The organism is Sphingomonas sp. Leaf257, from assembly GCF_001422185.1.
GTDB lineage: Bacteria > Pseudomonadota > Alphaproteobacteria > Sphingomonadales > Sphingomonadaceae > Sphingomonas > Sphingomonas yabuuchiae.
Genome location: NZ_LMMH01000011.1, coordinates 1 through 52,157 on the forward strand (window position 1 = coordinate 1; position 52,157 = coordinate 52,157).

Below are 52,157 nucleotides of genomic sequence, written 5' to 3' on the forward strand. Positions count from 1 at the left end.
CGCCATCTGCTCATCCGTCAGCCAGTACAGGTCGCTCATCCACTCTCTCCTCACGGAGCCTGAATCAGATCGCGCCTCCCACATCAATGGGTCCTGACCCTAGTCCACCCATCTACGCCGGGGTCACTTACCCGGAAAATGGCGGTAGAAGGTCGACAGCGATACACCGATCGCACCGGCTATCTCGCGCGGCGTCATCTCTGTCTTCAGCAGGCTCTCGGCCGCATTCCGGCGATCATCGGTCATGACCGACTTTCGGCCGCCAAAGCGACCCCTACGCCTGGCGACCTCAAGCGCCGCAGTGGTGCGCTCCTTGACCAGCTCACGCTCCATCTGCGCCATGGCGGCGAGGATGTTGAAGACCAACCTGCCGGCAGTGCCGGAGGTATCGATCCCATCCGTGATCGAGCGCAGGCCGATGCCCTTCTCCTCGAGCTCGGCCGCGAGGTCGACCAAACCCTTCATCGTCCGGCCCAGCCGATCCAGCTTCCAGACGACCAGTACATCGCCGGCGCGCGCGTAGCTGATGGCCTCGACCAAACCGGGGCGACTGATCTTCGCGCCACTGGCCTTGTCGGAAAAGCAGCGCTCGCACCCGGCTTGGTGCAGCGCATCAAGCTGCAGGGTCAGATCCTGGTCGGGCGTCGACACGCGCGCATACCCGATCAGCATCGATTTTTCTCAAAACTCATCGACAAGGCTCATCGATCGGGATTACAATTGGCGATGGGTTTTGAGAAGTCACATTCCGCAGCCGGCCTCTCGGCCGATCGCGCCGGGCGACCCATTCCCATGGTGCCTCGTCAAAACAGGTCGTTTGCGACGACGCACAACAGCGCCGGTGCGGGTCTGCTAGGCGTAGTCGATAGTACGAAGTTGGACCGAACCGGCGGGCACCCTCCCCTCGGAAGGCTGCGTTTTCCGCCCGAAACCCGCCTGAAGTTCGTGGTATCGCCTACGCCTGACCCCACGGCCGACCTTACGGGTCGACCAGCTCGTGGTATCGCCTACGCCTATGGTGTCGCCGCGGTTGGAACGCGCGCGAGCCGACTGGTTGACGACGGAGTTGGTCATGCCGAAGAGTAAGGCAGCCGAACCAGGCCTCTCGAAAGATCGGGCGCCGACCGGCACTGCCAAAGACGCAGTGGTTCCGATGCAAGGCGACCTCTTCTCCATGGACAGCCCGCTACGCGGTGGTGTTCATGGCGAGCTATCGCTGATGGCATACCCCTTCTTCGCGCTTACGAAGCAGGCATGGATGAAGCCGCTTGCCTACAGTACCGGCGAGATCAGTATCGAGGTGCAGCCTGGCCATAAGGGTGTCGCCAACATCTACGATAAAGAGGTCATCCTCTACATCGCCAGCCTTATGGCTGCGAAGATCGAGAATGGCGAGCCAGTAAGCCAAAACTTCCAGTTCACTGCCAATGACTTCTTCCGGGTCACCGGAGCTACCCCGTCGTCCAACGCGTACACAAGATTGTACGAGGCATTGGAACGACTGCAGAGCACTCAGATCAAGACTGACATCGAGACTGGCGGCGAGGGTGAAGCGGGATTCTTCTCCTGGGTCGAGACCGCCCGCCTTCAATATACCAAGACGCGAACCGGCGAGCGCAGGCTCAAGGCCGTGAATGTTCGTCTTTGCGACTGGCTGTTTCGGGCGATCCTCAAGGATCGAAGTGTCATGCAATACGCACCCAGCTATTTCCAGCTGAGCCCGATCAACCGTCGACTCTATGAAGTCGCTTGCTTCCTGCGCTTCTCCGGCGTGACCTCGATAAGGTTGGGTGATCTACAACACCAGATCGGCCACCAGAGCCTGACCCGCCTCTTCAAGCCTTACGTTGTCGAGGCTGCAAACGGTACAGTCCCGGGCTTCGAGTTTTCCATCCAAGCGGCCGAAGGCGCCTCGAAAAGCAGCAAGGTCTCGGACGAGGTTGTTGTCATACGCGAGGTTCCGACTGTCCTGGCGCCGATGAAGCGATCGAAATCCGGATCAGACAACTGATCGGATTCGATCACGACAGTCGGAGAGGCGACTCAATCCCCCTGCCCGCCTTATCAGCACTGCCGATCTCGTCGAAGGCCAACCACCATTCTCTTAGGCGTAGTCGATACCACGAACTTTGCCGTCTCTTAGGCGTAGTCGATACCACGAACTTTGCCGTGCAGCGTAGTCGATACCACGAAGTTATCGCTGCGGGCGTAGTCGATACCACGAATCTTTTCCGGCGAGCGTAGCCGATACCACGAATCCTCGTGGTTTCTTAACCTTTGCATCTGCGGCACTGTGCTCGGGCGACCTTCCGTCGCATTTTCTGGAGCTATGACCGTGGCCACATAAACGAATGCCCGGCACGAAGGCCGGGCACCCTGGAACCGTAAGATGGGCAGCGTCGCCAAACGCTGACCGGTCCGCGATAGACCTCCCATTTAGACGATCCTGACACCCGGTTCAAGGGAGCGCGATTCGCGCCACGCACGAGTTATGCCTGCTGACGGTCCCTCCATCCGAGGGGGCGAACGATGAACTATACGCAAACGGCATTCACCGGCCGAACCGGGGCGCGGCCGATCACGGCACTGACGCGTGAGCTCACCCGAAGGATGAAGGTCGTCGACGAGAGCGCCGTCCAGATATCCAAACAAGACGCGCGCAGGGTCGTGAAGGCGCTGAAAGGAGCGATCGCGGTCAGCAACGGCGCGATCGAGACGCTAATGGATCTTGTCCAGCTCACCTGGGAGGCCGACTGGGCCGCCGACCGCCCGCTCGTCGTCTGGCCGAGCAACCAACATCTTGCGGACGAAGTCAGGAAAACCGTTGCCTGCATCAAGGCGCGGCTGCGTGAGCTGCGCGCCGCAGGCTTGATCCTCGCGCGAGATAGCGCCTCGGGACGTCGAAGCGGTTTCCGGAACCGTGACGGCGTCATCGTCGAAGCCTACGGCCTCGATCTCTCCCCCATCCGGCTGCGCTATGCCGAGCTGAAGGAAGCCGGCGATCGCCTCAACGCCCTCTATGCCCTCTTCAAGAGCGGCAAGAAGGAGATCGCGCGTGTCCGCCGGATCGTCGGACAGGCACTCGCGCAGGCCGCTGATCTGAGCCTCACCGGACCGCACTGGATGGCACTCCAGGACGCGATTGACGAGATCGCGTTCGCTGCGGCGCAGGCCAGGACTATGGGCGACGGCGAAGGCTACCAGGCCGCGCTCGACCGTCTTCCTGGCGTTGAGGATCTTGTCGGAGAGACCATCGATCGCTTCATGTTTACAGAGGAAAATAACCCGTCGGGGTCATCGGTATCACCCGACATACACATACAAACCATTCCCTCTGAAAATACCGTACATGCTAAGCGAGGATGTAGTTCTGACCCGGAGGTGAGCCTTCCCGATCAAGCGGTGCTGCCCCCCTCCCCTTCTCAGAGCAGCCTCAAGGTGCGGCCTTGCGACCTCGCGGAGATGTTCCCGACAACCTCGATGTATCTGACGGAGGCCCGACCGCGGTGGCCCGACGTCCATAACGCCGCGGCGCGGCTGCGGCATGACCTTGGCATCCGTTCCGGAACGTGGGTGGATGCAATCGATACGCTGGGCCGGGACGGCGCTGCTGTCGCGGTCATGATCACCGCGGAGAGAGAGGCGCGCAATGAGATCCGCCTTACAGCCGGGGCTTATTACGCTGGGATGGTCTCGAGGGCGAAGCGCGGCGAGCTCGACCTTCAAAAGAGCCTATGGGGTTTCAGGACCGAGCGAATGGCTGCGCATTGATGGCCAACCCCTGCCAAGCGCGCAACGAGAGGCCTCCCGCCCCTCGCCTGCTTCTTCCAATCAGGCAGGCTGTGAGGTGGCCGGAGACGCATTCAGCTCGAAGCAGTGTCCTTCTCGGCATCTTCTCGGCGACCCAGAAGGACGAACGCCGCGAGCGGTACGGCGGCAATCGTCGCCATTGCGGTGACACCGATGGACCACGTCCACGCCTCGGCGATCCGCTGGTAGTTCGTCTGAAACGGGAGCCCCGCATCGATCCCGTCGGCCACGTAGAGCACTCACGCGTCCGGTGAGGTTGGTAACTTTGCACCCACAAGAGGGTTAAGCGATCGTCAGCATCTTGCTGCTAGGTGGTCGATATGCCCCAAGCGACACTCCAGGCCTGGCTCTCCCTCTATGCCGCCGTCGGCGTCATGGTCGCGATGTGCGCCGTCTTCGCGGTCATCAAGACCGCCTATGACTATCGCACGGGAAATAGCCGCCTCCCTACCACGACCATGCTCGACAAGGTCCTCGTCGCGCCGCGGCTGTGGGTTCGTTGGCAGCTCAACTACCTCCTGGGTGCACCGGCTATACTCGGGATCGCGATCTACTTTGCCCATTACCTCGGGTTCGGCACGCTCGTCGACGTGTAAGCCAGCAGCTGGACCCCCCTGCCCCGCCAGCCTGCCGCACTCGGCATCGCGGCGGTTTGCACGGATGCGGCTCGATGGGCACCGCTGCTCCACCCCTTGGTGATCGCCGCAACGTAATCGATCGTCTCCCTGAAGGGTGGGATCCTTCCCAAGGTTCGTACCCTGCCAGGGCCGGCGTTGTAGGCCGCCAGTGCGAGATCGACGCGCTTGAACTCGTCCAGGTGAGACCGAAGGTATCTGGCCCCTCCCCTCAGATTGGCCAGCGGATCTCGGGAGTCGAGAACACCTAGGCCGCGAGCCGTGTCGGGCATCAACTGTGTCAGGCCTACCGCGCCCTTGTTGGAGACGATCAGCGGATCGTAGCGGCTTTCCTGTGCGACGAGCGCATCGAGTAGCCCGGTAGGCACGCCAGCCTCACAGGCGACGGCGGAGATGAGAGGGAAATAACGCGCTCGGCGTGCCTCCTGCCACGGAGCCAAATCTCCTCGCGGACGGTAAGGCGTCATCGAGCAAGCGGCCGGACTGTACATGTAAGGCGCGACGACGCTCTGAGCGACCTGAGCCGCACCCGTCATCACCCTCCCCGTCTGCATCCAAAGCGGAATCGCAATCGGCGGGCTTGGAACGTCCGTGGTCGTATGTGCTTGCTCGGCCAGGGCGATGCTCCGGAAGTCATCCTGTAAGGCTTCCGGCGAAACGCCCTGCTGCTCGCTTGATGGTGGAAGTGGCTTCGGCGCCGTGCGGCCTACATCAATCACCACACCGTCAGCCAAATCACGGAATGCGACCAGTTCAGCTTGCCGCTGGGACGCGTCGGCAGAGCCGAGGGCGACGGAAGCCGCGACCAATCCTGTGACTAATCTCAGCGCGCCGGGTTGCTTCATTTGTCGAAACAGCCATCGGACGGAGGCATGGTCAACGTGGAAAAAAATTACCCTGCCCGGGAGGAGAGCGCATCGGGAACCCGACTTTGCGCTTAAACAGATTTACGACGAAGCGCATCTGCTGAAATGCGGGCGACATCGCTGTCGAAGTGGCTATGCTCCGCCGTCCGCGAACATAGTGACGGAGGAAGGCTCGCCAGCGAGGAATGGGTTGGACCAAACCCTGGACGCGCCGTCATGCAGACCCGAAAGGGCAAGCCGGCGAAGATGGCGAGGACGGTCGAGCCGTTTGAGAGAGGAACGGTGCGTTCGATGCGTTGCCCCCCTGCCCGGCTCTTCTTCGTCGCCGAGCCGCTTAGCTTTTCGCCAACCGTGGCTGTCCACGTCTCCCCGTTGGATCGGAACGTGATTGAGCGGATGCGTTTGCCTGTCGGCGCCGGCGCACACCCGCAGGCCAGCGCGAGCTCATTATACGCTTGCTCTTGGTCCTTGGCCGGAACGCCCGGCACGAAGAAGGTGGACCCCTGCCTTGTTGCCAGTCGCTTGAACCTTTCATCGAACCGGATGCTATCCCGCGATCGGGCGAAAGTGGGATCGCGATAGCCGAGAACGCCATTCAGGCACCGCATTTACGGAAAAGCGGTGATACAGAAAGACACATCGCCGGCTTCACGGCAATACGCCGACGCGCAAAGGCGGAATTACGGCGTTTCGTATTTCTGTACCAACAGATCTCGGACCTCGTCAGCGATCTTCGTTCCCCGCATCGCGCACTGTGACTTGATCGTGCGATGAAGGCTCTCTGGTATGTCGATCGTCAAACGCTTCATCTTGACGTCCGCGGCGGGCGTTTCGGCTAGCTTCTCTGCTCCGGCTCCCACCCAGGCATCGGCGCCAGCGGCGGGAGGCGCGCCAGCCGTTGGGCGTCGGCCAATCGTCACTTTCTTGGTCATGCCACAAGCTCCATTAGTTCGGCCCGTACGGCCTCGATTTCCGCTGCCGCCGCACTCTTGCCGTCGATCTCGAAAACAGCGCGCCCGGTGGCCGCTGCCTCGGCAAACACGACGCGCTGGACGATCTGCGCCGTCATGGTCGGGATCTGATATGCTGCCAAAGCCTCAACCACGTCGCGCCCAATCGCCGTTTTTGCGACTTTGCGATTTACCACAAATGTGGCCTTCAGGCTTTCCTTAAAAACGGACGCTTCGACGATAAGCTTGACCACCTCGTCCGCGGCCCAGATGTCGTAAGGCGAAGGCTGGACAGGGACCAGCACCACATCCGCCGCCATGATCGCCGATCGCGCCAGCTCGGTCACACGAGGCGGTCCGTCGATGACGACATGATCGTAGCCCTGGCCGATCTGATCCAACTCTTTGTGGATGGTCGGTCGAGGGAAGCCGACCACCGAGATCATCGGCTGCTCCTCGCGAGCCGCGGCCCAGTCGAGCGAACTGCCCTGGGGGTCGGCGTCGATCAGCAACACCCGCGAGCCGTCGCGTGCGAGGCTTGAGGCCAGGTTCACGCTCAGGGTCGTCTTTCCGACGCCGCCTTTCTGGTTGAGCAACGCAACGATCATGAGAGGCACCTTCCGTGGAAACGTGTAATCGTAAAACCTGCAAAACGTAAAGCCGTCTTATCGGCTTGCCGCTTCTTCGTCTACTCGCAAACCCTGCGATGTGCTTTTCTGTAGGAGGGAAGAGGGCGGGAGGGGGTGAAAGGAGACGGGAATGTCCCTGATCGCTCTCAGACCCACCCAGCGCGTTGTCGATATCGTGGGTGCCCTTGGCGGCACCTGGCGGGGCTATATCGCTACCTGCCGCTGCCCAGCACACCAGGACAGCGATCCCAGCCTGTCCGTGCGCCAGGGGCACGACGGCATTCTCGTCCATTGTTTTGCCGGTTGCGATCCGGGGGACGTCCTGCGCGAAATCTCCCGCCTACGACCCTCCGGAAGCCATCAGCCACCGCCCGCCCGGCACCGCCCTGGCGGGAGCAACGTCGGACGGCTCTGGGAGGAGGCCCTTCCCGCGGACGGTACGGCAGCCGCTGAGTATCTCGACGGGCGGAGCCTGCGCCTGCCACTCGACGATATCCGCTTTCATCCACGCTGCCCGTGGGGTCCAAAGCCTTCCACGCGCTTCCTGCCCGCGCTCATCGTAGCGGTCCGAGAGGGCTCCCACCTCCGTGCGATCCAACGTATCTTCCTCGACACGACGAACGGTGGTTACCTGGACAAGGTGATGCTCGGCGCTCCCGCTGCCGGTGCCTGGCAAGGGGGCAGGGCGGGGGAGACCCTCGCCATTGCCGAAGGCTTCGAGACGGCTGCGGCGTTCACCCAGATCAATTGCATACCATGCTGGGCGACGTTGGGGGCGGCCCGCCTTGATCGCATCCAGATCCCGAGCAACGTCACACGACTGATTATCGCCGAAGACAACGATCCCGAAGGACGGCGCGCGCGCAGCAAGGCCTGGCGAGCCTATCGGGAGCGTGGGCTTGCGCTCGCCCGCATGCCACCGCCGGAACAGTACGGCGACTGGGCCGACGTGCTTAGGCCGAGGAGCTGAGAAGGGGAGGGGGAGCGGGGGAACTGAGCTGCAGCACGCAGACAGTTCTGGAGACCCACCCCATGACCGACCTGTTCGATCCCAAGCATGACCGCGGAACCGCCTGCACCGACGCTGCCCGCATGCTTTTGCCGCTACTCGGCGGACAGACGAAGCTCAGCCGACGCGACCTCAACGAGGCGATGGTCCACGCCTTCGGTGGTTCGGACGCAGAGGGGCGCTGGACGCAGCGCGAGAGCTTCGAGGTGCTCGAGCATGCGCTGGCGCTCCATCTGGTGAGCGGTTCGCAGCCGCTCCAGACCGCGGCCGACCTCCCACTCGCCCTCGGCTTGCTCGATCGCCTGCCGACGCAAACGGTGCGCAGCGAGGAACAGATCGACTGGCAGCAGTTCTCGACACCTGTCGACATCGCAGCCGTGGCCGTCCTACTCGCGGCTGCACGACCAACGGATGTCGTGCTCGAGCCCAGCGCCGGAAACGGACTGCTTGTCGCTCAACTGTCGACGATCGCCGCCCTGCAGCTCAACGAGATCGATCCGGCGCGGCGGGCGCGGCTCTCCGCCACATTTCCCCATGCCGTCGTCTCAGGTCATGACGGGGCAACGATCGGCAGTACGCTGACAGCCTTGCAGCGCCCCAGCCTCATTCTCATGAATCCGCCCTTCTCGCGTTCGGTCGGTCGCGGTGCCGACGCGCTCGCCGCGGTCCGCCATCTTCAAGCCGCGCTGAAGCGGTTGCGGCCAGGCGGGCGCCTCGTTGCCATCATGCCGGACTGGTTCGCCCATTCCGCACGGATGGCCGATATCTGGACGACGACACTTGCGGGAACGGCCCTTCGCACCTCCATCCGCCTCACGAACGGCTACGGAAAGCACGGCACCGGCGTCGCGGTTCGGATCTACGTGATCGACAAGATCGTGGGCGACATCGCAGGGGTCACGATCGCTCGTGGGAACGTGGCTGAGCTGGTCGACCTGCTTGTCATTCCCGATCGCGCTGCCCTGCAGGAGGACAACGCATCCTCGGCGGTCAAGCGGGGAGGGGCGGTGTCGCTCCTGCGAGCGATGAAGTCGCGCCCGGCTGCCGCGCCGCGCATCTTCCGGGCGCCGACCCGCAACGAGGTGCTGCCGGTCGGCTACAAGGTGCTCGACACGCCAGCGCCTATCGCCGAGCAGGTCGGGGTCTATCTGCCGTACCGGCCTAGCCGCATCGTCTTCGACGCGGCCGGCGAGCATCCGACCTCGCTGGTCGAGTCTGTGGCGATGGGCTCCATCCCGGCTCCCATCCCCTCGCACGTTCCGCACCTGCCGGAGCGCACCGTGTCGGACCGCCTCCTGTCGTCGTCGCAGCTCGAAACCGTCGTCTACGCGGGGCATGCCTGGACGCAGTTCATCCCGGGGATGTTCTCCTGCGACAAGGAAGGCGTGGGGCTCGTCCTCGACGCTGCCGGTCGGCAGTATCGGAAGGGTTTCTTCCTTGGTGACGGCACCGGCGCGGGCAAGGGGCGCCAGGTTGCTGCCATCATCCTCGACAACTGGCTCGCAGGGCGTCGCAAGGCGATCTGGGTGTCGAAAAACGAAGCGCTCCACGCAGATGCGGTTCGCGACTGGACGGCGCTTGGCGGCATGGCCGCTGACGTGCAGCCGCTGTCGCGCTGGAAGATCGATGAGCCGGTGACGATGAGCGAGGGCGTGCTGTTCGTCACCTATCCGACCCTGCGGTCGGGTCGGGGTGACGCAACGCGGCTCGATCAGATCATCGCCTGGGCGGCCGACGATTTCGATGGGGTGATCGCCTTTGACGAAGCACACGAGATGGGCGGTGTCGCCGGCGGGGAGGGTGCGATGGGCACCAAGGCGGGCTCACTCCAAGGTATAGCCGGTGTTCTCCTCCAGAACCGCCTCCCGGCCGCCCGCGTGCTGTACGCGTCTGCCACCGGTGCCTCAGAGGTCAACAACCTGGCCTATGCCGTCCGGCTCGGTCTGTGGGGACCCGAGACATCCTTCGCCGATCGCGAGGCATTCATCTCCGAGATCCGTCAAGGCGGCATCGCCGCCATGGAGCTCGTCGCCCGCGACCTCAAGGCGACTGGCCTCTACACGGCGCGCGCCCTGAGCTTCGCCGGCGTCGAGTATGACATCCTGCGACACGAACTGACCCCCGATCAAATCGACGTCTACGATCGGTACGCCGATGCCTGGGGCATCATCCATCGCAACATGGAGAAGGCGCTCGAGATCACCGGCGTGGTCGACGCGATGGACGGTGCGACCAAGAATGCCGGCGCCAAGGCGGCAGCGCGCTCCCGGTTCGAGAGCTGCAAGCAGCGCTTCTTCGGCTCGCTGCTCCTCTCATGCAAGCTACCGACCGTACTTGCGGCGGTTCGCCAGCATCTCGATGCCGGGCAATCCGTCGTCCTTCAACTGGTCAGCACCGCCGAGGCGATCCTCAACCGTCGCCTGGGTGAGCTCACGCCCGACGAGCGCGCCGAACTCGATATCGACTTGTCACCGCGCGAAGCGGTTATCGACTACCTGACGCGTGCGTTTCCCGTACAGCAGATGCGGGACTACCGCGACGATGCTGGCGAGGTGCGCTCGCGCCCGTTGATCGACGACGACGGTCACGCGGTCACCAATCCGGAGGCCGAAGCCGCGCGGGACGATCTCATCGAGCAGCTCTGCGCTCTCCCGCCGATCGCCGCGGTGCTCGATGGCGTCCTCACTTACTTCGGCCACGACACCGTCGCCGAGGTGACGGGTCGGACCAAGCGCCTCGTACCGGCCGCGAACGGCACCCAGAAACTCGAGACGCGATCGGGTAGATCGACCCAAGCCGATGCCGCAGCGTTCATGGCCGGCACCAAGCGCATCCTCGTTTTCTCCGACGCAGGCGGAACCGGCCGGTCGTATCATGCCAGCCTCGACGCCCTGAACCAGGAGCAGCGTGTCCACCTCTTGCTCGAACCGGGCTGGCGCGCCGATCGCGCGATCCAGGGGCTCGGACGTACCCATCGCACGCATCAGGCCTGCTCTCCGCTGTTCCGCCCTGTCACCACCGACTGCAAGGGCGAACTGCGGTTCACCTCGACGATTGCGCGCCGGCTCGACAGTCTCGGTGCGCTCACCCGCGGCCAGCGCCAGACCGGTGGACAAAACCTGTTCGATCCTGCCGACAATCTCGAAAGCGAGTACGCCAAGGCCGCCCTGATCAGCTGGTATCACCTTCTCAAGAGCGGGAAGCTGAAAAGCACCAGCCTCCAGGATTTCACTCATCGCACCGGCCTCGAACTGACCGATCAGGATGGCGTCCTGAAGGAGGAACTCCCGCCCATTCAGCGCTGGCTCAACCGCTTGCTAGCCCTGCCGATCGGCCTGCAGAACGTCATCTTCGACGAGTTTCTCGCGCTGGTGGAGACACGCGTTGCGGCCGCTCGGGATGCTGGCACCCTCGATGTCGGGGTCGAGACCATGCTGGTGGAAACCGCGACCGTCCTCGATGATCGCATTCTGCGAACCGACACAGTTAGCGGTGCCACCTCGCATCTGCTGACGATCGAGGTCGCTCGTCGTCGCCATCCTGTCTCGCTCGACCGAGCGCTGCGTCTCGCCGACGCCGACGACACCGCGGTCTTCGTAAAGAACGCCAAGTCGGGGAAGGTCGCCCTCAAAACCCCGGCGCGTGCCGGAATGACGGAGGACGGCATGCCCGTGCTGCGCATCGAGCTGATGCGACCCACCCGCCGCGAGTACCTAGCTGCAGACGACCTCTATGAGACCGCCTGGGAGGAGTGCGCACGCGAGACCTTCGCCAAGGCGTGGGCGGAAGAGGAGGAGCAGGCGCGCAATCACGTCGACACAGAGACGATCCGACTTGCAACAGGGCTCCTCCTGCCGATCTGGTCCGCGCTGCCCAGCACACATCTGGCGGTCAGCCGTATCGTGGACGCCGAGGGGCGTTCGTGGCTTGGCCGCATCGTGTTCCCCGGCGACCTGCACCAGCTCTTCGGCAAGCTCGGGCTCTCGGAGGAGACCTCGCTCACACCCAGCGAGATCGCGCGGGCTGTCGAGAACGGCAACGTCATCCCACTCAAGCGGCCGTTCGCCTGCGAGATCAAGCGGGCGCGGGTCAACGGCCTCCCGCGGATCGAAATCGTCGGTGCGCCCGCCAGCCAGCTTGCCTGGCTCAAGTCCCTCGGCTGCTTCACCGAGGTGATCGCCTACAAGACACGCGTGTTCGTACCGGTGCCCGAGGCGACCGCGATCCTGCAGCGTGTGCTTGGCGATCGATGAGAGCGGAGCCTCCTTACCGCCAACGGCGTCCAGTAAGCGCCGCCCGCGCATGAGCGCGGGCACCGGAGCGATCGAGACAAGGAAGGAGAGGGGGAGCGGGAGGGTGTCCGGTTAGGGTGCGGCGAGACGTCGCGCGGCCGGGCACCCGATGGAGACGACGATGACCCAGACCGTGCCACTCGCGAAGCTGAAGCGCTCCGAGAAGAACGTCCGTACCACCCCGCCCCGGAACATCGAGGCGATGGCCTCGAGCATCCGTGCGCGTGGCATCATGCAGAACCTGCTCGTTACCGCCGCACGACCCAAGGGAACGTACGAGATCATCGCCGGCGATCGGCGTTATCTCGGCGCGATGATGCTCGCCGACGCTGGCGAGATCGACGCGGCGACCTACGGCGTGCCGGTCAAAATCGTCTCCGGCGACGACGCGGACCTGCGGGAGGTGTCACTCACCGAGAACTTCCAGCGCGAGCCGATGACCGCAGCGGAGGAATGCGTCGCATTTCAGCATTTCCTCAAATCCGACGGCGACATCGACGCCGTCGCGAACCGGTTCGGCCAGACGCGACGCTTCATCGAGGGCCGGCTCCGGCTCGCCAATCTCGCCGAACCGATCTTCGAAGCGCTGAGCGAGGGACGCATCACGCTGGAAATGGCCAAGGCCTACGGCTCCACAGAGGATCAGGCCAAGCAGGAGCGCGTCTTCCAGCAGTACGCCCATTCTTCCTACGTGAACGCCGATCAGATCCGCCGCGCGATCGTGAACGATACGATGAAGGCGAGCGACCCGGTCGCGATCCTCGTTGGCGCCGACGCCTATGTGGCTGCAGGCGGCAAGGTCGAGTGCGACCTGTTCAGCGAGGACGGCGATCGCTGGTCGGATCCGGAGCTTGCGCAGACGCTCGCGGCCGCGATCATGGAAGCCGAGGCGAAGCGCGTCGGCGAGGAACAGGGCCTCGCCTGGGTCCGGCCGATCGCGACCACCAGCCTGTACGGGGCGACCGCTGATCTGCACCGCGTCACGCTCGAGCCCGCGCCGCTCGGCGAGGAGGAGGCCGCACGCTCCGACGCCATCGTCGCGCGCTGCGAGACGCTCGAGGAGCTGATGGCCGACGAGGAGATGGAGGAGACCGCGTACGCGGCTCTGGAGGAGGAGTTCGAGCGGCTCCGTGAGGAATATCAGACGCTGCACTCGCGACCGCCCGTTCTTTCCGACGAAATCAGGGGCAAGGTGGGCACCTTCCTGACCCTCGGCCGCGACGGCAAGATGACGCTGGAGACCACCTACTTCAGCGAAACGCCGCTCCAAGGCTCGGCCGGCGACGGCACGTCCGGCTCGACCCGCAGCGCTCGGGACACCTCGTCGCTTCCGCCCGAAGCGGTTGCTCCCGGCGGCAAGCCGCTGAGCGCACGCCTCCACGACGAGCTCGCGGTACAGCGTCGCGACATCCTGGCGGCATCGATCCTCGCCGACCCCGGTCTGGCCCTCGACTACATGCTGTTCGCGATGACGGACCAGAGCCGCAGCTACAGTCGCTATGGCACCACCGTCACTGCGGGTCGGCCGCAGGATCCTCAGATGCCCAAGGACCAGCCCGCGACCCAGGCGCAGCTCGCCATCGCCGAGGCGCGTGAATCGTTGAACAGCGATTGGACCACGTCGAGCAGCCCGGTCGAACGGTTCGAGGCATTCCGGGCACTCGATGACGATGCCAAGGCATCCTGGTTGGCCCTCACCGTTGCGTCGTCGCTCGAGGCGAAGCCCGATTACAGCTCGGCGAAGACCAATCCGCTCCACGCCCGCCTCGCCTCGATCCTCGAGATCGACGTCGCCAAATGGTGGCGGCCGACCTCAGCAAACTTCTTCGACCGTGTGTCGAAGGGGACGCTGCTCGCCCTTCTCACCGACGTGGGTGGGCCAGTGCTGGCGGCACGCTATGTCGGCTCCAAGAAGGGCGAGATCTCGACGTCGTGCGAGAAGCTGTTCGCCGGTGAGGCCATCACCGAGGCGGAGACCAAGGAAGCCGCCCTTGCCTGGGTGCCGGACGCGATGCGCTTCGACGTGGTGGCCGCGGTCGCCGACGCCGAGTTCGACGAGAGCGTCGATGATGAAGCTTCCGAGACGGCGCAGGACGATGTCACCAGCGGCGATGACATCGAGGATCCCGCCGATGGCGATGGCGACGAGGCGGAGGGCGCGCTCGGCTCGGTCAACGACGACCAGGCGCTGATCGCGGCCGAATAGGTCCAACGCCAACCCGCGGCCTGGGACCTCCCGGGCCTGACTGGCGGTCGTCTTCCACAAAGGGGCGGCCGCCAATTGCCGTTACAAGGGAGACCTAGACATGACCTTTCGTCGGAAACCCGTCGACAAACCGCGCCGCGACGTCGCGGCCGAAATCACCAGCCTCATCATCCAGAAGCTCGAGTCCGGCGTCTTGCCATGGTCTCGCCCGTGGGGCCTCACCGGCGCCGGGGGGCGCCCGCTGCGCCATTGCGGCACGCCGTACACCGGCATCAACAATCTCTACCTCTGGGCGATCGGTGACGCACGCGGCTACTCCGCGCGTACCTGGATGACCTACCGTCAGGCCGAAGAACTCGGTGGCCAGGTTCGCCGCGGCGAGCACGGTTCGCACAGCGTCTATTTCTCGAGCTTCTCGAAGACTGAGACCGATCGCGTGACGGGTGAGGAGGCGAACAAGAACATCCGCTTCCTTCGCTCCTACACCGTCTTCAACGTCGAGCAGATCGACGGCCTGCCGGTCTATTACTATCCGGTCGCCGCGCCGCCCGAACCGCGGGTCGAAAGCGTGCATCGTGCCGCTATCGACGGTTTCTTCGACGCGCTGCCCGCTACCGTGCGGCATGGTGGCGACCAGGCGTTTTTCTCGCCGATCGGAGATTACATCCAGATGCCGCACCGGACGATGTTCCGGTCGGACGATCATTACGCCAGCACCCTCGGCCACGAATACGTTCATTATTCGGGCGCGCAGTCGCGGCTCAATCGCGAGTTCGGCAAGAAGTTCGGCGATCAAGCCTACGCTTTCGAGGAGCTCGTCGCCTCGATCGGGCAGTGCCTCATCTGCGCCGACCTCGGCCTCCCAGGCGAACTGCACGACAACCACGCCAGCTACATCGATCACTGGCTGCGCATCCTGAAGGGAGATTCGAGCGCGATCATCAAGGCCGCGTCGAAGGCCGAGCAGGCCGTCGCGTGGCTCAAGGACGCCGCTGACGAGGGGTCTCAAGCCCGCAACATGCAAGCGCTCGCGGCATGACCGCGCGTCATCACAGGAGCCCAGACCATGCACATCGAGCTGCGCAAGCTGAAGATCGTCGCCGCGCTGTCGGAGGAGACGACCTGCTACAGCGCCGAGATCTGGGTGGATGGGCAGCGCGCTTTCCTCGCGTCCAACCATGGTCATGGCGCGGCCGACATGTTCCATCCGGTAGGCTCGCTCAGCGAAGCCGACGTCGACGTGTGGCTCGCCGCCAACCGCGCGCCAACCCGCTTCGGAGACACTGTGCTGAAGCACACGCTGGAGTTCGAGGTCGCCGCACTGATGACCCGGATCGAGGAAGCCAAGCGGCTCCGGCGCACCTTCCGCAAGAACCTCGTCGTCATCGAGGATGGAAAGGTCTGGTCCTACGCGCTCAAGGGCCGACCGGCCGAAACCGTGGCGTCCGCGATCAAGCGTCAAAAGCCCGCAGCGCGCGTGGTCAATGGCGATGACGCCGCGCTCGAGGAAGCGATCACCATCATGATCGCAGCCGACGAGTTGGCCGGCGGGAGGTGACGCACCATCTCCTCGACCTACTGGCGCCCAGTCCTCCGAATGCCGAATGGGAGGCAGAGAAGGCGGGCTGGCGCGCCCAGGTGATGGGCAATTCCGCGTGCTGCTACCGCCGCGGCAGCCGACTGGCAGGTGCCTGGCATCGTGGCTTCGATGCCGCTGCCCATTCCAGCGACCCGCTTGGCCTAATGCTGTGAAGCCGACATTGCTTGCAGCTGCCCGATAGGAGGTGACCCATGCTTCCCCTTCGTTTCGCGACTCACTTCATGACCGACACGCCTGTCGACCGCGACACGCGACGAGCCCGACTGCTCGCGGCGCGACGCTACCCCGTCGCAAGCGTGCCACGGCGTGGGATCCTCGGCGGGCACTGGGATGGCGGGACCGTCGTGGGGGCCTTCCGACTAGGGCGTGGATCGTTCCGGTCGACGTGAGCGCCATTAACCTCCGAGCACCGTGATCCAGCCGGGGGAGAAGAGGGAAGGGGGAGCGAGGTTTCGAGCGCGATGTGGCGCTCGGGAGACCTCCACGATGCCCTACGACGTCGCCTTCCGCCACCAGCAGGCACTCGATCCAAGCGCGCTGACGACCATCGTCGCTGCGTTGCACGCCGTCACCACCGCTATCGACGATTGTCGCAACGCCGGCGTGCCGTTCGACGCAGATCCCGGCGTGCTGCTCCTCGCGCGTCACCTCGGCCACATCGCCGGAGCCGGATCCGATGACTCTCTTCTGCGACGCCGCTGCGAGGACAAGATCGCCGAGCTGAAGAAGCACCCGGCACTCGCCACGCTCGCTATCCGGGGCGTCGCCTACGATGCGGCTGCGAAGGATCTCTTCCATGTCGAAGGACGCGCGGCCCTGCACCGCCTCGCTGTCGCACTCGGACTGAGCGAGGGCGATTACGACCTTCGATCGAACCGCGGCCACGCGTCTCAATCCGGCGAGATCACGCTCCACACCGACGAGGTGCGCGTGCAACTCTCGCTGACCGCACTCGGTCCCGGCCACGAGGTCAACTATCGTCGTGTTCGCGGCCGTCACGACCATCTGGGTGATCGCGCCCGCTACGCCATGGCACGCGAGCTGCTCGCGACCGAGCGTTTCGCTGAACGACTGCAGCGAGAGCTGCGGCTGACGACGTCAGCGCCGGCGCCGGCGCTCCTGGCGGACTGATCGGGTCCGTCTCCGACCCCTATAAGCAAGGAACATCGCCATGGGTTGGCTCAGCATGCCACGGTCATCGATGACCCCTCATTCGACGCCCAAAAGTTATCTCGACGCGCAATTCACGTACGACCGGCGCGACGCGGAGGGGAAGGGCAGGGCGCTGCGCGTCGTCGCTTCGTCGTGCCTGCGAAACAAGGTCTGGTACGCGGCCGTCACGCCCAGCACCGACGGCATCGACGAGCCCACCATCGCCGTCGTGTGCCTGGTCAGCTGGAACCCCCGCGCAAAGGACGGCTTCGTCTTCGCCTACAAGGATATGGACGAGACGATGGGGCCGAACGAGGCCGCGTGCCCCGAGCGTATCCTCTCCCTGCTCGGCGACACCGACAACGCCTCGGCGCTCAACTGGCGGCGCCGCTGCCTCGACCGCCTCGCCCAGCGATCCGAGCGGCCGCTCGAGCACGGCATGCACATCCGGCTGCCACACCCCATCAAGTTCGTTGACGGGCACGAGGGCACTGACTTCGTCGTCCACAAGCGCGGCCGAAAGATCGCGCTCGCCAAGCTCGGTTCCGATTTTCCGGGTTATCGTATTTCTGGCTTGCGCGACATGCCGTGGACCATCGTTCCCCCGCCGACCCAGACCCGCGTCCACAAGACGGTGTTCGGTTGATCGCCGAGCCGTCCAGCATCAGGATCAATCCCATGCTTCGTCACGATGACCTCACCGCTCCGATCAGCCCCAAGCGATCGCATCTATGCAGCCGCGCCAACGCGCAGGCTGTCGCCGCCCGCATGTTCGACGCTGGGGCGCGCCAAGTCTCGGTCGTGCGTACCGGAGATATCCTTCAGCCCTTCCGGGTCATCCCGGCGCTCGTCGACGATCCGAACGTCGAGCTCGAGCTGCGTTACGCATGAAGACGGCGATCCTCCTTGCCCTTGTCGCACTTGCGGCCTGCGGGGCAGCCGAGCCCGGGCACGAGCCCGCACAGGATCTCACCGGACGAGGCCGCGCGCTGGACGGCGACACCATTAGCATTGACTTCCGGTTCTCAGGCAAGTTTATCTCGTGATTTATTCCTGCTGTTGCTGCTGAGGCGGTTCAGGCCGGTCGCCGCGCTATCCCAAAAAGCTGGCGGTGGCCGGCCTGAACCGCCTCAGCAGCTTTCACGTGCGACAAATCTTACGAATTTCTTTGAGCCAAACCGCCGCTGCAGCCTGAAGTCGGTAAGTAGCAAATTAACTAGAGGATGTTCGGAATCATACGCCATGCGCTGCGGCTATTCTAGTCGGCATGCCGTTTCGGGGATGACGGAATTCGCTGAGAAGCAGCAAGGTCCGCGTTCGGTAAGCAGGGCTATCTCGGATATTGCGACGTTACCGTTTCTCGAAAAGGATCGAATTTTCGGAAACCCTTGGCGTTCTCATAATCCCGTGCCGCAGGGACGGAAAGGTTATTGTAGGCCCGCGCACGTCCCCCCTAACCGTTGCCCGCCCTGTGGTGAGCTATACCCGATCTCCCTTCCATCCTGTTTGGCGATCAAATACCTCAGGCGCCGATCCACGCTTGACCCTGCGTCGATCACCCAAGCCTCCACCCGTCCTGTCGGCGTCGTCACCACTTCGGTTCCCGTAACGGCGACCGTGAATGCACCTAGGCCACGGTCATACTGGTAGAAGGGCAGTGTAAAGCTCTTCCCAATAGCCAGCGGCATCGCGGCGAATGTCGGGCCGAAAAGGTTGCCGTCCCAAACGGGACTCGTGAAAGCCTGATCGACCGCCACACGGTTGCGTTGCCGATCGAACTTGTACCCCGTGACACGATCGGAGCCGTAGGACAGTTTGGCGTGGGGTTTGCCGTCGCGCGTCGTCGTCAGGCTGATCGGCCGCAAGGTGCGCGCATCAAGCACGAAAGCGTCGCGCAGATCGAGCCGGCCGTTGGCGAGACGCTGATTCACCACGATCCGCCAGATCGGCCGGCCTTCCAGCTTGTCCTTCCGAACAGATTGCCACGTCGATCCGATCACGGGTGAGCCTTCGGCCGATGATCCTACGATAGCGTAACAGGCTGCATATGGCCTCAACCGCGTACCATCGGGTATAGCCGCCAAGCCCGGCCGGTTCAGCTTTTCCGCGAAGAACCGTACCACCTCCGTGTCGAAGCGGGCATGAAACATCGTGCGGTCGAAATCTGGCGCACTGGCGCATAGCTGCGGCATAGTCGCAGGTTCGGCACACGGGGCAAGGAAGTCAAAATGCCCCGCGCCGGAGACGGCATGGAAATCCGGCCTGATCGGTAGTGCTGCGCGAACCGCATCCGCATAGAAGGGAGCCGGCAAAATCTGATCGTTATCGGCACGCCAAAGTTGCACGGGGATGCGGACCTTTTCCAGCCCCGCACGGTCGAAAGTAAAGCCGATTGCCGGTGCAGCGACGACGATCGCCTTGATGCGCGGGTCCGTCATCGGCGGCCACGCGCTCGACAGCGTTCGAGGCTGCGACTTGAGGAGCGTACATACGAAGAAGGCGGGATGCTTTGCGCAGTGATCGGCAAAGCGGGTCATGTCCGGCTTCCCTCCGGCAGCCGCCAGAACCGTGAATCCACCTGCTGAAAAACCGAAGGCTCCTATGCGGTCGGGATCGATGGCAGCGCGCCCCGGCCAAGCCTGCAACATGTACGAGATGGCGGCACTTAGCGCGATCGGACGCCCCTCTATCCGCGTCGCTCGGCTGTTGTCGCGCCAGTTGTCGCCGGGGTGGGTGAGTGCGGCGACGATGAAGCCAGCGCGAGCGAGCGCTACGGCGGTATCAACATGGCCGGCGAAATCGCCTCCGGTGCCATGTGAGATGACGACTAGGGGGTGCTTGCCACCCGGCACAAGCGCACCGGGCACCACATCTTGGGCGTAGATGCCGAGCCGCTGGTGAACAGGCGTGCCAGTCGTCGGATACCAGATACCCACTTCGGTGCCATCCGCTGTCAGCTGCCGCTCAAAGCCGGCCTGCACGGACTGGGCTTCGGCCGCAGGAATGGTAGCGGCGAGGAACAGTGCGGCAATGGCGAGGCGCAATGACATAATGAACTCCGTAATGGCGTGCACCCCGATGACCCGGCACAAGCTCTTGCGGAAGCTGTCTATTCGCGAGTGGGCGAACGGGTACGTCAGTAGGCAAACGGGTTTCGTTCGCTAGCGTGATCGCGGTAGAAGGTAGAGTGACCCACCCGCCTTCCCTCGTTCTTGATCGCAGCCGAATGTCGACCCCCGTCGTCCGCTGGGTTGGATTAGCTGTCGCCATCGGCGCTCTCTTGGCGATCCTCGGACCGTTCGGCAGCTATTTGAACGGTGGCCCGGTCCGGCTGCTCGCCTACTGGATCGGCGCAATGTTGCTTGGACTTGGGCTCTACGGCGCGGCATTCAGGATCGTCGGCGTCTGTACCACCATCGGTTCGCGAACCTGGTGGCTCGCCCTGATCGGGGCGACATTGCTCGCCAGCATACCCGAAGCCTTGGCAACGCGTGTGGCAGCGTTCTGGCTATGGCCCGAGCTGGCGCGGCTCGACCTCTCACTTCCGCGCTGGTTCGCGCAGACGGCGACGATTGGCGTGATTGCGATGGCACGTGTCGGCTTCGTCCTGCGTCGCTCCGCGTCTGTATCGCATGACGATCCAGTCTCACCGCCCCCGATCGATCCGATCGCAACGCCGCTGGGCCGAGAGGTGCTGGCATTGCAAATGGAGGATCATTACGTCCGCGTGCATCGCCCCGCCGGTTCCGAGCTGATCCTTATGCCTCTCAGCCGTGCGATCGAGGCGGTCGAGGCAGATGGGTTACGCACGCATCGCTCGTGGTGGGTTGCGGCCCATGCAGTTTTAGCCGTTGAAGGAGATGCCCGCTCGATGCGTCTGCGGCTATCCAACGGCATGGTCGCACCTGTCGCGCGATCCGCTGTCACGCGCCTCAAGGCGGCTGGATGGATCAGGGACTCTGATGGCTGTGTCGCGTAGAGCGTATGGGGCGATTGGCCATCTCGAAAACGATGGTGAAACGAGAAAGCCGCTAAGCAACGGCTGCTAGGCTTTGGGCACGCTGAATGTCCTTTGGCCGACCAAATGCGGCAAGCATGGCCTGTAGCTCCGTCCGTTCGGGAATGAAGACAACCACGCCTTCGACCTCGACGGAAAGTCGGGTCGCTAGTTGAACGGGCAACCATTCTTCGCCCGATCGACGGTGGAAGTCTGCCATGAACTCAACCGGCAAGGTTGTCCCGGTCCAAGTGCCAAAGATGCTCGATCGGAACGCCGCGTGCGCCGATTTTGGTCGAGGTTCAATGCCGATCGCCGGCAGGATGCGCCGTGCGTCGGCAACGCTCAACAGCACGTCCACGTCGGACACATGGCCGGGATCGGCCCCGTGGAGGGCAACGGCTGCGCTCGCGATGATCCACCAAGGATCATGCGCCTCGGCCATCACGCTACCAATCGCACTCAATGATGCCGAGAGCGCCGGAGTGACTGTCATGGCCTTTTAAAGCGCGCGGGCTTCAAAACATCTCGTCCAGCATCAGGTGGAACTGGAGCTTGCGTTCGTCGACGTCAGCGATGCCATATTGCTCAAGAAGCCGATTTTGCAGCAATGCGTCGAACTCCCCGAGGCAATTCCACAATATCGCCAGGTCCTGATAGCGGTCCGCGACACCAACTCTGCCGGCGTCGATACAGCCGACCACCTCGCCATCGACCATCAGGATATTATCTAGCGAGAAATCGCCATGCGTAACGACGGGATCGGACGGCATTGGCAGCAGGCGTTGCATCGCTTCCCACACCTGTTCTGCCGTCCAGCCCTCACGCTCGTCGTCAAAATCATCTTCCTCGACCAGACCCGCGTGGATGCGCTCGCGCGCCCGTGCAAGTCGGTAGGCGTGATCGCTATTGAAGGGACATTCGTTGACCGGGATCGCATGAAGACGGCGTAGGAACGCCGCGAGCGCATCGACTATCCCGACGTGGGCATCGGGCTGCGCCTCCAGAAGCTGGTATGCGGTCTGTCCGGGCAGCGCCGTCATCAATAACCACGCTTCATCCTGCATGGCGACAAAGCCTTCGACGGCCGGGACCGGGATGTGCCTCGCCAACCAACGCAGCCGAACCATCTCGTCGATCACGTCGGCGGCGACGGAGCTTCGACCGTGTTTGAGGAACAGATCAGGCGCGTCGAGCTTGCCATGCAGCCGGTAAACGGCACCGCCTGACTCCCCGACGTTATCTCGCGCCCATTCATACCCAACCAAGGGTGCGGACATGCTCTCCGGCACCGATATGGCCGCACATGCCTCTTCCCGATCCATATCCATCATCCATCCGGCCTTTCCGCCCTGCTAATGACGGTCAATAATCGCTGACGGTAGGGTCGCCAAGGTCAGCTTCCCCACAAAGGAACGGCCAGCAAGACGGTCGGGGCGTTCCCATTAGAAGCGGGAAATGGGAACGGTGATGCTACTGGGCGGGCGAAGCGGCTAGGTTGCTGCTCAATGGCCGGCATAGCTCGAGGTCGTGTCCCGCGTGGTGGTGTAGCTCAGCGGTAGTGAAGCTGACCGGCCGCGCGCTATCATCCAGCGCTGTAGCGGCCGGTCAGGTTCACGGGTGGCCATCGAAGATCTTCGGATAGGTTTGGGTTGCAAGACTCAACCAAAGGAGACCTTCGATGACCGACGACACGATGAACCTGCAGGCGCTGGTGGGAAAGAGCGCGGATGCAGATTTCCTGCGTGAGATGATAGGCTTTGCCGCGCAGCGGCTGATGGATCTGGAGGTCGGTAGTCTGACCGGCGCTGGATATGGCGAGAAGAGCAGCGACCGGCTTGCCCAACGTAACGGTTACCGCGAGCGCGACTGGGAAACGCGGGCCGGCACCGTTGAACTGCGCATCCCCAAGCTGAGGACGGGCAGCTACTTTCCCGCCTTCCTGGAGCCCCGGCGCCTTTCAGAAAAAGCGCTGACCGCGGTTGTCCAGGAGGCATACATCCAAGGCATCTCGACCCGTTCGGTCGACGACCTGGTGAAGGCCATGGGTATGAGCGGCATCTCGAAGAGCCAGGTAAGCCGGCTTTGCGAGGAGATCGACGTCCGCGTGAAGGCTTTTCTCGACCGGCCTATCGAGGGCGACTGGCCGTACGTGTGGATCGACGCGACGTACCTGAAAGTGCGTCAGGCTGGTCGGATCGTCTCGGTCGCGGTCACCATTGCAGTCGGCGTGAACGGTGACGGCAGGCGCGAGGTGCTCGGCATGGCGATCGGTGCGTCGGAGGCTGAGACGTTCTGGACAGACTTCCTCCGCGGCCTCGCGCGGCGGGGCCTACGCGGTGTGAAACTCATCATCTCGGATGCCCACGAGGGCATCAAAGCTGCCGTCTCACGCGTGTTCAGCGCCACGTGGCAGCGGTGCCGCGTACATTTCGCGCGCAACGCTACGGCCCATGCCGGCAAGAGCGGGCGGCGCGTCGTCTCGGCCTTCATCGCCACCGCGTACGCACAGGAGACGCCCGAAGCCGCCAAGGGTCAGTGGCGCAAGGTCGCCGACCAGCTGAGACCCAGCGTCCCTAAACTCGCAAAGCTGATGGATACGGCGGAGGAGGACGTGCTCGCCTACATGTCGTTCCCGCCGCAGCATCGCACCAAGCTGCACAGCACGAATCCACTCGAGCGCCTGAACGGCGAGATCAAGCGACGCACCGGCGTGGTCGGCATCTTCCCCAACGAGGATGCCATCACCCGCCTCGTCGGCGCTTTGCTACTAGAGCAGAACGACGAGTGGGCGGTCCAGCGGGGACGCTACATGACACTGGAAAGCGTAACGCAATTGAGCGATGATCCCGCAGTCACGTTGTCGTCCATGGCGGCGTGATCGACCCGGCCATGTCCGGAGATCAAAGCGGCTACGCCGCTGAAGCTACACCACGCGGTGGGACACGATCTAGCTCGACGCGATGATGGCTCCGCAACTTGAAGGTGTCGGGACCGACACGCCGAAGCTCTCTATAGCCTAGTGACCGCCAGAACCTCTCCGCCGCATCGTTCGCCTCAAGGACAGCAAGCCTCATTTCCTCTGCTCCGCGAGCCACTGCCCACTGCTCGATCGCGTCATAAATCGATCGGCCGATGCCTTGCCCTCTGGCGGCTGAATCAACGATCATGAAGCCGAGATACCAGACACTGTCGCTTGGATAGTCACGCAAGATGGCGCCTACGGCTATCAGGCCGTTTTCATTCCGCCAGCCCATAATGGTCTGATCGGCCGAACTCTTTTCTTCGGGAACATCGCGAAACAGATCGATCGCATCCGCCAGCGTCGCCGGCTCCCCGTCCTGCAACATGAAGTAGTCGTTGCACCGTGCATATAGGTCAGCAACATCACCGGCATCATGCTCTGTGAGGATCGACGGCGGTTCACTGGTTGTGATCATCATCCACGCCTTGCCTGCCGCTCGACCGAACACGACCTTTCCCGCAATCGAAGGGCGATCAAGACCGGCGCTTTCGCGAAAGGACGGTCAGTTGGGAATGTGCGTGTCTCTAAGCCGCAGTTCGATCGAGCACGTCAGATGCCACTATCCACTTGCCGAACAACGCAAAGCCGCACGATTTAGCAAGGGCGACGGATGCAAGGTTGTCGATCTGGCAACGATACTGCGGTTCATATCCCTTTCGGCGCGAGAATTCGCTGATCGTCAGGACGACCGCACGTGCGAAACCTCTTCCCCGAACATCGGGAAGCGTCAGCACTCCTAAGTCCGCGAACAGGCCGCTTTCCCAAGGGTATGCGCTGGCGGCACTGACCAGCCGACCGTCCTCAAAGCAACCGAACACCGCCCAATGATCGAGTTCGACAAACGCATCGTCGCGGTCCTGCTCTGATGCATCGGCATGGAACGCCTCGAAAGCATCCCGATCCTCGATCGTAAGTTGGCGTGCGGCCAATGATTGACCGCATGCGACGCGCGTATCCGCGGGAAGGTAGAACAGATAGTCGGGATCGTGCAGGCTGACGCCCTCGCGTTCCAACAAGTCCTGTATGTCGGCGATCGACGTGACACCCGGCGCATCAAGACTGACCCGATCGATCAGCTCGGGTCGCAATACGGTTCGCACCCGGCCATCAATCCCTTCCAGCATCATCGCCGGGCGTTTGGGGTTCAATTTCTCGCTTACCGCCCACGTCGAGCTGCCGTCACCAGCGAACGCTTCATGCCAGTAGTCCAGAATGGGCTTGGGGAATATCGTCATGAGGCTGCACTACCATAGCGGCTCACTGCCCCGGCACTCCACTTTCCCGATCGAATCAAGATTTGTGACACGGTTAGACTGTAGCTGGCGTCTGTCGCCTTGCGAGCCAATCACGATGAACTGCGATGCCGGACGCGAGCCAGAGCGCACCAGCGGCCATAAATCCAGCGACCTTGCCGCCTGTGGGGGCTTCGACAATGAAGCCCATGATCGCTGCAGCAATTAACGCCGTTCCAAGAACATAGAACGGATGAAAACCGCCAGCAAAGGCGATTGGCAGGAAATGGAGGCCGACGACCAACGCCATTGATGGTAACAGAAGATCGGACCGGTGCAGGTTCACTACGATGTTAGCGGCTAGGAAAAGGCCGACGCCTTCACCAATGCTGCTCCACATGATGGCTCGTTCTTCTTTCGGTGACGGCTTGATGCCCTCGCCAGGGGTACGGATCACATAGCTCGCGGCAAGACCGACCAGCATGAATCCTAAGAAGGGCAGCGCCAGAGTGATCCCGGACAAGTGCCATTGCCAGTAAAGCGTCAACGCTGCGAACACCGCTCCGAAGAAGCTCATAATCAGCGCGCCCCATGCCCCCACAAACGGTCCCCCTTATGTTTGATAGGCCGATAGTACGTCTGCAGTTTCGACAGGTCGAGAGGGATACGCCCGTTCTCGTTTGGGAAGCTTTAGCGAGACAGCGGACCTACCTGACCGCGCTGACAGCAGTCATGTTGGGCCTCTTTCCCGAAATCTGTTCCCGATTGCGTTTTCCCGAAATTGTCGTCCGGAGATGGGAAATCGGGAATTGTCGTGCTGGACGAATGATCGCGAGAGTCGGCATGACAGCGACGGCGACGCGGCGGGGCGCAGCCTAATTGGCCACCCCTACGGGCCCCCCACTTCTACGCTACCCCTGCATCGGCGCCTCAATGAGAGCGGCGTCAATCTAATGGCTCGGCCGACGCGGAGATCACGCTAGCAAAGCCGCGTCCATTGCCTGCGCGACGTCCACCGACAATTCGTTTGCGCGACGCACCGCTTGATCAAGTCGAGCCAATTCAAGGCGTCGGGAGGCGAGCTGACCTAACGGCTCGTGCCGCGCTTCGGCTCGAGCAAGCTCCCGTGAGTGATTTGCACGCATCTTCTCGAAGAGGGGAAGGGCAGCCTTCTTAGGTTGCGCATGCACACACCCGAGGCAAACGAGACCTTTTGGGCAGTGATCGCCTGCTGGCAGCGCACAGAGATGAGTGCCCATGTCACGCAATCCGCAACTTCGCTCCAGAGCGCCCCATTCCTCCGCAGTCGGCGCCTTCAAAACTTCTGGACCATGAATGGTTTGATAGACGCCACGAACGTGGCGTCGGTATTCCTCTACAAGCGTACCAGGATAGAGCTTCGCGTAAATCATCACGGTGTCGAGCCGCTCGTGGCCCAGCAGCGCTCTCAGGACGTGTGGCGGGGTACCGTTGTTGAGGTGCTCGGAGGCAAACACGCGCCGGCAATCATGTGGAGCGATGTCGAGCCGGCTTCCGTCATGTCGGCGAGCTCCCGCCTTGCGAGATAGCTCAACCAGCCCGGCCCTGATGGTGGACCTTCCAATCATATGCGGTCGAGTGCGGCCCTGGAGGAGATAGGGCGCTCGAGGGAGCGGCTGTTGCTGATGGAAGTCGAAATGATCGATCGGGGGTACAAGATCCAGACCGTAGAAGCGCTTCACGTGAATGATGATTTCCGACAGCACTTTGCCGAGGGAGTCTCCGATCGGAATCAACCGCGCTTTATCAAATTTAGAGGGCTCAACATGTAGCAGAAAATAGGCCCGCCCCGAGTTATCGGTGCGGCGGAGGATGTCAAAGACGGTGAGGTTATGCGCTTCCTCTATGCGTAAACCGCTTTGAACGAGAAGTTCGATGAACGCCCAGTTCCAGAACGCTACAGCCTCTGACCGCAAGGCTTCTCGGCTGTCATCATTGGCGATCCGGTCCTGTGCCGCCTGCCACTGCTCGTGCGCGAGGGCTCGCACCCTCGGCATTTCCCTCTCTAGATCAATTATCCGGCGCGTCATTGCCGCTTCTTGTTGACGAAAAGCTTGCGAGATTTCCGGGATCTGGGTTTCCCGGAAGGTCAACGGCAGTGCGGGCGGCGCGTATTCTCGGAAAGGGGACGCCTCCTCACTAGACCAGGTAGAGATGTCGCTAAAGAATGTGCGGGCGGTAGCTAGATCGTGGTTGGCTGTCGTGCTGCCTTGACCCACCCCGCTAGGGCTGGATCGGCAGTTAGACCGCGCAAATGCGAGGCTGTGTGGTATATAGGCTTGGATGTGCTCGGGCCGGATTGCCGCTGTGGAGGCTATCTGGGGATAGCAGGCCTTCATAAAGCGCCAAAATCGTGCAAGTCCCTGCAGCTTGCTCCTCAATGTCGAATATCTTGATGAGATGCGGACCTGATACGCTTCCAGGTATAGCCGGGTAACCTCTCGATATTCATCGGGAAGTTGTCGCACGCGTACCATCTCCGCCAAGGTGGGTGCGACGACAGGACGCCGTTCACGCACAATCCCGCGCAGCGGTGTTCGGTTGAAGACACCCATCGTGCACAAGGCGGCATCGAGGGCATCTGATCCAAACTTGAAGCGGCGTTTACGCTCCCCACGCCGGTGGAGCAGATCTGAGTCTTGGAAATCGCTCAGTGACCAGTAATCGTTAATAAGAACGGTGCGGGTCGCAAGATGCAACGCGCTGACGCGCACTGTTTGCGAATACGACATGTTTGGTAGGTTAGTGATCGCAACAGCAAGATTCTCGAGCAATGCACGGAGCGGAGCATCTGGAGGGAGCAACAAGCGAACCCAGTTCAAGGCTCTGTATCCGCCGATAAAATCATCCGATGGCACAACCAGGCGTAACATTAGTGGTGGCAGGAATATGCTATTCCTGAACCGTGCCGCAGTTAGGTCCCGACCTTTGACGTTCTTAATCCAAAACGACTCAAAGTTCATCCAGCGATCCGCTAGCGTTTTCCCGTCGAATTGATCAAGATGGTCGAAGAAATGGCCCACCCCTTGGGTAATTAGATAGGCCTGGGGGTTGCGCTTGTTTCGGACCGCTGCCGTATTTAAGTGGCTAGCCCAATCAGATACTAATTGTTCCAGTACCTCGCGATCGTAGCACGCCGAGCGGAGATTTTGCACAAAGGCGCGATCGGGCCATTGCCGCTCACTCATGCCCAGCGTCCTTGAAGAGGAGTTCCAGCTCGGTCAGCGACTTGCTATCATAGGCGAAAGCGTAAGTCGGTGAATCATGATCGTCTCGCGCTACTGTAGCGCGCTGTTCGAGATCGTGGATCGCCCGGACCATCCTCCCTAGCGGGACATGAACATACGTCGCGGCAGTGGTTTCCGGGGAAGAATGAGCCAGGAATGCCTGCACCAACGCCAGATTATCCGTCGTATCAAGTAATCCTTGGGCGAATGTATGCCGATAGGAATGGGCTGTTACCTGGCGTACACCGGATCTTCGTCGCAGGTCTCGAAGCAGCGTTTCAAACGTTGCATAGGTCAGCGGTTTTCCCCTCCCTCTGCGGAAGCTGATCCACGCCGCTGAGTGATCCGCGGGGGGCCGCTCGGTCTGGAGATACTCACTGTAGATAGGCCAAAAGGGCTCGCCGACCGGGATGATATGCGACCGCCGCGAGCCTTTCAGCTGAACGGTTATCATCCTTCTGAACGGGTCGATATCACCCAACTTCAAGCCAAGGATGCCGTGACGACCATTCACGTCGCTCCAGTCGCCAATTCGCTGCCCAGACCACTCAAGAAGCTTCAGTAGCGCTTGATCGCGCAAACTCCGGGCGGAATTGAAAAGCGAAGCGATTTCGGAAGCATCGAGTTGCCGATGGACGGGCCGTGGAACGCGTCGTCGGAGATCAGCCCGAGCACGTCTTTGACGTACGTGCATCGGCTTGGTTCGTTCACTCTGCAAAGCAATTGGAACAGGGTTCCTTTTGCCGGCCCATGCCGGGTTGTCGATGTGGATATCGATCAGAAATCTGTAAAAGCCTGACAGAACAGTGAGACGATGGTTGGTCGTCGCCGGCCCCGGTGAGGGCCCTTCACTACGAAATGCGGCAATGTATTCGGCGATAGCGCTTGGGGTTATATGCTCAAACATTCCGCCTCTCGCCAGTATCCACGAATGAAAGTGGATCAAGCCGAAGGCGTAGCTTCGAACAGTGTACGGGGATCGACCGTTGAGGACGAGCCAGCGAAGATATGCGGTGATGTCCGCCGGCTTGTTTCCTTCGGCGTCTACGACGCCGAAGGGAACAAGCCCCGGTTCACGGACAACACTGAATTCGCGCATATGCCGACTCCGTCGCCAATCACGTTATTTATCGTAACGAATCTTACGGTCGCAGAAAACACGAGATAAGGGGCGGACGCCTTCGAGCGGAAGCAACTCTGCCAGATCTCCAGCGGCTGCTATCCTTGCGGCAAGCTCGCGCAAGACGCGACCGCCCGCATGCTCCGCTCGGGGGAGGCGACGATCCGTTTGGTTGGCAGTAGCAGCTACGGTCGACCGGTTGCCGTGGTCAGTGTGAACGGCTCTGACCTGGGCGAGCAACTGATCGCTCAGGGGTGGGCGGTGCCGGCCACGAAGTATCTCAGGAGCGATCCGGATCGCGCCGGGCGGTATATGAGCGCTTACGAGGATGCGAGGACCAACAAGCGAGGCGCCCATGCCGGCGCCTGGATCGATCCCGAGAAATGGCGTCGCGGGGAACGCCTCACATGCGAGCGGGCCTGATGCCTGTACCCGCTACACAAAGCGGTCCGGCTGACGATGCCGGACCGCTTTTTTTGTTTGGTAGGCTCCAGCCCTATGCCGGGCGATCGCGCTTTGCTGGACGATCGATCGGATCGTAGTCGGGACCCGGGTCGTGCGACCAGGAGGCGCCGATCGCAAACTCGGCCTCGAAACGGCCAACCGGGCCATCGGGCTCGGCCGCCACGTAGGGAGCCGGCGCGATCCGCTTCGGCGCCTTCGTGCGATGCAGATACCCTGCCACGCGTCCCCGTCCGAGCAGCAGCGCCTCCAGCCACAGCAGATCGTCGATCAGCACACACACGCCACGACCCGCGAGATTGTAGTAGATGCACCGCTGATAATCGTCGCAGCGATTGCCGAGCATCTGCGCCAGCTTCGCCTTGCCGGCAGGGTCGCCCTCGTGGATCCACTCGCATGCCTCCCGCAGCTCACGCACGGAATAGTAGGCATCTTCCGGCTCGATACCGATCGAGGCCGCGGCGATGGCGCGGCGGGTCGGTCGGACATCGGGGTTGAGCGAGGCGTCGCGCAACGTGAGGTCGAGATCGATCGGCCCGGTGAAATCTTGAAGCTTCATGACCTAATCCTCCTGTCGTCCGAACGTAACGTGAACATCTGCGACCTTGCAAGTGTTCATCGGCACCTTTTCACCCTCTGATCTTCCGATATGATCCCGCTCATGTGGCTCGTACCGCGCGACACCAGAGGGCTTACGTCACGCACCGGCGTCCCTGACGTCGTGCGACGCGCGTTGGTGCGCTGGTACAGCGGCGATGGCGAAGACAGCGATCATCGGGCTTCGGTCATCATGGTGGTCAAAGCGCGCGATCATCATCAGTGGATCGCATGCGACTGCCTCGGGGACGCGGCTGACCCACCACTGCTATCGCCAGCCTATCTGTCTGAGGCCGAGACATACTACCTCAGGCGCCTTACGAGCATCCGGCAGCGGCGACCGGAGCACCATGTCGACTGCCCGTTCTTTCGCGAACAAGCACCTCCCCGCATCCGCGAGAAGGCGACCGCGACGCCGCGCACCATCAACGAGCCAGACGGTCTCTTCTCCGCGCACCGGCTCGCGCCTGAGAAGCTCGCCCAGCTTCCTGAAGACGACGAGCCAGATGATCGCACGCGCGGCGTTGCGATACCGCGCCTTGCGCGCCTGCTCTGGCAGCTAATGGAAATGGCTCGGGTCAACGTTGTCGAGCCGCTGGGTAGGGGAGAACCTCGTGAGGCGTCGATGGCGCTGGAGTTCGGACGGCTGCGCAGCGCGGCCGAGCGCGTCGAGATAGCTCCCGGCATCCCGCTCGCACGCCACCTCTACACCCATATAGACCCCTACGAACGCGGCATCGTCTTCGCGAAGCTGCGCGAGGCGGCGCGCCACTGGCCCGCCGAACATGCGCCGCAGGCATTCCTCCTGCTCTACGCCGTCGATATTTCGGGAACGACGGTGACGCTGGCGGGCGGACGCGAGCTCATCGTGAAAAATCGCATCAGGCACATCGGCGTTCATCAGCGCCGGATCGGGCCTCCGTTCCTGGTCCTTGCAGTGATCGGCGAACATAACCCGCGCGAGGGCTATGCTGCGCTTCGGGCGTATGCGCAGCCTGTCGCTCGCCCCTCCAACTTCATTGCCGTGCATAATGCAGCGGAGCGCGAGACCATCGTGGGTCTGCTCGATCTGCAATACCGACTCCGCCGGCGTGGCATCGGCATCGGGTTCAAGAGGCTGCTCTTCGACGTCGCGACGAGTGCGGGCGAGGTCCGCCCCGATCTGCTCCTGGATCTACGTGACTTCACAACAGGAGAGGTCATGGAAGCGGCGCTGGAGGTGGTCACCGGGCACGACGCCGACACGTTGGGCCTCAAGATGCGACAGGTGGAGAAGCTCCGCGAGATCGCTCCGGTGGTGACGATCCATGCCGAGGACCTGGAAGATGGCGCGCTCGAAGCGGCCGTGCTCGACCAGCTGCATATCGGGTGATCCTGGGTTCATTGAAGGAGAGAGGGAGGGACCTGTCCGATCCATAAGGGAGACGACAGATGACCCGCTTCCAGCCGAGCCCCCGGCCCGACACAACGCCATGGGGAACACCCGATCGCGCCGACCAGGTTCTTCACGGCATCTGGCGCGTCTCGACGCCGAGCCATGGCGGCTACGTCCTCTCCGATGAACGTCAAGCCGCGATGCCCGAGGCACTTCGTCTAGCGGACCCATTCTACGAGGAGGACGTCGACTATGCGCTGGTTCTCTACGGTTTTGCGAGCGAGTTCCGCCGCTTGCCCGTGCCCGGCATCGTTCTTCAGGTCGAGAACGCCCGTCGGTCGGTGCGATGCTGGCATCCGGATCGCTGGACGGCCTTGACCGGCGAGGAGGTGACGATCGGAGAAAGCCACGTCGTCCGCCGTCGCGCCGCCTACACCGCCATCATTGGGCAGTACGAGAGCGTCTCGGCGTCCGGGTCATGGGCGGACTGGGTTCCTGACGGCAAGGTCGGATGCGTCTTTCGCCGTGTCGCCAGCGTGGATGCGCTCGGCTTCGCGCGCCACGAGGGCGAGCCCATCTACGGCCTCGTCGACAAGGCACGCTACGACGCTCGGGTCATGCCCGAAACCTTCGACACGCTCTCGGCAGAGCGGGTCGCAAGCACGGCGCCGATCACCAAGCAGGTCGCCGCCCTGACCTGACACCCCAAACCATACGACGCCAGAACAAGGATGCCGCTATCACCTGCGTCACCCCCATCAGGCCGCTCCCCGAGGCCGCAGACAATCGCGTACCGCTGGGCCACCATTCGAGCGGCGCACTCCACCTTGATCTCGATCGACTTCTTGCCGGGCGCCTGCTCATCCAGGGCAGCTCGGGTGCGGGAAAGAGCCGAACGCTGCGCCGGATCATTGAAGAAGCGTTCGACTACACGACGATCGCGATCGTCGACCCGGAGGGCGAGTTCGAGAACCTCGCCCGTCACATCGGTGCCACCACGATCCGCGCGGTCGAACTGACCGCCGATGGCCTAACCGCCGCGGCCGCGCGAAGCCGACATCATCGGCTGTCGATCCACATCGACCTGACCGACCTCGATCCCGACCAGCGCATCATCAAGGCGGCAGCCTTCTTCGCCGGCCTCATCGGCGCGCCGCGCGAGGACTGGGATCACACCGTCCTTGTCTGCATCGACGAGGGACACCTCCTCGCGCCACACGTCGCCGGGTCCGCTCGAGACGCGGAAGCGCGACGCCTCGGCGTCGCGACACTCACCGATCTGTGCGCTCGCGGCCGTAAGCGTGGGCTGGCGCCCGTAATCGCCACCCAACGGCTCGCCAAGCTGTCGACCTCCGTGGTTTCCGAACTCCAAAACGTCCTCGTGGGCCTCAACGTCTTCGATCGCGACATCGCGCGAGCAGCCGATCTTCTCGGCTTCTCAGCCAAGGAGGCCGATGCGCTCCGCACGCTCGTCCCTGGCGACTTCTTCGCGATGGGACCGGCCCTGTCGGCGACACCCTGCCTCGCCCACATCGATCCGACGATCACCGAGCATATTGGAAAAACCCCCGAGCTGCGCGCCGCGGCCTCTGTCGACGCGACCGAGGCGGCTCGGTTACTCGACCTCGCCGGGCTTGCCGAGGTGGCAGACCACGGCCCTGCGATCGCGCTCAAGGGCACGCGCGCGCTGGACGCCTTCCTCCTTGATCCCGCCGCTACCGATGCTGCCGCGATCGTCGAGGCACTCAAACGCATTTCTCCGAACGCCAGCACGGCGCGCGATCTCGCAAGACACCTGTCGCTAGATGCGGAGCGAACCGATCGGGCGCTCAACCTCCTGTCGGCGATCACTGCCGTCGATACGATGCCCAAGGGCGACGACCGCATTGCGCGTCTCCATGCGCGTCTGCGTGCCCGCCTCAGCGACGTCGCAGTGGTGGCCCTATGACCGACCTGGCGCCCGATATCGTCGAGCTCGTCGCCTGTCCGGCACGAACGGCGCCGACAGGCCGGCTTCGCGAGATGGCATACCGTGGCGATGCCTGGATGCCCGACGAGGTCGCAACGCTGGAGCGCCTGTTTCGCGACGACATCGCGATAGACGACATCGCTTCAGCGATCGGCCGGCGCATCCACGGCGTCCGCGACAAGATCGTGACCTTGGGGTTGCGCCGAAACTCGCAGCGGAACTGGTCCGAGGCCGAGGACGCCTGGCTGACACGCGAGTACGGCTCACGTCCCGCATCCGCGCTCGCACAGGATCTCGGACGAGCCTGCACCGCCGTTTATGCTCGTGCCGGCCTTCTCGGCCTTACCGAAGGCAATGCCCCACGCTGGACCGAGTGGGAGGATGCTCAGCTGCGCGCCGGCTTCGAGCGCGCGATACCGGTCGCACAGATCGCAGTGCTGATCGGTCGCCCGCTCTCGGGCACGATCACGCACGCGAGCAACCTTGGGCTGCGACACCCGAACAACCCGCCAGGATGGACCGAGGCCGAGGCGGCCCGCGCGCTGACACTCGCGGCTGAGGGCCATCGCTACGTCGATATCATAGAGATGATGGTTGCCGAGGGCTTTCCCCGGCGCACGAAGGCAGGGTTCGGCCCGCACCTGCGCAAGCTAGGCTACGGCCGCGGTTGGGGCCGTCCATGGACTCCGGACGAGGACGCTCTGTTGACCCGCGTCTATGCCGACGGAACGAGCCGCACGCCGCTCATAGCCCGGCTCGGCCGCACCACCCACTCGATCAAGTGGCGGGCCGAATACCTCGGTCTGCGCGGTACTCACGTTAATCGGGACGGCTTCTGAGGCGGTCCCGTCTGGACCGAGGGCGACGTTGCAACGCTGCGTGAACACTATGGCAAGATGCCGATGGCGGATCTCGCCAACAAGATGGGCCGTACCAAGGCCTCCCTCTTCACTCGCGCGAATATCTTAGGATTGGTTCACGGCTACCATCGACCTTGGAGCGATGACGAATGCCACGCGCTCGCGCTCGCGCACGCTCATGGCATCGCCTTGCCTGACCTCGTCGTCGCCTTGGGGCGCAACTACGCGGGCGTCCACAAGTACGCCGAGAAGCAGGGCCTCAAATTCAGCCGACGTCCGCGTCGCGAGTCTGCCCCGACGCTGCAGGATATCCTCGCCCTTGCTCCGCAGCCATAGGCGCGGAACGACCCTGGATCGAAGGGGAGGGGGAGGGGCCGGGCGGGCGTGAAGGACACGCCAGCCACGAGGAGCGCATCATGATCCCCGCCACCATCGCGACCGCGGTCGCACCCGAGACAATCGCGAAGGTCACCCGGCTGTTCAACAACACCGCCTTCGACGTGGTGACCGAGCTCTTCCAGAATGCTCGGCGCGCCGGCGCTCTTGCGGTTGCCGTGCTGATCCAGTCGGGTGGTCCCGATACGCTCCTCCACATCATCGACGACGGGCATGGGATCGACGATCCCGCCTCGATCGTGACGCTGGGTCGATCGGGATGGTCCGACGAGACGCGCCGCATGGAAGATCCTGCGGGCATGGGAGTTTTCAGCCTCGCCGGACGAGACGTGATGGTGCGTTCCTTCTCCCGTCCTGATCGCCAGGGATGGATGGCACACATCCCCGCCTCGGCCTGGGAAACGAGCCGGCCGATCGCGATCTCGCCCGACCCGATCTCGCGCGGCACCGCCATCACCATCAAGGTGCCGGACAGCTGGCTGAAGACGCTCGCTGACGACGTCGCCAAGGCGGCAAAACACTATCCACTGCCGGTGACGCTCGACGGCAAGGCACTGCCGCGCGAGGACTGGCTGGCGGACGCAGTTCATATCGAGGAGTGGAACGGAACCCGCATCGGGATCTTCCAGAAACATCCGTCATCCTACTCGACCCATGACGGACGCTTGAACTTCCATGGGCTGACGATCCCCTGCAAGCTGCCGGACGTCCAGGAGGTCGACCGAGGCCATCACTGGGTCGCGCGCGTCGATATCTTCGACGCGCCACAGATCCAGCTCGTGCTCCCGGCACGCAAGGAGGCGATCGAGAACGACGGCCTGACAGAACTGCGCCGGGCGGTGAGCGTCGCCATCTACCGCGCGATCGCCGCGCAAGGATCGCACCGGCTGTCGGCGGAACGCTGGCGCGAGGCGGTCGACCTCGGTGTCGATCTGCCGGAAGCGGCGGCATACCTCTTCGCATGGAGCGCACCCGCGGCCGATAGCGGTCGGAACTATGCCTCGGGCGAGCGCACCACCGACACTGCGATGGTGGTCATGTCCGACTTCGACGCGCTGGTCGCACAACCGGCTGCGGAGGCGATCGCCACCCACAACCCGTTCGGCGGGCCCCTTGTCATGGCTCAGGACGCCTTCACCGGTTATCGCTGGTACGACGTCCTCGCCCGCGTGGACGACCTGCGGTTCCGCATCGTGCAGGGCGACCTCGACTTCGTGGTTTCGGCTACGCTCGATGCGCCTGCCGAGGCCGAGGACGGATGGGTCGACGCGATCACGCTGGAGGCCACCATCTCACACGCGGGCGCGTCGATCGAGGCCTCGACCGCTGCCGATGTGGCCTTCGCGCCGGACGAATGGACCTGCAACTCGGTCGACGGGACGTCCATCTTCGTGTGCCGCGGGAGCAGCCGGACCGCCCTCGCGGTCGCTGATCTGTTCGAGCGAGCCTCGTTCGAGCCGTCTTCCGACAGCGACGCCGACAGCTATGACACTCAGCTAGAGCGCTTCCAGGCGGATGCGGCCGAGCGGATCATCGGCCTTCTCGAGGGTGACGATGCAGCGCTCGAGAGCCGCATCCGCGACAAGCTGTCGGGACATTATTTCATGGTTCCTGCCGACCGAACCGTGACGGTCGTCATCAACCGCGAGCGTCTCGAGGTGAAGATCGTCGAGCGCGCCGCCCCGCCGACCGACACCAACGAGGAGGGCGCGTGACATGCTGCCGCCCCCTCCGTCCGTGCTGTCGTACGGGATAGGCGTCGACAGCACAGCGCTGCTGATCGAGCTGCATGCCCGCGGTCAGGCTCCTGATCTCGTCCTCAGCGCGGACACCGGCAACGAGAAGCCGGAAACCTACGACTATCTCGACATCATCCGCCCCTGGATGCGCGACCGCGGCATCCGGTTCGAGCTCGTCTCCTACATGCCCAAGCGGTTCAAGCACTGGCCGCCGTACTTCGGAATCCTCGAAATGTGCCTGACGAACGCGACCTTGCCGAGCAAATCGCTTGGCGGATCGTCATGCAGCCTCAAGTACAAGAAGGCCCCGCAGGACGCTTTCCTCAAGACGTGGCAGCCTGCGGTCGAGGCATGGGACCGCGGCCAGCGGGTCATCCGACTGATCGGCTATGATGCTGGCCCCCGCGACACCGCGCGCGCCAACCATGCGCTGACGATCGACGACCCACTCTACGAGTGTCGATCGCCGCTGCGTGACTGGCAATGGCACCGCCCGCGATGCGTGTCGCGCATCGAGACCGAAGGCCTGCCCGTGCCACCCAAGTCGGCGTGCATCCTGTGCATCGCGAACAAGCCGGACGAGATCCGCAGCCTTCCACCATGGTGCCTCCGACTGATCGTCCTGGTGGAGGCACGCGCCGCGCCCCGGCTCCATACGGTCGAAGGGCTATGGCGCAAGTCGACCAGGACACGTCCCGGATCGATGACCGCGTTCATCCGGGCCGAGGGTCTACTGGGAGCCGAGGAAGTCGATCGCATCGTCCGCGATGCTCCCACCGACCTCATCCGCTTCCAGGACGTCGCGGCTGCGATCCCCGTCGGCGAGCGCCCGAAGATGGGCGAATGGCTCGACCGCTTTCACCTAGCCTTCGCCGAACGAGGCCGCGGCCACCCGGACACGCTGGCCGCCTGATCCCCCCCGCCCATCGAACGAACCGAGGATCGACCCATGATCGAGAATGCTGCCGAGACGCGCGTCGAAACGATCGCGCGTCTAAACGACCGATGCCGTCAGGGCCTCGATCGAACCGCGCGCATCACCGTCACGCGCACGTGCCTTGCCACCCTATCGACCGACACGCTCGCGTCGGAGGCCGTGGCCCAAGCGCGCCTGCTGCAGGAGCTTCGCCGGCACAGCTTCGCTGCCGACTGCCCGGAGCGCGATCGCGGCTCCTTCATCATCGACGACACCGAGGTCTTCTTCCGCATCGACTATTATGATCCGGCGCTGGAATGGGGTTCGGAAGATCCTGCCGACGCCAGCCGCACGGCCCGCGTGCTAACCCTCATGCTGCGGGAGGATCTTTGATGCCTCGCTTCCGCCCCTCTGCGGCAGACATCGCGGCCATTCGCGACGCCGCACGGCGTGAGGCCAAGTTCGAACGGGTCGGGCAAGTGATGCTCGAGGTCGGGCGTCGGCAGAGCCTTGTGTCAGGCGAAACGTCGATCAACTTCGCGCTGATCAGCGACGATCCCGACTGGCAGGACACCGATCTCGACGACTATGAGCCGTGGACAGCCTTCACGCGCGGCGTCGAGTTAACGCCGGACGGGCGCGGCCTTCTCGACTTCTACATCCGCCGTCGCGGCGATCGCCACCTCGAGCTCCACGGCAACATCTCTGTCGCGATCGCCGGAGGCAAGCTGACGACGATCAGCGGCTACCCCGACATCTACCGGGGAGAGCCGTCATGACGATCGAAATCATCCTGGGCCTGCCGCACCTCGCCGATGGTGCGCTTCTCGCAACAGCGCGGCGCCTACAGGCACCGGTGCTGATCTCCGCCAACTGCTTGTCGCGCTGGCGCAAGGCCGATGGCTGGCGCGAATGGGCGGGGTGGCGCACGGCTACCCTCGACAACGCCCACGGCCTCGTCAGCCTCGACCTCGACAGCGCCGGTTACTCGATGATGGTGCGCTACGGCGGTCTGCCGTGGTCGATAGCCGACTACATGGCGCTTGCCGCCTCGTACCCGTTCCGGCGCGTGTCCTCGATCGACTATTGCTGCGAGGACGGCGTCGCGTCGCACCGCGAAGAGGTTCTCGACAGGATCTCCCGTACGATTGCGACCAACCACGAGTGTTTCGCCCGCGCTGGAGACCTTGGTATCCGGGATCGCTTCATGCCGGTCCTGCAGGGCCGAACGCCCGACGACTACGTCCGCTGCCTCGAGGCGATCGAGGGCATGCTCCTGCCGGGCACCGTTGTCGGCATCGGAAGCATGTGCCGACGCGTCATCCATGGCCCGGAGGGGCTCGTCGCCGTGGTTGAACGGCTCTCGCGCGTGCTCCCGGTCGGGGTCCGTGCCCACGCCTTCGGCGTCAAAGGGGACGCCTTGCCCTACCTGGCACCGTTCTCCCGCTGGATCGCCTCGATCGACAGCCAGGCCTTCGGCGTCGCGGCGCGACGAGACGCTCTTCGCCGCGGCGTTGCGAAGAGCGATCGCCTGGTCGCCTCGCACATGGAGCAATGGTATCAACGCCAGTGCGGCCGTGCGCTCGCCCCTCCGGTCACGCTGCCCGAGGCCGCCGACCACCAGGCGCGTTCCCTCGGCGACGATGATCCATGGGAGCGGGCCATCGCTGATGCACGCGCTCAGATCCGCGAACTCATCGAGACCGGCGAGCTCGATCATGACCAGATCACCGCCAACTGGGTCGAATCCTGGGCGGCCGATCTCTTCCACCAGCGCGCCGCCTGAGCGAGGCTCACCATGATTACCGACCGTTCACAACGCTGGCGCGACCGGCGCAGCCGCTTCGTGGCCGACGACACCGTCATCGACCCGAGGCGCTACGCAGTCGACGTCGTGGCGCACGACACCGCTCGCGCCTTCATCGCAGACCATCACTATCTCAATCGCTATCCCGCCGCACAGCTGGCCGTCGGGCTATTCGGCCCAGGCCGGGGCGGCGCTTCCTCTCTCGACGGCATCATTGTCTTCGGAGTGCCCGCGACGGGCGCGGTCATCACGCGCCATACCGGCTATGACGAGCCAACCCGCGGCTGCGTGCTGCAACGCCTGCTCTGCCTGCCCTCCGTCGCCGCCAATGGGGAAAGCTATTTCGCCGCCTGGGCCTTCCGGCTGCTGCGTCAGGCAAAGCCGGTGATCGAGTCCGTCGTCAGCTTCTCCGACCCTCAGGTCGGACACTGCGGCTGCGTCTACGCCTCGCTCTCCGGGGCGTATCGCGGGCGAACGAGGCCGCGGACGGTGCTCCGCATCGCCGGGGAAACGATCTCTGATCGCACCTTGTCCAAAATTCGAAACCTCGAGACAGGTCATGCGGGCGCCGTCGATCAACTGGTGAGGCTCGGCGCCCCGAGGCCGCAGGCGGACGAGCACCTTCGCGAATGGCTCGAACGATGCCGTCGCGCAGAAATCCTGGTCCCGGCGCGACAGGCACCCCTTTTCACCTACTGCTTCGAGCTCACCCGCGGCGCGCGGCGCGCGGGCCGAGCGCTACCGCGTCTCGCCTATCCGATCAGGTCCGACATCCTGCGTGAGCAGCTCGGAGCCTGACCCGTCGTGCCGACGGGAAGGGGAGGGGGAGCAGGAATCGTGTCCACAAGAGGAGACGAGCCATGCGCATTCAACAGGCGATCGCGATCGCCAAGGCCGACGAGAACCGCCTGATCCGCTTCATCAGCCGGCGGGACCGATTTCTTGACGCGCTCGACTGGGACGCCCTGCCTGAGCAGATGGCGCGCGAGGCCGCGATGATGGACGAGCTTCTCGCCACCGAACTCGCAGAGGCCGCGTGCTATGTCATCTGGCTCGAAGAGTGCCTCAGCTACGGCGTCGAAGACGTGATCGGCGCGCATCACCTGCAGCCCGTCTCGGTGATCCGAGCCGTTGCCTCGTTGGCTTAGCCGCCCAGTCGACATCGAGGGCCGCGGTTACGGCGACCAGGGCGTCTATCGCTGACTAGACGTGACCCGACCAACCCGAAATAACCTTCATTCGAGACATCATAGAGGTGACTATGATCAGCTTCCTCATCCGCCGACCTGTGTCGGCCCTCGCAGTTGTCTTCTACCTCGCGGCCATGATCTGCGCTCAGAATATGTGGCTGCTGGGGAGTGATCCCGAGCCCGCGACGGTGACAAGCGACGCGCTGGTAAACATGGTCCTTTCGGTAAGCCATGCGACGGCGACGTGGGGGTTCATCGGAGGCTTCCTCGTTGTTGGCTTCTTGATCCAACTCCTCGCACTACGCCTCGACGCTTGATCACGTCGCCAGCAACGATGTGCCGCGACCGAACCAGCCCAGGAACACGCTCATGAGTCGACATACCTTTGTCGGGCCCGCCGGCGTCAGTGTCGCAATCGGATGGGACCGCCCACTCGAGACCTTCTACGTGCAGGTGTCTCGCCCCGACCCCGAGGACCCGGGCGAACGCGACACCTTCGTGTGGAAAGGCCTCGCCCCCGGCGAACTGTCCACCGCGGCCGCAGCAATCGCGATCGCCACGCCGCACGCCGCGCTCCCCACTGATCTCGGAACAACACTCGAGACGGACCGCCTGCAGACGCTCGGCAGCTTCGATGGACCCGCGCAGGCGGCCATGAAGCGTCAGCGCTTTGATCGTGATCTGTAACGGAGGGGGCTTGAACATGGACGACCACCGTCAGCCCACATCGCCAAAGGGCGGCTTCGATATCGGACTTCACTGCGGACTGCTTGGCGTGTTTCTCTCAGCGGCGAACTTCATGACATCACAGGTCGGCGAACTCGGAAACGGCGTTGGCGCGGATCCCGCGAGTCCGCTGCAGCAGATAGCCGATCTGCTCAGCGGCAATGTCGTGAAGTTGCTCGCCGTTGTGCTCATCCTCGTAGGCGGAATGCTTTACGCGACAGGTATGGGATACATCGAGCTGGCTGGACCTTCCGACGGGACCGCCCCGCGACCGAAGCCTCTGGCTGCTACCCTGCCGATGAACATCGACGCGCGAATGGCAGAGGCACGGATTGCCGGGCTGCTCGCTCGCCTCAAGGCCGTACCCGAAGAGTTGCGCGAGGAAGCCACCATCGAGCTCGAAGGTATCGAACAGCGCCACATGCCTGCGTTGACCCGGGCTCACCGAAAGGCACGGGCCACGGTCTCACCGACATCGCAGCAGGCCGACGAGCTCGACAACGATTACGCCGCGTCGCTCAACCGCTTGAGCGCCACTCTTGAGCAGATGCTCGATCGATCCACAGCGCTTGGACGTGACCGTCTGCAATGGCAGTCACTCGTGATCGAAGAACGCTTTCCGACGGCTAGTGTCGAGAAGGACCAGGCTTAGGCACGCTTCCGGCTCGAGCAGCAGGGCGCCGCTTTAAGACGCACGCTGACGACTGGGGCGCGAAGGAAGGGGGAGGAGACAGACGGTCAAGACAGGACCGTTGGAGATCCCCATGCCCTACTTCGTCGACATCGGCGGTACGCCCGCCAACGAACCGTGCGCGCAGCTCGGGCAAACGCCCAATTTCGACGTTCTCAACGAGCTCGAGGTGCTCGCCTACAAATACGCGATCATCGCACGCTACGGTTCGCCGCCAGCAGGATGCCGCCTGACCGGCTTGTCCAATCGGCACGACTTCGGCCGCTATGTGTCGCTCGTCCTCCACGTCGAGAACGAGCTGGACGAAGCGGTCAGTGCCTATGCCGAGGCCGTCGAAGAGGGTCTCGGGACCTGGCTTGAAGCCGGCTTTCGCGCGCCTGTCGAGTACGACGACGCCACGGCAACGATCGTCCAGAGCGATCCGCTCGAGATCCTGGTCAGCGCCTTTCACGTCACGCGACCCAGCCCCGACGGAAGCTTCCCTATCGCCGACTTCGAGACGTTGCACCGCAACCTGGCCGCCGCCTTCCCCGACGAGGCCGCGACCGCCTGACGGCGATCCCGCTGTCCTTCTGGGCGGACCACCAGCAAGAACGAGGCCGACGATGTCCGAAGCCTTCGATCCCGCCGATCCCGCGGCCTGGCTGTCGCGCGGACGTTCTCCCGAGCACGCCGCGGCGATCGCCGCGGCGTGGCGCACCTTTCCCGATCTGCCGAGCGACGCGCCCCTTTCCGACCGAATGGCCCGAGGCCGCGAACGGATCGCCGCGATGCGGAGCGTGAACGACGCGATCGCGGCCGAGGCCGCTGCGCAACGCGAGGCCACCAACTTCGCCTTCACCGAGGATCAGATCCGCCGAGGACTCGGCAGCGACCGCGACATCGCGATCATGCGAGGGCGCGAGGACCACGCACTGAGCTGGGATCTCGCCAATCGATACGCCGACGGTTGGTACGCAGCGCATGTCGGATGGCCCCATCACTACTCCGACGCGATCCCCTGTTCGGCTTCTCTGGAAGAGCGCCACGCAGCCTACGACCAAGGCTTCAGCGATGGCGGTGGAGATCGCACAGACCTCTTCGATGCGGCGCGGCGCACCCTCGTCGCCGGCATGCGCCGCGACAACCTGCCGAAAGACCCTCAGATCATCCTCGCCGGACGTCCGGTGCCAAGCAGTTACCCGAAGCCCTCCGACCACCACCGACCTGCCCGGTGGTCGCGGCGGCTGATGATCGTTGGCGCCGACCACATCGACAGCGACCCCGCTTGGGACTTCCTTTCCCTGACCCTCGCCCGTCCGGGCGCCGAAGCCGCGACGATCATCGTGCTCACCCCGGGCGGCTTCGTCGGCGCCGAGGCACTCGACGAGCCGAACGCCGCTACGCCGTCTATGGATCACGTCGCAGCTGCCAACCAGCTAACCGCACTTCTGCAAAATCGTGAATACGACGATGTTCTTGTCGCTCTGCAGGGAGCCGATCTCGACCTGATCGACACCATCGGCCACATTCTGCCGCTCGCGCGAACGATGGAGCGGACCCGCAACTCACGTCTCCAACAGCGAACCCACCTCCGCACCTGGCTCGATCGTGGTTTCAACGGGACTGACGCTGCCGCCCAAGGCCACATTCGCTGGGGCAAAGCGATCACCTCGCTCTACGGCAGTCTCGGCGAGTTCACCGCGCGTCACGTAGGACCGGCGCCGGGGCGGGGGCACCTCGTTCGCGTGGAGACACGCAGCGGCCTTGCCTGCGGCTTCGCGACGACCGACGGCACGCCGCTCGACCCGGAGTTCGTCGTCTCAAGCAAAGCCAAACTGCGAGGCACGATCGCGACGACGCTGCGGACGTTCGGTGCCGCGACCCGCCTGATGGCAGCCGCCGATCGACGCGCCGCCTAGGGCCGGAAGCCGGGACTGGGCACGTAAGGGTGCTCTTGCCGGATGATCGCTTCGGCTTTCTCGATCGCCTCGATCTGACGCGCCGACCCCTGCGGCGCGATCGACCAATTCGAGCGCGGATGGAACACCACCGGCAGCGCCGTCACAGGCCCGACCGCCTTGCGCCAAGACGCGTCGCTGCCGCCCGCCACACCGACCAACAGCGTCACGAACAGGTCCTCGATGTCGCCAGTCGTCATCGAGCCTCAACGCACGGCCCGGTTGGGCGTGCCGCTTCAGCCCTTTCCCATGAAAACCGGAGGAGCCGCTTTATGGCCGACATCACCGATCTTCCCGTCATGAGCCGCGCCGACGCCGTCTCGCTCAGCTTCGCCGGCTTCAACGACGTGCCGCACAAGGCGATCGACGTGCCCGACGGCGCCTTCACCATCACGGCGAAGACCAGCGAGAACCGCCGGGTCACCTTCTGCTTCATGGGCAAGAGCTACGACGGCCCCGCGCGCTTCGTCGACATCCAGTTCCATGACCGGGGCACCACGATCCCCAATGCCAATGACGGGGTATCACCCACCTTCAACGCTTTCGCCGTGACCGGCCGCGGCCGCCATGTGACCGACAGCCGTCCGCTCGACGAAGCTCACAAGCCATCCATCCTCGTGCTCCTCATGGACGAGGCCGGGGACGAACCGGCGCATCCCGCACCCTCGCAACTGCCCATGAACGATCGCGATATCTCAAGCCTGCTGCGGCGAGCCGCGACCGTGATCGCCGCCCCGGACAGCGAGATCCGGTCGGGTCGCGAGAGCTTGATCGGCCTCCTCCAGGCCGAGGCCGCGAAGCGTGACCCACGGGGACGGGAGTCATGACCGGGTCGCGCAGCGACGGCATGCACGTCGCCCACACCGCCGCTGGCTGGATCGTCTTTGACAACAGCAGCGCACGCCACGGCCGCCTATCGGCACCATGTCCGACGCGGGCCGACGCCGTCGCGCGAAAGAAAGCGCTGGCGCGCGCCTTGCGCCACCAACGACACGATGACGCCCGGGACGCCTGAACGAAGGGGAGGGGGATGGCGGTGGCTGAACGCTGGCGGTGATCGAGCCGCCCGCAGCCGACGGGAGTCCATCATGCGCAGCATCCTCGCTTTCTATGAGATAGACCGGACCTATGGCGGCCCCGAAGAAGGTGGCTGGTGTGCGCCGTTGTGGCGCGAGAAAGGAGTGCGTCTGATGACGTGATGCTTGTTGGCAATGGCATCTGCCCACCGAGCTTACCGGTGCCCTCGGGCTGAAACTTCGAAAGGAGAACGGGACCATAGCATGCTCGGAAAAGGCCCAAAGTGAATAGTCGCATTGAAGCAACGGGTCAGGGCAAGACGGTTATGGTGAACGCTACACTGCGTGAAGCCCAATCTCTCGCGGCCTAAACCCTTGGCGGCGAGGAAAGCGACTGAAACCCCGCACCGACGCGTCGGGTCCACTCTACCAGCTCGGACCCGAGAAGCGGCCAAGTCCGTACCATCGACTTGACCGGCCAACCTTGTCGGCGTGACCTCCTTCGGAGGACTAGAGATGAAAAGGCCACCTAAGACCGTTAGCTTATCTCCTTTCACGCGTAACTACGGGACCGCCTGTAGCTGGTCGAGTTATCGACCTGTATGGCGGCGGAGCCGCAATATTACCCGAACACCCGGCGTAATTGCCGGGACAGCCCTTGCCTCGGTGAGGGACGGTCGGCCGTATAAGTTCGGGGTGACCCGAGCGAAAGCGCAACCGAGCGGGGGAAGTGCGGCAGCTTCGATCCAGCATCGAACCAGGGCGGAGGTCTGCTGATGCAACCCTGTGCCGCCTTGAAAAGGCTGGAATCACTTGGAACGATTGCCTTGACCGGCAAACGTGTGAACGGTGTGTTCCGACTGCTGCTATCCCGCTCCTTGTGGGTGGAAGCTTTGGGCCGCATCCAACAGAACCGTGGGGCAGAGACCCCCGGCATCGACCGTGAGGCCGTAACCGATCTCGACGAAAGCCGGATCGATGCGGTGATCGCGCAACTCTCGGCGGGCACGTATCGCCCGCAGCCGGTCAGGCGCGTCCACATCCCCAAGACCAACGGTAAAACAAGACCGCTCGGCATCCCGACTGCAACCGACCGACTGGTGCAGGAAGTGGTCAGGATGATCCTGAACGAAGTCTATGAACCGATCTTCTCTGATCGGTCACACGGCTTTCGACGGGGGCGGTCGTGTCACACGGCGCTCGACCATGTCCGCAAGACATGGAAGGGCGTGAAGTGGCTGATCGAAGTCGATGTCGAAGGATACTTCGACAACATCTCTCACGAGAAATTGTTGAGCCTGCTTGAACGTCGCATTGATGATAGGCGGTTTACCGCTCTCATCAGTGCGATGCTGAAGGCAGGGTATCTGGAGCAGCAGCGTTTCCACGAAACCTATAGTGGCACGCCGCAAGGAGGCATCGTCTCGCCTCTGCTCGCGAACGTCTACCTGCACGAGCTTGACCATTATGTGGAAGGGCTCGTCGCTGGCTTCGACAAGGGTGCCCAACGTCGCAAATCGGCGGAATACAGGCACCTTCAGCGCCGTTCCGAGTACGCCCGGAAGCGCGTGGCTGCGCTGCGTGACAAAGGGCAGGTTGATGAAATCCAACCATGGCTGGACCGAATAAAGGAGACGCTCGCGGCGATGCGCAAGCTACCCGCGACGGACCCGTTCGATCCAGACTTTCGACGCCTTCGCTACGTCCGGTACGCCGACGACTTCCTTCTGGGGGTTATCGGCAGCCGGGCCGAGGCCGAAGAGATCAAGGCCGCCATCGAGGGCTTCCTCGCGAGCGAGCTTGAGCTCCGAACGTCCCCGTTGAAAAGCGGGATCCGCGAGGCTCGGAAGGGAGCAAGGTTCCTTGGCTACGACGTGCGCACTCGCACGGCGTCCGACCGGCTCGTCAAACAACGGGCACGGACGGGCATCGTCGCAGTCAAGCGGACGGTGACGGATCAAATTCAGTTGCTGGTCCCGCGCGACAAGGTGCAATCGTTCAGCCAGAGGCACGGCTATGGTCAGTTCGACTTGGGACGGGCTGTGCACCGTCCGGGCCTGCTTCACATGGATGATGCGGAGATCGTCAAGGTCTACAACGCCGAACTTCGCGGCTTTGCAAATTACTATGCCTTGGCCGTGGATGTGAAAGGCGCACTCAACAAGCTCGAGTTTCTCTGGCGCGGTAGTCTGTTCAAGACGCTCGCGCACAAGCATCGGACAAGCCTAATGGCTTCGCTCCGGCGCCTCAGGGTTGGCCCGGGCAGGTACGTAGTGCGTATCGGCGTTGGGAGGGATGAGAGGAGGATCGCGGTTTGGCGACTGGCGGAACTCGATCGTAGGCCGGTGTTCTGGCCGTCGGTCGACAACACGCCTCGCACGGAAGCTCTTCGGTTAAGCAGGACCAACCTGACTGACCGAGTGCTCGCCCAAGCATGCTCCGCATGTGGCGGCACCGATGGACCGTTCCATCTTCACCACAGCAACCCCGTGCGTCGCATGAGGGATGGGCCGGTGTTCCGGAGGCTTCACGCCGAACGGGCCCGGAAGACGAGGCCGCTTTGCGCGCCCTGTCATCAACTCCTTCATGCAGGGAAGCTGCCGGACTTTCGTTCTACAGTGCCCGGAGCGGAGAGCCGGATGCAGTGAAAGTTGCACGTCCGGTTCGGAGGGGGGCAGTGGGGTGTTCTCTCGTAGACGCCACCCTGCCTACCCTACGGTACGACAGCGGCACCTTCGTGCGCGCGATCGCCATCCACTTCGACGACGAGGCCGCGATCGCGGCGCAGCGTCGCGCGAACCGTCTCCTCGAGCGCCTGCAGCGGCACAAGCCGGACGTCTCGTCGGTGATCTACGACGGCGGGCGCTACCGCGCCTACACCTTCTCGGGGCTGCCGCCCGAGCGCTTCCCAGCCCAGCGACCCCTCTACTCCTGACCGCAATCGCGGTCGTTACCCCCGAACCTGAAGGAAACGGTCATGCACCGCGTCCACTATTACGACACCAGCGCGGCCGCCTACGAAGCGTGCCTCGACGAGAGCCCCTGCATCGTGGAGGGCGACGTCCTCGCCATCATCTCCGAAGGCGTCATCGGCCTGGCATCCAGCGACCCACTCGCGGTTACCATCGATGCCGGGGCGCTGCGCTCGCTCGCGCCCATGTCGTCTGCGGCGATCCTGCGGGAGACCGTCCACGACGCCGATAAGTGGCGGCACGCCGTCGAGCTCGCGCTTGCGCACCATCTGCCGATCGCGCCGCAGTTCCTGCCCTTCGCGCTGCGGTGCGTGCCGCTCTCACCGTCACAGACGGTCGTCGCACTCACCCTCGACGATGTGATGATGGCCATCGACGCGATCCGGCACCGGGAGACCCAGCTGACGAAGCGCGCGGCGCTTATCGACGCGGAGAGTTCGCACGGACTGTTTCTGGCGTCTGCCTTGCGCAAACTGGCAACCGCCCGGCGTCACCTCGAGCGCCACCCTCCGGCTCCGATCCCGGAACACCCCTGCGGTCCACCGTAACGGCGACACCGTGCCAAGCACGTCGCCCCAAGGTCGCTCCCGGTCAACCACCGCCGCGCGAAAAGCGCGTCGGTGAGGGGCGCTTGCGCGCCCTGCCCGGCCGAAGGGCCGGGGAGGAGAGAGGGATTGAAGATGGTGTCGAGGACATGGGGTCCAGCCGACACAGGANCGGTGAGGGGCGCTTGCGCGCCCTGCCCGGCCGAAGGGCCGGGGAGGAGAGAGGGATTGAAGATGGTGTCGAGGACATGGGGTCCAGCCGACACAGGAGACGTTACGATGAACATCGGTCAGATCAAGCAGAACGACGCCGGCATCTTCATGGGCCGCATCTCGACGCTCGCGGTTGCGATGACGATCGCGCTGAAGCCGGTCCAGTCCACCAACCCGCGCGCGCCGCGCTACGAGATCCACGCGCTGACTCCCGGCCGCACGTGGGTGCAGGTCGGCGCCTTCTTCGAACTCACGTCGAACAACACCGGCGAGGCGTTCCTCAACGGCCGCATCGACGATCCCTCGCTCGCCCAGCCGCTGCAGGTCTCGGCCTTCCGGCAGGAGGACGGCTCGTACAACATCGTCTGGCAGCGCGCGCAGAAGCGCCGCGACGTGACCAGCGCNCTCGCCCAGCCGCTGCAGGTCTCGGCCTTCCGGCAGGAGGACGGCTCGTACAACATCGTCTGGCAGCGCGCGCAGAAGCGCCGCGACGTGACCAGCGCSCTCGGCATCAAGTCGGACGAGGATCCCGCTCCGCCGTTCGGTGCCGACGGCTCGAGCGACGACGCCGGGATGAGCGGCAGCGCCGGCGCCGGCGACGACGGCCTCGGCGAGACCACCGCCCCCGTCGAGGAAACCACGCGCCGCAGCCGCGGCAAGCGCGTGACCGAGAACGCCTGATCCCCTCCCGGTGCCGCTCGCTCCCTCGCGGCACCGGCAGACGTCGCAGGCTCCCCCCCACTCCCTGCGCGTCACTCGGGCGATGCCTCCCCAGGCATCGCCCTTTTTTTGCTTAAATGGAGACAGGCATCGAAACGGACCCAAAACCGTCTTGCATCTTCGGCATAACTAGATTCTGCTGCATCAATGACCCTTAATAGAAACAGTCTTTCAACCTTTTAGCCGAAGGGAAGGGGGGTGGCGGTGGATAGCTGGACGAATGGTGCCGAAGGACCGCTCAAGACCAGCGCGCCACGATATCCACGAGGTGCCACCATGGCTGACCGCGTATCTGTCTCGATTTCGATTGGTGGAAGACTTTCCGCTGATCTTCTCGGCGAGCTCATCGAAAAGGCTAACGCCGAAAACCTTTCCACCGAGTGGGACGGCGAGCCTTTCACCGCCAACGACCTACCCGACGGTGAACCACTCGTGCTGCGCGGCCACGACATCGCAAACGGCAAGATCGACGAGATCGAGGACTTCTGCTGCACGAACGACCTGCCGTTCTGGCGCTGGTCGGGCGGCGCGCCGGGTTCCTTCCCCGCCGAGATCGTCATCTGGAAGGGCGTGGGCGAGCGTCGCGCCTTCACCGCCGACGAAGACGGCCGCCCCGTCCTGACATCCGACGAAGCCGGCGAGATCGCGACCCTCGACGACCTGCGGGAGCATTTCGCCACTGGCGCGTACCTTCCGCCACCCTTCGTGCTGGTTCCCACAACCGCAGGGTAAAATCAGGCCTCACCTGATCGGATCGCACCGCCTCATCTGTCGCGCGTCGGTCGCTGTCGGTCCCGATGGCTCGCCAGGCACTGCTCGCTCGCGTCGTGGCGACCCCTGCGGGTCGCACACTTGCTACGCCTCGCATGTGCCGGCCTCCGCTGGAAATCACTATGCCCATTCAAACCCTTCACCAGTCGCTATCGTTCGACACGATCATCAAGGATCACCCGGATCGCGCCAGCGCCGAGACACACATGGCCAAGACGTTGCGCGAGTACGGGGACTGGCCAGCGGACGCGGCAGCAGCTGCCGCACGCGATGGCCGCACCGTCCTCGTCATCGATAACGGCGACGACGAGACGATCGCCATCCGCGTCACCTGACCAGCAGCTCTGGCGTCTGCGGTCGCCAGCTCATACGATGGCTCATCCGAGAGGCAGGACCATGCTCAACCTCATTCCCGTCGCCGTCCTGATCCTGTTTCTGGCCGGCGCGCTCTTCTTGTTCGCACGGCGACGGGCGCCGTTCAGCTTTGTCATCCTCGCCGCAGGCCTAGGAGCGGTTTCTATCGCTCTTTGGCCCTTCGGGCCTGTGAGCGCGAAGGGCGAGCGCGACGCGATCGTCCTGTCCCGCGCCGGACCACTCGGAGCGCAGGCCTACCGAACAGCCATGGTCGATGGTCGGATCACCCACACCGAGATGTTCGCTATCCGGGAGGCGGCAGGTCGCGACATAGACGCCGAGTTCGGCCTAACGGCCCCGAACGGCGAGAAGTCTCACTCCCGGCCCTAGAAGGCTTTCCCACCAGTCGTCGACATGCTGCCCGACGAGCGCGGTGCGAGATTGATCGGCGACTTGTCGTTCGGGTCGCGAGGGACGAACGAGAAGCGATCACCGACCAGCTTCCCGCCGTCGATCTTGTAGGTCCCGCCAAGCGAGTTGCCGCTCAAAATGACGGTGTCTCCACTGACCTCGTAGCTACCGCTCGCGCCGCTCGAAAGCGAGAAGGTCTTGTCACCGAAGGTTGCGACCACGCCCGGCACGGGGCCGTTGACCATGTTGTACGTGCCCTCGACCGACTTGCTGCAGCCCGCCAGAGCAAATGCGCCGATGATCGCCAGCATCGCGTTTCTCATGTCGCTTCCCTCCATCGTGTCGGCCAAGATCGTCCGGCCTTAACGACTAGGCGAGATCGCCGCCAGAACGTACCCAAGACCGCAGCTACATCGGTGACCTTCAAGCCTTTTCAGGGCGCCCGCCCTTCGGGCGGGACCGGGCTCTAGCCGGCTTCGCCGCCCGGAGCCCCTCGCGGGTCTCCGCCCTGCCGGGTGACGATCCCTCGCTGTAGGGACGGCTCGCTGGTCTCCCCGGCGGGTTTCCCCACGAACGTCCACCGCCGCGCGAAAAGCGCGCCGGTGAGGGGCGCTTGCGCGCCCTGCCCGGCCGAAGGGCCGGGGAGGAGAGAGGGATTGAAGATGGTGTCGAGGACATGGGGTCCAGCCGACACAGGA

Annotated in this window: 57 protein-coding genes; 41 read left to right on the top strand and 16 right to left on the bottom strand. The window is 63.7% G+C overall.

Annotated elements, in window-relative coordinates; all coding sequences use genetic code 11:
• Positions 1–123 precede the first annotated feature (123 nt).
• The gene (locus ASF14_RS07525) at positions 124–672 is read right to left on the bottom strand and encodes a recombinase family protein (protein WP_056433681.1); all 549 of its coding nucleotides are present in this window, start codon (positions 670–672) and stop codon (positions 124–126) included.
• Between the two features lie 400 nt (positions 673–1,072).
• Here ASF14_RS07525 and ASF14_RS07530 point away from each other — a divergent pair, with 400 nt between their 5' ends.
• Both ASF14_RS07530 and repC read left to right on the top strand, forming a co-directional pair.
• Entirely contained in the window at positions 1,073–2,011 is a 939-nt protein-coding gene (locus ASF14_RS07530; RefSeq protein WP_327555633.1) for a replication initiator protein A, read from the top strand.
• A gap of 518 nt (positions 2,012–2,529) precedes the next feature.
• Positions 2,530–3,771: a plasmid replication protein RepC gene (repC, locus tag ASF14_RS07535; protein ID WP_056433684.1), complete on the top strand. Its 1,242-nt coding sequence runs from the start codon at positions 2,530–2,532 to the stop codon at positions 3,769–3,771.
• Positions 3,772–3,863: 92 nt separating this feature from the next.
• On the opposite strand, the gene ASF14_RS07540 is transcribed toward repC, so the two are convergent.
• Positions 3,864–4,049 carry a hypothetical protein gene (locus tag ASF14_RS07540; RefSeq protein ID WP_056433687.1) on the bottom strand — a complete coding sequence of 62 codons (186 nt, stop codon included), beginning with the start codon at positions 4,047–4,049 and terminating at the stop codon, positions 3,864–3,866.
• 81 nt (positions 4,050–4,130) lie between these two features.
• Here ASF14_RS07540 and ASF14_RS07545 point away from each other — a divergent pair, with 81 nt between their 5' ends.
• Positions 4,131–4,406 carry a hypothetical protein gene (locus tag ASF14_RS07545; RefSeq protein ID WP_056433691.1) on the top strand — a complete coding sequence of 92 codons (276 nt, stop codon included), beginning with the start codon at positions 4,131–4,133 and terminating at the stop codon, positions 4,404–4,406.
• Here ASF14_RS07545 and ASF14_RS07550 read toward each other — a convergent pair.
• From ASF14_RS07550 to parA, 3 genes are all read right to left on the bottom strand, one after another.
• Positions 4,373–5,290 carry a lytic transglycosylase domain-containing protein gene (locus ASF14_RS07550; RefSeq protein ID WP_056433693.1) on the bottom strand — a complete coding sequence of 306 codons (918 nt, stop codon included), beginning with the start codon at positions 5,288–5,290 and terminating at the stop codon, positions 4,373–4,375. The genes ASF14_RS07545 and ASF14_RS07550 overlap by 34 nt on opposite strands.
• A 701-nt stretch (positions 5,291–5,991) precedes the next feature.
• The gene (locus ASF14_RS07555; protein WP_056433695.1) at positions 5,992–6,243 is read right to left on the bottom strand and encodes a plasmid partition protein ParG; all 252 of its coding nucleotides are present in this window, start codon (positions 6,241–6,243) and stop codon (positions 5,992–5,994) included.
• Entirely contained in the window at positions 6,240–6,869 is a 630-nt protein-coding gene (gene parA / locus ASF14_RS07560) for a ParA family partition ATPase (RefSeq protein ID WP_056433696.1), read from the bottom strand. Before parA ends, ASF14_RS07555 begins: the two co-directional genes overlap by 4 nt.
• A 151-nt stretch (positions 6,870–7,020) precedes the next feature.
• On the opposite strand from parA, the gene ASF14_RS07565 reads away from it, so the two are divergent.
• From ASF14_RS07565 to ASF14_RS21400, 10 genes are all read left to right on the top strand, one after another.
• A complete protein-coding gene (locus ASF14_RS07565; RefSeq protein WP_056433700.1) occupies positions 7,021–7,860 on the top strand; it encodes a DUF7146 domain-containing protein in 840 nt (279 codons plus the stop codon).
• A 62-nt stretch (positions 7,861–7,922) separates the two neighbouring features.
• Complete coding sequence (locus ASF14_RS07570; RefSeq protein WP_056433704.1) at positions 7,923–12,152, top strand: strawberry notch family protein; 4,230 nt, start codon at positions 7,923–7,925, stop codon at positions 12,150–12,152.
• A gap of 160 nt (positions 12,153–12,312) precedes the next feature.
• A complete protein-coding gene (locus ASF14_RS07575) occupies positions 12,313–14,397 on the top strand; it encodes a ParB/RepB/Spo0J family partition protein (protein ID WP_056433827.1) in 2,085 nt (694 codons plus the stop codon).
• Positions 14,398–14,497: 100 nt separating this feature from the next.
• Positions 14,498–15,436: an ArdC family protein gene (locus ASF14_RS07580; protein WP_056433708.1), complete on the top strand. Its 939-nt coding sequence runs from the start codon at positions 14,498–14,500 to the stop codon at positions 15,434–15,436.
• Positions 15,437–15,463: 27 nt separating this feature from the next.
• A complete protein-coding gene (locus ASF14_RS07585) occupies positions 15,464–15,955 on the top strand; it encodes a hypothetical protein (protein ID WP_056433710.1) in 492 nt (163 codons plus the stop codon).
• Positions 15,952–16,149 (top strand): hypothetical protein, encoded by a 198-nt coding sequence (locus ASF14_RS07590; RefSeq protein WP_056433713.1) that lies wholly within the window; start codon positions 15,952–15,954, stop codon positions 16,147–16,149. Before ASF14_RS07585 ends, ASF14_RS07590 begins: the two co-directional genes overlap by 4 nt.
• Before the next feature lie 334 nt (positions 16,150–16,483).
• Positions 16,484–17,128: a hypothetical protein gene (locus ASF14_RS07595; RefSeq protein ID WP_056433716.1), complete on the top strand. Its 645-nt coding sequence runs from the start codon at positions 16,484–16,486 to the stop codon at positions 17,126–17,128.
• A 40-nt stretch (positions 17,129–17,168) separates the two neighbouring features.
• Complete coding sequence (locus ASF14_RS07600) at positions 17,169–17,795, top strand: DUF6927 domain-containing protein (RefSeq protein ID WP_056433719.1); 627 nt, start codon at positions 17,169–17,171, stop codon at positions 17,793–17,795.
• Complete coding sequence (locus ASF14_RS07605) at positions 17,792–18,040, top strand: hypothetical protein (RefSeq protein ID WP_082442134.1); 249 nt, start codon at positions 17,792–17,794, stop codon at positions 18,038–18,040. The genes ASF14_RS07600 and ASF14_RS07605 overlap by 4 nt, the downstream gene beginning before the upstream one ends.
• Complete coding sequence (locus ASF14_RS21400; protein ID WP_156361084.1) at positions 18,037–18,195, top strand: hypothetical protein; 159 nt, start codon at positions 18,037–18,039, stop codon at positions 18,193–18,195. The genes ASF14_RS07605 and ASF14_RS21400 overlap by 4 nt, the downstream gene beginning before the upstream one ends.
• A gap of 381 nt (positions 18,196–18,576) precedes the next feature.
• On the opposite strand, the gene ASF14_RS22190 is transcribed toward ASF14_RS21400, so the two are convergent.
• A complete protein-coding gene (locus tag ASF14_RS22190; RefSeq protein ID WP_236696980.1) occupies positions 18,577–20,223 on the bottom strand; it encodes a DUF3108 domain-containing protein in 1,647 nt (548 codons plus the stop codon).
• Between the two features lie 152 nt (positions 20,224–20,375).
• Between ASF14_RS22190 and ASF14_RS07615 the strand changes: the two genes are divergently transcribed.
• Positions 20,376–21,128: a LytTR family DNA-binding domain-containing protein gene (locus ASF14_RS07615; protein ID WP_056433722.1), complete on the top strand. Its 753-nt coding sequence runs from the start codon at positions 20,376–20,378 to the stop codon at positions 21,126–21,128.
• Positions 21,129–21,180: 52 nt separating this feature from the next.
• Here the strand turns inward: ASF14_RS07615 and ASF14_RS07620 are convergent, their stop codons facing one another.
• Positions 21,181–21,642, bottom strand: a complete 462-nt coding sequence (locus tag ASF14_RS07620) for a hypothetical protein (RefSeq protein ID WP_156361085.1) — start codon at positions 21,640–21,642, stop codon at positions 21,181–21,183.
• Between the two features lie 22 nt (positions 21,643–21,664).
• Positions 21,665–22,480, bottom strand: coding sequence for an APH(3')-I family aminoglycoside O-phosphotransferase (locus ASF14_RS07625; protein ID WP_056433730.1), 816 nt, complete (start codon positions 22,478–22,480; stop codon positions 21,665–21,667).
• 347 nt (positions 22,481–22,827) lie between these two features.
• On the opposite strand from ASF14_RS07625, the gene ASF14_RS07630 reads away from it, so the two are divergent.
• Entirely contained in the window at positions 22,828–24,027 is a 1,200-nt protein-coding gene (locus ASF14_RS07630; protein ID WP_017503803.1) for an IS256 family transposase, read from the top strand.
• A gap of 31 nt (positions 24,028–24,058) precedes the next feature.
• Here ASF14_RS07630 and ASF14_RS07635 read toward each other — a convergent pair whose 3' ends face one another.
• The 5 genes from ASF14_RS07635 to ASF14_RS20740 all read right to left on the bottom strand — a co-directional run bounded on the left by ASF14_RS07635 (position 24,059) and on the right by ASF14_RS20740 (position 29,768).
• Positions 24,059–24,589 (bottom strand): GNAT family N-acetyltransferase, encoded by a 531-nt coding sequence (locus ASF14_RS07635; RefSeq protein ID WP_056433734.1) that lies wholly within the window; start codon positions 24,587–24,589, stop codon positions 24,059–24,061.
• Between the two features lie 106 nt (positions 24,590–24,695).
• Complete coding sequence (locus ASF14_RS07640) at positions 24,696–25,406, bottom strand: GNAT family N-acetyltransferase (RefSeq protein ID WP_082442135.1); 711 nt, start codon at positions 25,404–25,406, stop codon at positions 24,696–24,698.
• A 73-nt stretch (positions 25,407–25,479) separates the two neighbouring features.
• Positions 25,480–25,980 carry a hypothetical protein gene (locus ASF14_RS07645; RefSeq protein WP_236696981.1) on the bottom strand — a complete coding sequence of 167 codons (501 nt, stop codon included), beginning with the start codon at positions 25,978–25,980 and terminating at the stop codon, positions 25,480–25,482.
• Between the two features lie 397 nt (positions 25,981–26,377).
• Entirely contained in the window at positions 26,378–28,630 is a 2,253-nt protein-coding gene (locus ASF14_RS20735) for a tyrosine-type recombinase/integrase (RefSeq protein ID WP_082442136.1), read from the bottom strand.
• Positions 28,623–29,768, bottom strand: coding sequence for a tyrosine-type recombinase/integrase (locus tag ASF14_RS20740; RefSeq protein ID WP_082442137.1), 1,146 nt, complete (start codon positions 29,766–29,768; stop codon positions 28,623–28,625). The genes ASF14_RS20735 and ASF14_RS20740 overlap by 8 nt, the downstream gene beginning before the upstream one ends.
• 105 nt (positions 29,769–29,873) lie before the next feature.
• Between ASF14_RS20740 and ASF14_RS07665 the strand changes: the two genes are divergently transcribed.
• On the top strand, positions 29,874–30,212 hold the full coding sequence (locus ASF14_RS07665) for a thermonuclease family protein (RefSeq protein WP_269083242.1): 339 nt from the start codon (positions 29,874–29,876) through the stop codon (positions 30,210–30,212).
• Between the two features lie 73 nt (positions 30,213–30,285).
• On the opposite strand, the gene ASF14_RS07670 is transcribed toward ASF14_RS07665, so the two are convergent.
• Entirely contained in the window at positions 30,286–30,810 is a 525-nt protein-coding gene (locus tag ASF14_RS07670) for a hypothetical protein (protein ID WP_056433753.1), read from the bottom strand.
• A 102-nt stretch (positions 30,811–30,912) separates the two neighbouring features.
• Here ASF14_RS07670 and ASF14_RS07675 point away from each other — a divergent pair, with 102 nt between their 5' ends.
• The 17 genes from ASF14_RS07675 (at position 30,913) to ASF14_RS07750 (ending at position 44,418) form a co-directional block, all read left to right on the top strand.
• Positions 30,913–32,220 (top strand): hypothetical protein, encoded by a 1,308-nt coding sequence (locus ASF14_RS07675; protein ID WP_201780557.1) that lies wholly within the window; start codon positions 30,913–30,915, stop codon positions 32,218–32,220.
• Positions 32,221–32,279: 59 nt separating this feature from the next.
• Positions 32,280–32,924, top strand: a complete 645-nt coding sequence (locus ASF14_RS07680) for a DUF7007 domain-containing protein (protein WP_056433758.1) — start codon at positions 32,280–32,282, stop codon at positions 32,922–32,924.
• Between the two features lie 38 nt (positions 32,925–32,962).
• Positions 32,963–34,171 carry a helicase HerA domain-containing protein gene (locus tag ASF14_RS07685; RefSeq protein ID WP_116463003.1) on the top strand — a complete coding sequence of 403 codons (1,209 nt, stop codon included), beginning with the start codon at positions 32,963–32,965 and terminating at the stop codon, positions 34,169–34,171.
• Positions 34,168–35,031: a hypothetical protein gene (locus ASF14_RS07690; protein WP_236696982.1), complete on the top strand. Its 864-nt coding sequence runs from the start codon at positions 34,168–34,170 to the stop codon at positions 35,029–35,031. Before ASF14_RS07685 ends, ASF14_RS07690 begins: the two co-directional genes overlap by 4 nt.
• 63 nt (positions 35,032–35,094) lie before the next feature.
• Positions 35,095–35,388, top strand: a complete 294-nt coding sequence (locus ASF14_RS22195) for a hypothetical protein (protein WP_236696983.1) — start codon at positions 35,095–35,097, stop codon at positions 35,386–35,388.
• 80 nt (positions 35,389–35,468) lie between these two features.
• Entirely contained in the window at positions 35,469–37,163 is a 1,695-nt protein-coding gene (locus ASF14_RS07695; protein ID WP_056433761.1) for a sensor histidine kinase, read from the top strand.
• A gap of 1 nt (position 37,164) precedes the next feature.
• On the top strand, positions 37,165–38,100 hold the full coding sequence (locus ASF14_RS07700; RefSeq protein WP_056433764.1) for a hypothetical protein: 936 nt from the start codon (positions 37,165–37,167) through the stop codon (positions 38,098–38,100).
• 36 nt (positions 38,101–38,136) lie between these two features.
• Positions 38,137–38,496, top strand: coding sequence for a DUF3768 domain-containing protein (locus tag ASF14_RS07705; RefSeq protein ID WP_056433770.1), 360 nt, complete (start codon positions 38,137–38,139; stop codon positions 38,494–38,496).
• Positions 38,496–38,882 (top strand): hypothetical protein, encoded by a 387-nt coding sequence (locus ASF14_RS07710; protein WP_056433773.1) that lies wholly within the window; start codon positions 38,496–38,498, stop codon positions 38,880–38,882. Before ASF14_RS07705 ends, ASF14_RS07710 begins: the two co-directional genes overlap by 1 nt.
• Entirely contained in the window at positions 38,879–39,889 is a 1,011-nt protein-coding gene (locus tag ASF14_RS07715) for a deazapurine DNA modification protein DpdA family protein (protein ID WP_056433775.1), read from the top strand. The genes ASF14_RS07710 and ASF14_RS07715 overlap by 4 nt, the downstream gene beginning before the upstream one ends.
• Before the next feature lie 12 nt (positions 39,890–39,901).
• Positions 39,902–40,708 (top strand): Mom family adenine methylcarbamoylation protein, encoded by an 807-nt coding sequence (locus ASF14_RS07720; RefSeq protein ID WP_056433778.1) that lies wholly within the window; start codon positions 39,902–39,904, stop codon positions 40,706–40,708.
• A gap of 62 nt (positions 40,709–40,770) precedes the next feature.
• Positions 40,771–41,058, top strand: coding sequence for a hypothetical protein (locus ASF14_RS07725; RefSeq protein WP_056433781.1), 288 nt, complete (start codon positions 40,771–40,773; stop codon positions 41,056–41,058).
• A 113-nt stretch (positions 41,059–41,171) separates the two neighbouring features.
• Entirely contained in the window at positions 41,172–41,417 is a 246-nt protein-coding gene (locus ASF14_RS07730; RefSeq protein ID WP_056433783.1) for a hypothetical protein, read from the top strand.
• Positions 41,418–41,469: 52 nt separating this feature from the next.
• Positions 41,470–41,787, top strand: a complete 318-nt coding sequence (locus tag ASF14_RS07735; RefSeq protein WP_056433786.1) for a hypothetical protein — start codon at positions 41,470–41,472, stop codon at positions 41,785–41,787.
• 16 nt (positions 41,788–41,803) lie between these two features.
• Entirely contained in the window at positions 41,804–42,478 is a 675-nt protein-coding gene (locus ASF14_RS07740; protein ID WP_056433789.1) for a hypothetical protein, read from the top strand.
• A 112-nt stretch (positions 42,479–42,590) separates the two neighbouring features.
• Positions 42,591–43,070, top strand: a complete 480-nt coding sequence (locus ASF14_RS07745) for a hypothetical protein (RefSeq protein WP_056433792.1) — start codon at positions 42,591–42,593, stop codon at positions 43,068–43,070.
• Positions 43,071–43,122: 52 nt separating this feature from the next.
• Entirely contained in the window at positions 43,123–44,418 is a 1,296-nt protein-coding gene (locus ASF14_RS07750; protein ID WP_056433795.1) for a hypothetical protein, read from the top strand.
• Here the strand turns inward: ASF14_RS07750 and ASF14_RS07755 are convergent.
• Positions 44,415–44,657, bottom strand: a complete 243-nt coding sequence (locus tag ASF14_RS07755) for a hypothetical protein (RefSeq protein ID WP_056433798.1) — start codon at positions 44,655–44,657, stop codon at positions 44,415–44,417. The two genes, ASF14_RS07750 and ASF14_RS07755, sit on opposite strands and share 4 nt — an antisense overlap.
• A gap of 72 nt (positions 44,658–44,729) precedes the next feature.
• Here ASF14_RS07755 and ASF14_RS07760 point away from each other — a divergent pair, with 72 nt between their 5' ends.
• The 8 genes from ASF14_RS07760 (at position 44,730) to ASF14_RS07795 (ending at position 51,438) form a co-directional block, all read left to right on the top strand.
• Positions 44,730–45,284: a hypothetical protein gene (locus ASF14_RS07760; protein WP_056433800.1), complete on the top strand. Its 555-nt coding sequence runs from the start codon at positions 44,730–44,732 to the stop codon at positions 45,282–45,284.
• Between the two features lie 1,016 nt (positions 45,285–46,300).
• A complete protein-coding gene (locus tag ASF14_RS07765) occupies positions 46,301–48,121 on the top strand; it encodes a reverse transcriptase domain-containing protein (RefSeq protein WP_231729953.1) in 1,821 nt (606 codons plus the stop codon).
• Positions 48,122–48,210: 89 nt separating this feature from the next.
• A complete protein-coding gene (locus tag ASF14_RS07770; protein WP_156361087.1) occupies positions 48,211–48,408 on the top strand; it encodes a hypothetical protein in 198 nt (65 codons plus the stop codon).
• 42 nt (positions 48,409–48,450) lie between these two features.
• Positions 48,451–48,993: a hypothetical protein gene (locus ASF14_RS07775; protein ID WP_056433809.1), complete on the top strand. Its 543-nt coding sequence runs from the start codon at positions 48,451–48,453 to the stop codon at positions 48,991–48,993.
• Between the two features lie 276 nt (positions 48,994–49,269).
• The coding region (locus tag ASF14_RS22200) for a DUF736 domain-containing protein (protein WP_236696984.1) at positions 49,270–49,607 on the top strand (338 nt) is incomplete at its 3' end.
• 592 nt (positions 49,608–50,199) lie between these two features.
• Positions 50,200–50,655, top strand: a complete 456-nt coding sequence (locus ASF14_RS07785; RefSeq protein ID WP_156361088.1) for a hypothetical protein — start codon at positions 50,200–50,202, stop codon at positions 50,653–50,655.
• Positions 50,656–50,816: 161 nt separating this feature from the next.
• The gene (locus tag ASF14_RS07790) at positions 50,817–51,029 is read left to right on the top strand and encodes a hypothetical protein (RefSeq protein ID WP_156361089.1); all 213 of its coding nucleotides are present in this window, start codon (positions 50,817–50,819) and stop codon (positions 51,027–51,029) included.
• Positions 51,030–51,090: 61 nt separating this feature from the next.
• On the top strand, positions 51,091–51,438 hold the full coding sequence (locus ASF14_RS07795; protein WP_056433821.1) for a hypothetical protein: 348 nt from the start codon (positions 51,091–51,093) through the stop codon (positions 51,436–51,438).
• Here the strand turns inward: ASF14_RS07795 and ASF14_RS07800 are convergent.
• On the bottom strand, positions 51,435–51,809 hold the full coding sequence (locus ASF14_RS07800; RefSeq protein WP_056433824.1) for a hypothetical protein: 375 nt from the start codon (positions 51,807–51,809) through the stop codon (positions 51,435–51,437). The genes ASF14_RS07795 and ASF14_RS07800 overlap by 4 nt on opposite strands.
• Positions 51,810–52,157 lie beyond the last annotated feature (348 nt).

Coding starts and splice junctions, on each gene's coding strand:
- ASF14_RS20740 (WP_082442137.1), bottom strand. CDS start 29,768: ATGCGCGAATTCAGTGTTGTCCGTGAACCGGGGCTTGTTCCCTTCGGC.
- ASF14_RS07545 (WP_056433691.1), top strand. CDS start 4,131: ATGCCCCAAGCGACACTCCAGGCCTGGCTCTCCCTCTATGCCGCCGTC.
- ASF14_RS21400 (WP_156361084.1), top strand. CDS start 18,037: ATGAAGACGGCGATCCTCCTTGCCCTTGTCGCACTTGCGGCCTGCGGG.
- ASF14_RS07580 (WP_056433708.1), top strand. CDS start 14,498: ATGACCTTTCGTCGGAAACCCGTCGACAAACCGCGCCGCGACGTCGCG.
- ASF14_RS07620 (WP_156361085.1), bottom strand. CDS start 21,642: ATGACAGTCACTCCGGCGCTCTCGGCATCATTGAGTGCGATTGGTAGC.
- ASF14_RS07595 (WP_056433716.1), top strand. CDS start 16,484: ATGCCCTACGACGTCGCCTTCCGCCACCAGCAGGCACTCGATCCAAGC.
- ASF14_RS07600 (WP_056433719.1), top strand. CDS start 17,169: ATGGGTTGGCTCAGCATGCCACGGTCATCGATGACCCCTCATTCGACG.
- ASF14_RS22195 (WP_236696983.1), top strand. CDS start 35,095: ATGGCGGATCTCGCCAACAAGATGGGCCGTACCAAGGCCTCCCTCTTC.
- ASF14_RS07575 (WP_056433827.1), top strand. CDS start 12,313: ATGACCCAGACCGTGCCACTCGCGAAGCTGAAGCGCTCCGAGAAGAAC.
- ASF14_RS07645 (WP_236696981.1), bottom strand. CDS start 25,980: ATGAGCTTCTTCGGAGCGGTGTTCGCAGCGTTGACGCTTTACTGGCAA.
- ASF14_RS07790 (WP_156361089.1), top strand. CDS start 50,817: ATGCCCATTCAAACCCTTCACCAGTCGCTATCGTTCGACACGATCATC.
- ASF14_RS07730 (WP_056433783.1), top strand. CDS start 41,172: ATGATCAGCTTCCTCATCCGCCGACCTGTGTCGGCCCTCGCAGTTGTC.
- ASF14_RS07740 (WP_056433789.1), top strand. CDS start 41,804: ATGGACGACCACCGTCAGCCCACATCGCCAAAGGGCGGCTTCGATATC.
- ASF14_RS07635 (WP_056433734.1), bottom strand. CDS start 24,589: ATGATGATCACAACCAGTGAACCGCCGTCGATCCTCACAGAGCATGAT.
- parA (WP_056433696.1), bottom strand. CDS start 6,869: ATGATCGTTGCGTTGCTCAACCAGAAAGGCGGCGTCGGAAAGACGACC.
- ASF14_RS07715 (WP_056433775.1), top strand. CDS start 38,879: ATGACGATCGAAATCATCCTGGGCCTGCCGCACCTCGCCGATGGTGCG.
- ASF14_RS07525 (WP_056433681.1), bottom strand. CDS start 672: ATGCTGATCGGGTATGCGCGCGTGTCGACGCCCGACCAGGATCTGACC.
- ASF14_RS07785 (WP_156361088.1), top strand. CDS start 50,200: ATGGCTGACCGCGTATCTGTCTCGATTTCGATTGGTGGAAGACTTTCC.
- ASF14_RS07670 (WP_056433753.1), bottom strand. CDS start 30,810: ATGAAGCTTCAAGATTTCACCGGGCCGATCGATCTCGACCTCACGTTG.
- ASF14_RS07700 (WP_056433764.1), top strand. CDS start 37,165: ATGCTGCCGCCCCCTCCGTCCGTGCTGTCGTACGGGATAGGCGTCGAC.
- ASF14_RS07690 (WP_236696982.1), top strand. CDS start 34,168: ATGACCGACCTGGCGCCCGATATCGTCGAGCTCGTCGCCTGTCCGGCA.
- ASF14_RS07710 (WP_056433773.1), top strand. CDS start 38,496: ATGCCTCGCTTCCGCCCCTCTGCGGCAGACATCGCGGCCATTCGCGAC.
- ASF14_RS07565 (WP_056433700.1), top strand. CDS start 7,021: ATGTCCCTGATCGCTCTCAGACCCACCCAGCGCGTTGTCGATATCGTG.
- ASF14_RS07675 (WP_201780557.1), top strand. CDS start 30,913: ATGTGGCTCGTACCGCGCGACACCAGAGGGCTTACGTCACGCACCGGC.
- ASF14_RS07725 (WP_056433781.1), top strand. CDS start 40,771: ATGCGCATTCAACAGGCGATCGCGATCGCCAAGGCCGACGAGAACCGC.
- ASF14_RS07555 (WP_056433695.1), bottom strand. CDS start 6,243: ATGACCAAGAAAGTGACGATTGGCCGACGCCCAACGGCTGGCGCGCCT.
- repC (WP_056433684.1), top strand. CDS start 2,530: ATGAACTATACGCAAACGGCATTCACCGGCCGAACCGGGGCGCGGCCG.
- ASF14_RS20735 (WP_082442136.1), bottom strand. CDS start 28,630: ATGAGTGAGCGGCAATGGCCCGATCGCGCCTTTGTGCAAAATCTCCGC.
- ASF14_RS07680 (WP_056433758.1), top strand. CDS start 32,280: ATGACCCGCTTCCAGCCGAGCCCCCGGCCCGACACAACGCCATGGGGA.
- ASF14_RS07705 (WP_056433770.1), top strand. CDS start 38,137: ATGATCGAGAATGCTGCCGAGACGCGCGTCGAAACGATCGCGCGTCTA.
- ASF14_RS07795 (WP_056433821.1), top strand. CDS start 51,091: ATGCTCAACCTCATTCCCGTCGCCGTCCTGATCCTGTTTCTGGCCGGC.
- ASF14_RS07750 (WP_056433795.1), top strand. CDS start 43,123: ATGTCCGAAGCCTTCGATCCCGCCGATCCCGCGGCCTGGCTGTCGCGC.
- ASF14_RS07775 (WP_056433809.1), top strand. CDS start 48,451: ATGCACCGCGTCCACTATTACGACACCAGCGCGGCCGCCTACGAAGCG.
- ASF14_RS07640 (WP_082442135.1), bottom strand. CDS start 25,406: ATGACGATATTCCCCAAGCCCATTCTGGACTACTGGCATGAAGCGTTC.
- ASF14_RS07630 (WP_017503803.1), top strand. CDS start 22,828: ATGACCGACGACACGATGAACCTGCAGGCGCTGGTGGGAAAGAGCGCG.
- ASF14_RS07695 (WP_056433761.1), top strand. CDS start 35,469: ATGATCCCCGCCACCATCGCGACCGCGGTCGCACCCGAGACAATCGCG.
- ASF14_RS07720 (WP_056433778.1), top strand. CDS start 39,902: ATGATTACCGACCGTTCACAACGCTGGCGCGACCGGCGCAGCCGCTTC.
- ASF14_RS07755 (WP_056433798.1), bottom strand. CDS start 44,657: ATGACGACTGGCGACATCGAGGACCTGTTCGTGACGCTGTTGGTCGGT.
- ASF14_RS07615 (WP_056433722.1), top strand. CDS start 20,376: ATGTCGACCCCCGTCGTCCGCTGGGTTGGATTAGCTGTCGCCATCGGC.
- ASF14_RS07570 (WP_056433704.1), top strand. CDS start 7,923: ATGACCGACCTGTTCGATCCCAAGCATGACCGCGGAACCGCCTGCACC.
- ASF14_RS07585 (WP_056433710.1), top strand. CDS start 15,464: ATGCACATCGAGCTGCGCAAGCTGAAGATCGTCGCCGCGCTGTCGGAG.
- ASF14_RS07625 (WP_056433730.1), bottom strand. CDS start 22,480: ATGATGGATATGGATCGGGAAGAGGCATGTGCGGCCATATCGGTGCCG.
- ASF14_RS07550 (WP_056433693.1), bottom strand. CDS start 5,290: ATGAAGCAACCCGGCGCGCTGAGATTAGTCACAGGATTGGTCGCGGCT.
- ASF14_RS07745 (WP_056433792.1), top strand. CDS start 42,591: ATGCCCTACTTCGTCGACATCGGCGGTACGCCCGCCAACGAACCGTGC.
- ASF14_RS07760 (WP_056433800.1), top strand. CDS start 44,730: ATGGCCGACATCACCGATCTTCCCGTCATGAGCCGCGCCGACGCCGTC.
- ASF14_RS07530 (WP_327555633.1), top strand. CDS start 1,073: ATGCCGAAGAGTAAGGCAGCCGAACCAGGCCTCTCGAAAGATCGGGCG.
- ASF14_RS07735 (WP_056433786.1), top strand. CDS start 41,470: ATGAGTCGACATACCTTTGTCGGGCCCGCCGGCGTCAGTGTCGCAATC.